Annotated in this window: 41 protein-coding genes and 3 pseudogenes (1 of these 44 cut by a window edge); 24 read left to right on the plus strand and 20 right to left on the minus strand. The window is 74.1% G+C overall.

The annotated features are described in order from the left end of the window. Positions 1-207 carry the end of an acyl-CoA dehydrogenase family protein gene (locus ACFV9M_RS28425; RefSeq protein WP_385067166.1) on the plus strand. The gene continues 966 nt to the left of window position 1, outside the view, so only the last 207 of its 1,173 coding nucleotides appear in the window; its start codon lies beyond the left edge, outside the window; the stop codon is at positions 205-207. 852 nt (positions 208-1,059) lie between these two features. On the opposite strand, the gene ACFV9M_RS28430 is transcribed toward ACFV9M_RS28425, so the two are convergent. Then, positions 1,060-1,518: a hypothetical protein gene (locus ACFV9M_RS28430; RefSeq protein WP_385067169.1), complete on the minus strand. Its 459-nt coding sequence runs from the start codon at positions 1,516-1,518 to the stop codon at positions 1,060-1,062. A gap of 264 nt (positions 1,519-1,782) precedes the next feature. Here ACFV9M_RS28430 and ACFV9M_RS28435 point away from each other — a divergent pair, with 264 nt between their 5' ends. From ACFV9M_RS28435 to fxsA, 4 genes and pseudogenes are all read left to right on the plus strand, one after another. Then, positions 1,783-2,223, plus strand: coding sequence for an Lrp/AsnC family transcriptional regulator (locus ACFV9M_RS28435; RefSeq protein WP_385067172.1), 441 nt, complete (start codon positions 1,783-1,785; stop codon positions 2,221-2,223). Between the two features lie 46 nt (positions 2,224-2,269). Beyond that, complete coding sequence (locus ACFV9M_RS28440) at positions 2,270-3,883, plus strand: amidohydrolase (protein WP_385067175.1); 1,614 nt, start codon at positions 2,270-2,272, stop codon at positions 3,881-3,883. Positions 3,884-4,442: 559 nt separating this feature from the next. Then, a pseudogene (locus ACFV9M_RS28445) lies at positions 4,443-5,220 on the plus strand (polyprenol monophosphomannose synthase); the annotation flags it as partial. A gap of 375 nt (positions 5,221-5,595) precedes the next feature. Continuing rightward, complete coding sequence (gene fxsA, locus ACFV9M_RS28450; protein ID WP_385067178.1) at positions 5,596-6,165, plus strand: FxsA family membrane protein; 570 nt, start codon at positions 5,596-5,598, stop codon at positions 6,163-6,165. A gap of 210 nt (positions 6,166-6,375) precedes the next feature. Here the strand turns inward: fxsA and ACFV9M_RS28455 are convergent, their stop codons facing one another. The 4 genes from ACFV9M_RS28455 to ACFV9M_RS28470 form a co-directional block, all read right to left on the minus strand. Further along, entirely contained in the window at positions 6,376-6,750 is a 375-nt protein-coding gene (locus tag ACFV9M_RS28455; RefSeq protein ID WP_010357981.1) for an RNA polymerase-binding protein RbpA, read from the minus strand. A 278-nt stretch (positions 6,751-7,028) separates the two neighbouring features. After that, positions 7,029-8,372 (minus strand): MFS transporter, encoded by a 1,344-nt coding sequence (locus ACFV9M_RS28460; protein WP_385067179.1) that lies wholly within the window; start codon positions 8,370-8,372, stop codon positions 7,029-7,031. A gap of 64 nt (positions 8,373-8,436) precedes the next feature. Next, on the minus strand, positions 8,437-9,204 hold the full coding sequence (locus ACFV9M_RS28465; protein WP_385067182.1) for a glycerophosphodiester phosphodiesterase: 768 nt from the start codon (positions 9,202-9,204) through the stop codon (positions 8,437-8,439). Beyond that, entirely contained in the window at positions 9,201-9,857 is a 657-nt protein-coding gene (locus ACFV9M_RS28470; RefSeq protein ID WP_385067184.1) for a YitT family protein, read from the minus strand. Before ACFV9M_RS28470 ends, ACFV9M_RS28465 begins: the two co-directional genes overlap by 4 nt. A 103-nt stretch (positions 9,858-9,960) precedes the next feature. On the opposite strand from ACFV9M_RS28470, the gene ACFV9M_RS28475 reads away from it, so the two are divergent. Beyond that, complete coding sequence (locus ACFV9M_RS28475; RefSeq protein ID WP_385067186.1) at positions 9,961-11,478, plus strand: PLP-dependent aminotransferase family protein; 1,518 nt, start codon at positions 9,961-9,963, stop codon at positions 11,476-11,478. Between the two features lie 85 nt (positions 11,479-11,563). On the opposite strand, the gene ACFV9M_RS28480 is transcribed toward ACFV9M_RS28475, so the two are convergent. Continuing rightward, the gene (locus ACFV9M_RS28480; protein WP_385067189.1) at positions 11,564-11,947 is read right to left on the minus strand and encodes a hypothetical protein; all 384 of its coding nucleotides are present in this window, start codon (positions 11,945-11,947) and stop codon (positions 11,564-11,566) included. A 100-nt stretch (positions 11,948-12,047) separates the two neighbouring features. On the opposite strand from ACFV9M_RS28480, the gene ACFV9M_RS28485 reads away from it, so the two are divergent. Then, entirely contained in the window at positions 12,048-12,536 is a 489-nt protein-coding gene (locus ACFV9M_RS28485; protein WP_385067192.1) for a MarR family transcriptional regulator, read from the plus strand. Between the two features lie 197 nt (positions 12,537-12,733). On the opposite strand, the gene ACFV9M_RS28490 is transcribed toward ACFV9M_RS28485, so the two are convergent. After that, the gene (locus ACFV9M_RS28490; RefSeq protein WP_385067195.1) at positions 12,734-14,302 is read right to left on the minus strand and encodes a hypothetical protein; all 1,569 of its coding nucleotides are present in this window, start codon (positions 14,300-14,302) and stop codon (positions 12,734-12,736) included. 91 nt (positions 14,303-14,393) lie between these two features. Beyond that, a complete protein-coding gene (locus tag ACFV9M_RS28495; RefSeq protein ID WP_385067198.1) occupies positions 14,394-14,588 on the minus strand; it encodes a hypothetical protein in 195 nt (64 codons plus the stop codon). Between the two features lie 262 nt (positions 14,589-14,850). Here ACFV9M_RS28495 and ACFV9M_RS28500 point away from each other — a divergent pair, with 262 nt between their 5' ends. The 5 genes from ACFV9M_RS28500 to ACFV9M_RS28520 all read left to right on the plus strand — a co-directional run bounded on the left by ACFV9M_RS28500 (position 14,851) and on the right by ACFV9M_RS28520 (position 20,344). Continuing rightward, positions 14,851-15,267 (plus strand): ankyrin repeat domain-containing protein, encoded by a 417-nt coding sequence (locus tag ACFV9M_RS28500; protein WP_385067201.1) that lies wholly within the window; start codon positions 14,851-14,853, stop codon positions 15,265-15,267. 308 nt (positions 15,268-15,575) lie between these two features. After that, a complete protein-coding gene (locus ACFV9M_RS28505) occupies positions 15,576-16,997 on the plus strand; it encodes a HEAT repeat domain-containing protein (RefSeq protein ID WP_385067204.1) in 1,422 nt (473 codons plus the stop codon). 169 nt (positions 16,998-17,166) lie between these two features. Beyond that, positions 17,167-18,294: a glycosyltransferase family 4 protein gene (locus tag ACFV9M_RS28510; protein ID WP_385067207.1), complete on the plus strand. Its 1,128-nt coding sequence runs from the start codon at positions 17,167-17,169 to the stop codon at positions 18,292-18,294. Next, a complete protein-coding gene (locus tag ACFV9M_RS28515; RefSeq protein ID WP_385067210.1) occupies positions 18,291-19,469 on the plus strand; it encodes a glycosyltransferase in 1,179 nt (392 codons plus the stop codon). The genes ACFV9M_RS28510 and ACFV9M_RS28515 overlap by 4 nt, the downstream gene beginning before the upstream one ends. Next, on the plus strand, positions 19,466-20,344 hold the full coding sequence (locus ACFV9M_RS28520) for an SGNH/GDSL hydrolase family protein (protein ID WP_385067213.1): 879 nt from the start codon (positions 19,466-19,468) through the stop codon (positions 20,342-20,344). Before ACFV9M_RS28515 ends, ACFV9M_RS28520 begins: the two co-directional genes overlap by 4 nt. Before the next feature lie 146 nt (positions 20,345-20,490). On the opposite strand, the gene ACFV9M_RS28525 is transcribed toward ACFV9M_RS28520, so the two are convergent. From ACFV9M_RS28525 to ACFV9M_RS28545, 5 genes and pseudogenes are all read right to left on the minus strand, one after another. Further along, positions 20,491-21,360 (minus strand): biotin-dependent carboxyltransferase family protein, encoded by an 870-nt coding sequence (locus ACFV9M_RS28525; RefSeq protein WP_385067215.1) that lies wholly within the window; start codon positions 21,358-21,360, stop codon positions 20,491-20,493. Positions 21,361-21,503: 143 nt separating this feature from the next. Further along, positions 21,504-22,109: pseudogene (locus tag ACFV9M_RS28530) on the minus strand (allophanate hydrolase subunit 1); the annotation flags it as partial. Next, positions 22,106-22,864 (minus strand): LamB/YcsF family protein, encoded by a 759-nt coding sequence (locus tag ACFV9M_RS28535; protein ID WP_385067218.1) that lies wholly within the window; start codon positions 22,862-22,864, stop codon positions 22,106-22,108. The gene ACFV9M_RS28535 and the pseudogene ACFV9M_RS28530, both read right to left, overlap by 4 nt. Positions 22,865-22,882: 18 nt before the next feature. Beyond that, positions 22,883-23,713, minus strand: a complete 831-nt coding sequence (locus ACFV9M_RS28540; protein WP_385067221.1) for a putative hydro-lyase — start codon at positions 23,711-23,713, stop codon at positions 22,883-22,885. Next, complete coding sequence (locus ACFV9M_RS28545; protein ID WP_385067224.1) at positions 23,710-25,017, minus strand: MFS transporter; 1,308 nt, start codon at positions 25,015-25,017, stop codon at positions 23,710-23,712. Before ACFV9M_RS28545 ends, ACFV9M_RS28540 begins: the two co-directional genes overlap by 4 nt. Before the next feature lie 242 nt (positions 25,018-25,259). On the opposite strand from ACFV9M_RS28545, the gene ACFV9M_RS28550 reads away from it, so the two are divergent. From ACFV9M_RS28550 to ACFV9M_RS28570, 5 genes are all read left to right on the plus strand, one after another. Beyond that, positions 25,260-25,967 (plus strand): GntR family transcriptional regulator, encoded by a 708-nt coding sequence (locus ACFV9M_RS28550; protein WP_385067227.1) that lies wholly within the window; start codon positions 25,260-25,262, stop codon positions 25,965-25,967. Positions 25,968-26,153: 186 nt separating this feature from the next. Then, positions 26,154-27,680, plus strand: a complete 1,527-nt coding sequence (locus tag ACFV9M_RS28555; RefSeq protein ID WP_385067229.1) for a hypothetical protein — start codon at positions 26,154-26,156, stop codon at positions 27,678-27,680. Positions 27,681-27,781: 101 nt separating this feature from the next. After that, on the plus strand, positions 27,782-28,039 hold the full coding sequence (locus ACFV9M_RS28560; protein ID WP_385067232.1) for a hypothetical protein: 258 nt from the start codon (positions 27,782-27,784) through the stop codon (positions 28,037-28,039). Further along, positions 28,036-28,914 carry a hypothetical protein gene (locus tag ACFV9M_RS28565; RefSeq protein ID WP_385067234.1) on the plus strand — a complete coding sequence of 293 codons (879 nt, stop codon included), beginning with the start codon at positions 28,036-28,038 and terminating at the stop codon, positions 28,912-28,914. Before ACFV9M_RS28560 ends, ACFV9M_RS28565 begins: the two co-directional genes overlap by 4 nt. Before the next feature lie 46 nt (positions 28,915-28,960). Further along, a complete protein-coding gene (locus tag ACFV9M_RS28570) occupies positions 28,961-33,580 on the plus strand; it encodes a hypothetical protein (RefSeq protein ID WP_385067237.1) in 4,620 nt (1,539 codons plus the stop codon). Between the two features lie 160 nt (positions 33,581-33,740). Here the strand turns inward: ACFV9M_RS28570 and ACFV9M_RS28575 are convergent, their stop codons facing one another. After that, entirely contained in the window at positions 33,741-34,433 is a 693-nt protein-coding gene (locus ACFV9M_RS28575; protein WP_385067239.1) for a hypothetical protein, read from the minus strand. A gap of 453 nt (positions 34,434-34,886) precedes the next feature. On the opposite strand from ACFV9M_RS28575, the gene ACFV9M_RS28580 reads away from it, so the two are divergent. From ACFV9M_RS28580 to ACFV9M_RS28595, 4 genes are all read left to right on the plus strand, one after another. After that, positions 34,887-37,949 (plus strand): nitrate- and nitrite sensing domain-containing protein, encoded by a 3,063-nt coding sequence (locus tag ACFV9M_RS28580; protein WP_385067242.1) that lies wholly within the window; start codon positions 34,887-34,889, stop codon positions 37,947-37,949. After that, the gene (locus ACFV9M_RS28585) at positions 37,946-38,380 is read left to right on the plus strand and encodes a roadblock/LC7 domain-containing protein (RefSeq protein ID WP_385067244.1); all 435 of its coding nucleotides are present in this window, start codon (positions 37,946-37,948) and stop codon (positions 38,378-38,380) included. The genes ACFV9M_RS28580 and ACFV9M_RS28585 overlap by 4 nt, the downstream gene beginning before the upstream one ends. A 9-nt stretch (positions 38,381-38,389) precedes the next feature. Continuing rightward, positions 38,390-38,785: a DUF742 domain-containing protein gene (locus ACFV9M_RS28590; protein WP_385067247.1), complete on the plus strand. Its 396-nt coding sequence runs from the start codon at positions 38,390-38,392 to the stop codon at positions 38,783-38,785. Positions 38,786-38,941: 156 nt separating this feature from the next. After that, a complete protein-coding gene (locus ACFV9M_RS28595; protein ID WP_385067249.1) occupies positions 38,942-39,547 on the plus strand; it encodes an ATP/GTP-binding protein in 606 nt (201 codons plus the stop codon). 142 nt (positions 39,548-39,689) lie between these two features. Here the strand turns inward: ACFV9M_RS28595 and glpK are convergent, their stop codons facing one another. The 3 genes and pseudogenes from glpK to ACFV9M_RS28610 all read right to left on the minus strand — a co-directional run bounded on the left by glpK (position 39,690) and on the right by ACFV9M_RS28610 (position 43,570). Further along, complete coding sequence (gene glpK, locus ACFV9M_RS28600) at positions 39,690-41,255, minus strand: glycerol kinase GlpK (protein ID WP_385067252.1); 1,566 nt, start codon at positions 41,253-41,255, stop codon at positions 39,690-39,692. A 40-nt stretch (positions 41,256-41,295) separates the two neighbouring features. After that, positions 41,296-41,409, minus strand: a pseudogene (locus ACFV9M_RS28605) (aquaporin family protein); the annotation flags it as partial. Positions 41,410-41,776: 367 nt separating this feature from the next. Next, entirely contained in the window at positions 41,777-43,570 is a 1,794-nt protein-coding gene (locus tag ACFV9M_RS28610; protein WP_385067255.1) for an EAL domain-containing protein, read from the minus strand. 392 nt (positions 43,571-43,962) lie between these two features. Here ACFV9M_RS28610 and ACFV9M_RS28615 point away from each other — a divergent pair, with 392 nt between their 5' ends. Further along, complete coding sequence (locus ACFV9M_RS28615) at positions 43,963-44,499, plus strand: NUDIX domain-containing protein (protein WP_385067257.1); 537 nt, start codon at positions 43,963-43,965, stop codon at positions 44,497-44,499. Here ACFV9M_RS28615 and ACFV9M_RS28620 read toward each other — a convergent pair. Further along, positions 44,490-46,865 carry a glycoside hydrolase family 31 protein gene (locus ACFV9M_RS28620; protein ID WP_385067260.1) on the minus strand — a complete coding sequence of 792 codons (2,376 nt, stop codon included), beginning with the start codon at positions 46,863-46,865 and terminating at the stop codon, positions 44,490-44,492. The genes ACFV9M_RS28615 and ACFV9M_RS28620 overlap by 10 nt on opposite strands. Before the next feature lie 212 nt (positions 46,866-47,077). On the opposite strand from ACFV9M_RS28620, the gene ACFV9M_RS28625 reads away from it, so the two are divergent. Both ACFV9M_RS28625 and ACFV9M_RS28630 read left to right on the plus strand, forming a co-directional pair. Beyond that, positions 47,078-49,045 (plus strand): acetoacetate--CoA ligase, encoded by a 1,968-nt coding sequence (locus ACFV9M_RS28625; RefSeq protein ID WP_385067263.1) that lies wholly within the window; start codon positions 47,078-47,080, stop codon positions 49,043-49,045. A gap of 213 nt (positions 49,046-49,258) precedes the next feature. Beyond that, a complete protein-coding gene (locus ACFV9M_RS28630) occupies positions 49,259-50,161 on the plus strand; it encodes a hypothetical protein (RefSeq protein WP_385067266.1) in 903 nt (300 codons plus the stop codon). 70 nt (positions 50,162-50,231) lie between these two features. On the opposite strand, the gene ptsP is transcribed toward ACFV9M_RS28630, so the two are convergent. Then, a complete protein-coding gene (gene ptsP / locus ACFV9M_RS28635) occupies positions 50,232-51,902 on the minus strand; it encodes a phosphoenolpyruvate--protein phosphotransferase (protein WP_385067268.1) in 1,671 nt (556 codons plus the stop codon). 79 nt (positions 51,903-51,981) lie between these two features. Further along, positions 51,982-52,431 (minus strand): PTS glucose transporter subunit IIA, encoded by a 450-nt coding sequence (locus ACFV9M_RS28640; protein WP_385067270.1) that lies wholly within the window; start codon positions 52,429-52,431, stop codon positions 51,982-51,984. Between the last annotated feature and the right edge of the window lie 444 nt (positions 52,432-52,875).

The raw sequence follows: 52,875 nt of genomic DNA on the forward strand, positions 1-52,875 counted from the left end.
GCGGCCATGGCCAAGCTGTACTGCACCGACGCCGCGATGCAGGTCACCACCGACGCCGTCCAGGTCCTCGGCGGCTACGGCTACACCGCGGACTTCCCCGTCGAGCGCTACCTGCGTGAGGCCAAGGTCCTGCAGATCGTCGAGGGCACGAACCAGATCCAGCGCATGGTCATCGCCCGTCACCTAGTGGGTCCGCAGACCCGCTGAACTGGCCCGGACGCACCGGCGGGGCCGCCAGGCGCGCCCACTCCGGGTCGTGCCGGCCCGGCAGGGTACGGCCCCGGTCGGCCCAGGCGCGCATCACGGCGCGGTAGATCGGCGGGTCCGGCAGGGGCGGCGGAGCCGGCGGAACCGATTCTGCGGACGCCGGGACGTAGAGCTGGCGGTGACGCCCGGGCGCTGTCGAGTAGGTGAGGACCATACCGGGGCAACGCGCGGGCGCGAGTCCGGGTCACCGGCCCGGTCGGTCGGGCGTGAGTTCGGAGGGTGCCCCCGGGCCCCGTCGCGGCGAGGCCGGGCGAGGTGTGGTGGGGTGGGGCGAGGGTCGTCGGTCCGTAACCGGCCGTCCCCTGGCGCGTCCCGCTGCCGACGTGGATTGACGCGCCGTCAAGTCCACTGCCGTCGACTTCACTCGACCGGTCATGCGCCGTCAGGCCCGCTCGGCCGGTCATGGGCTGTCGGGCTCGCTCGGCCGGTCGTGCGCTGCCAGGCTCGCTCGGCCGGTCATGGGCTGTCGGGCCCGCTCGGCCGGTCGTGCGCTGCCAGGCTCGCTCGGCCGGTCATGGGCTGTCGGGCCCGCTCGGCCGGTCGCTGTGCGGCGGGTGGGCGTCCTGTCGTACGCCGCCCATCAGCGTGCCGCCCAGTGTGCCGCCCATCGGTGTGCCGCCCAGCGGCACGGCACTTCGGTGTGGCGCGTCGCGCGGCGTCTCGTCTTGGTCGCCGGAGAGGCCCCGGTGCGGACACACCGGTCCTGCACCACGGCATCCTGGGCAACGGCAGCCCAGGGCCACGGTGCAGGGCAGTTGACGAAGGCGGGCCGACTCCGGCCGGGCCGAACGCTCAGGCGGCGTGGCGGCGCATCGTGGGCACGCGCATCGGGCGCGAGGCCGGGCCGCCGACGTGCGAGAAGGGCTGCATGCGCCAGTCCAGGCCCTGAGGGAGCGTCAGCAGCAGCGCGGTGTCCTGCTCCTGGGGCTCGAAGGACTCGTCCGCGGGGCGCGCCTCGGACGCCGTGCGGCCCGTACCGGCGCAGACCGTGAGCCCGAACGGGTTCCACGGCGAGGCGCACAGCGCGTGCTCCGGCAGGATCTCCTCGTCCGCCAGCAGCGCGATGGGCTGCGCGCAGTCCGGGCAGATCACCCGGTACATCTCGAAGGTGTCGTACGCGTCGAACTCCTCGCCGTCGTCGGCGAGTTCGGCGTCGAAGCCGTCGGGTTCGACGCCCTCCGGCTCGAGTTCGACGACGACGGGCTGGAACCGCTTGGGCACGGTACGACCAGGGCGCTTAAGACTCTGCATGGGATTCTCCCCCTCGGGCTGGGCCGTGAAGGCGCTGCGGCCTCGACCACAGCAAGCACTTCCCAGACCGTCTCGGGGGTAATCACGAGAACATCACGAAGCCCGGGCAGGGCTTGTGGCGTTCGTCACATGCCGTGCGCAGGTGCCCGTGTGGACCGGTCCGCCGGGGCGGCCCGCACGTGACTCCGGGTCACATCACGAACCCGTATGACCTGGGCTGCATAGGTATACGAGGAGATCGCATGCCCTGTAAGTTCTTGCGCCATGGAGGAGCTGGACCGACAAATCGTGCAGCTGCTCGTCAAGGACGGGCGGATGAGTTACACCGATCTGGGCAAGGCCACGGGCCTGTCCACCTCGGCCGTGCACCAGCGGGTGCGTCGGCTGGAACAACGCGGCGTCATCCGCGGATACGCGGCCGTCGTCGACTCCGAGGCCGTCGGGCTGCCCCTGACCGCGTTCATCTCGGTGAAGCCGTTCGACCCCAGCGCCCCCGACGACATCGCCGACCGTCTCTCCGGCGTGCCGGAGATCGAGGCCTGCCACAGCGTGGCGGGCGACGAGAACTACATCCTGAAGGTGCGGGTGGCCACCCCGCACGAACTGGAGGAGCTGCTGGGCCGGCTCCGGGCGCTCGCCGGCGTCTCGACGCGGACGACGGTCGTCCTGTCCACCCCGTACGAGGCCCGGCCGCCGAGGATCTGAGGGGTCCGCGTGCCGGGCGGCCGGGGCGGGGCGCGACACTGTGTCCATGAGTGAGCGCACCCCCGAGCCGAAGACCGTCCTGCTCCGCCGAGGAGAGGTCCACAGCCCCGCCGACCCGTTCGCGACCGCGATGGTCGTCGAGCGCGGCCAGGTCGCCTGGGTCGGCTCCGAGGGTGCGGCGGATGCCTTCGCCGACGGCGTCGACGAGGTGGTCGACCTGGACGGCGCCCTGGTCACCCCCGCGTTCACCGACGCCCACGTCCACACCACCGCCACCGGCCTCGCCCTGACCGGCCTGGACCTGTCGGCCGCCCCCTCCCTGGAGGCGGCCCTCGCCCGCGTCCGCGACTTCGCCGCGGCCCACCCGCGGGACAAGGTGCTGCTGGGCCACGGTTGGGACGCCTCCCGCTGGCCCGGCGGCCGCCCGCCGACACGCGCGGAACTGGACGAGGCCGCGGGCGGCCGTCCCCTCTACCTCTCCCGGATCGACGTCCACTCCGCGGTCGTCACCACCGCCCTGCTGGACCTGACCCCGGACCTCGGCCGGGCGGACCTCCCGCCGGACGGGCCGCTCACCGCCGACGCCCACCACGCCGTACGCGCCGCGGCGTTCGCGGCCGTGACGGCCCGGCAGCGCACCGACGCCCAGCGCGCCGCCCTCGCCCACGCCGTCTCCCTCGGGATCGGCTCGGTCCACGAGTGCGCGGGCCCCGAGATCTCCTCCGAGGACGACTTCACCGGACTGCTGCGGCTCGCCGCCGAGGAGCCGGGCCCGCGGGTCGTCGGCTACTGGGCCGAGCGGGACGTGGACAAGGCCCGCGAACTCGGCGCCGTCGGCGCGGCCGGCGACCTCTTCGTCGACGGCGCCCTCGGCTCCCACACCGCCTGCCTGCACACTCCGTACGCCGACGCGGTCCACACCGGCCGCGCCTACCTGAGCGCCCCCGACATCGCCGCACACGTCGTGGCCTGCACCGAGGCCGGCCTCCAGGCGGGCTTCCACGCCATCGGCGACGCCGCCGTCTCCGCCGTCGTGGAGGGCGTGCGCACCGCCGCCGACACCCTCGGCCCGGCCCGCGTCCGTGCCGCCCGCCACCGCGTCGAGCACGCCGAGATGCTCACCCCGGAGACGATCGCCGGCTTCGCCGAACTCGGTCTGACGGCCTCCGTCCAGCCGGCCTTCGACGCCCTGTGGGGCGGTGAGGACGGCATGTACGCCCGGCGCCTGGGCGCCGGCCGGGCCCGCACGCTGAACCCGTTCGCCACCCTGCTGCGCGTCGGCGTCCCCCTCGCCTTCGGCTCCGACAGCCCGGTCACGCCCCTCGACCCGTGGGGCACGGTCCGCGCCGCCGCCTTCCACCGCACGCCCGAGCACCGCGTCTCCGTGCGCGCCGCGTTCACCGCCCACACCCGCGGGGGCTGGCGGGCGGTCGGACGCGACGACGCGGGCGTGCTGGTGCCGGGCGCGCCGGCGGACTACGCGGTGTGGCGCACGGAGGAACTGGTCGTGCAGGCACCGGACGACCGGGTGGCCCGCTGGTCCACCGACCCCCGCTCCGGAACCCCCGGCCTGCCCGACCTGACTCCGGGCTCCGACCTGCCCGTCTGCCTGCGCACGGTGGTCGGCGGGCGGACGGTCTTCGTACGGCCGGGGGAGTGATCCCCCAGGACGGCGGGCGGAGGATCACCCGTCCGCCCGCCCTCCGGCGATCTTGCCGCTGACCAGCGCATTGGCCGAAGACCCGCAGGTCGAACGGCTGTTGACAGGCGACGGCGGGGGGCCGGTAGGTTCGGCCGAGTCCACCACCGGACGCCCCGCCGGGGAACGTCCGCGCACTCGCCGGGGCGCCGCTGGGTCAGGGACGGTCCGCCGCACCGGCGTACCGCCACTGGGAGCCAGGCTCAGCGCCCGCGTCGTGGCGAGGGACCGTTCCGGCCGGTCGGGGAGGTGTGACCCGGATGGGGCCCGGGCGCTCAGTAGACAACGGCTTTCGGTCGACCCGCAGCCAGCGGGTCCCAGGTCGGCCCGAAGAGCGCCGGGCCCCCATCCGCAGCACGCCGGGGCACACCCGTCCGCAGTAGCCTCGTACATACAAGCCCAAAAGCGCGTACATACCCCGCTTTTCTGAAAACGACACCACCATACGAACGTCCCGTCACGTCGGCGCAGGCGGCGGCCACTATGGTGGTCCCCTGCGTACGGACACGAAGGGGCAGCAGTGAACGACGGCGACGCGACCCGCGCGGCACAGGACCGTGGGAGGCAGTTCGGTCCGCTCGGCAAGGCCTTGGTGATCATCCCGACCTACAACGAGGCCGAGAACATCAAGACCATCGTGGGCCGGGTGCGCGAGGCTGTCCCCGAGGCCCACGTCCTCGTGGCCGACGACAACAGCCCCGACGGGACCGGCAAGCTCGCCGACGAGCTGGCCGCCGCCGACGACCGGGTCCGGGTGCTGCACCGCAAGGGCAAGGAAGGGCTGGGCGCCGCCTACCTCGCGGGTTTCCGCTGGGGCCTGGAGCACGGCTACGGCGTCCTGATCGAGATGGACGCCGACGGCTCGCACCAGCCCGAGGAACTCCCCCGTCTGCTGACCGCCCTCAAGGGCGCCGACCTCGTCCTGGGCTCCCGCTGGGTGCCGGGCGGCCGTGTCGTGAACTGGCCCAGGTCCCGCGAGATCATCTCCCGCGGCGGCAGCCTCTACTCACGCCTGGCCCTGGACCTGCCCCTGCGGGACATCACCGGCGGATACCGCGCCTTCCGCCGCGAGACCCTCGAGGGCCTCGGCCTCGACGAGGTCGCCTCCCAGGGCTACTGCTTCCAGGTCGACCTCGCCCGCCGCGCGGTCAAGGCCGGCTTCCACGTCGTCGAGGTGCCCATCACCTTCGTCGAGCGGGAACTCGGTGACTCCAAGATGAGCCGCGACATCCTCGTCGAGGCCCTGTGGCGGGTCACGGCATGGGGCGTGGGGGAGCGGGTCGGCAAGATCGCGGGCAAGGGGGAACGGCAGGAGCAGCGGGAGCAGCGGGAGCAGCCGGCACAGGCCGGGGTTCCGTCGTCCGAGGGCGCGCCGCCCGCCGGCTCGGGTTCCGACGGTTCGTCGTCCGAGGGTTCGGTTTCCGAGGGTTCGGTTTCCGAGGGCTCGACTTCCGGGGGTGTGGTGTCCGAGGTCCCGGTGTCCGAGGTCCCGGTGTCCGAGGCTTCGGTGTCCGGCGGCTCGGCCTCCGGCGGCTCGGCTTCCGACCGTCCGGCCGCCGCCGCGCCCGCTCCCGAGTCGCCGTCGTCGCCCGAGTCGCCGTCGCCCGAGTCCCACAGGAACGACTGATCGTCCTCTTACGCCGTGCTGAGCCGCGCCCAGGCACACTGGGTGCATGACGACTGGCGCTTCGACCCCCTCCCCGACGGCCCGGCCCCGGCGCTCCCGCCTGCGGACGGCTCTGCCGCTGGGCGTGGCCGCGTGGCTGGTGCTGGAGATCTGGCTGCTGACCGTGGTCGCGGGCGCGGCCGGCGGAGTCACGGTCTTCCTGCTGCTGGTCGCCGGGCTCGTCCTCGGCTCGGTGGTCATCAAGCGGGCCGGCCGCCGCGCCTTCCAGAACCTCAACGAGGCGCTCCAGCGCGGCACGCCCCCGTCCCGGGGCGGTGGCAACGGCCTGATGATGCTCGGCGGTCTGCTGCTGATGCTCCCGGGTCTGATCTCCGACGCCCTCGGCCTGCTCCTGCTGCTCCCGCCGGTCCAGAAGGCCGTCGGGCGCTCGGCGGAACGCGCGGTGGACCGCAGGCTCCGGGAGGCCGCCCCCGGCTCCCTGGGCGATGCCTTCCAGCAGGCCCGGATGCATCGCCCCGACGGGAAGGTGGTGCAGGGCGAGGTGATCCGGGACGACGAGCGCGGAAGCGACGCGGGCGACCCGGGTGCGGGCCCGCGCCCGCCGCTGACACGCTGACCGCCAGGTGACCGCCGGCGCCGGCCGGGCCGCTCCGGCCCCGTCCGGCGCCGCACGCGTCGCCTGGCCTCCCGCACACGCCCGGACGCACAACGCCCGCGGACCCACAACGATCCCGGACGCACAACGACCGCGGGCGCCGTACGTCTTTCACGTACGGCGCCCGCGGTCATGTCACGTGCGCTGGTGGTCTCGCCCAGCCCCGCAGGACTACGCCGACTTGCGGCTGTCGCGGGGATGAACCGCGAGGTTCATCGCCCCCGACCGCAGCACGGCCAACCGCTCCTCGAGAACCTCTTCGAGTTCCTCACGGGTCCGCCGCTCCATCAGCATGTCCCAGTGCGTACGCGCGGGCTTGGCCTTCTTCTCCTCAGGGCCGTCGCCGTCCACGAGGAGTGCCTGGGCCCCGCAGACCTTGCACTCCCACTCCGGCGGGATCTCCGCCTCGACCGAGAAGGGCATCTCGAAGCGATGTCCCTTCTCGCATGCGTACTCCACGGCCTGGCGCGGGGCCAGGTCGATGCCGCGGTCCGTCTCGTAGCTGGTCACCACGAGGCGCGTGCCGCGAAGAGCTCGCTCACTCATGAATCGTGCCTCCCGGGCTTGTCGCCCACAGGACAGGTGTCGCTGTCGTCGTCATCCGGTCAACGTCCGGTCGGCGGTAAAGATTCCCGTTCCGAGTCCCGTCCCGGGTCATGCGTCGCCGTCGTAGCCGCAGCCTTGTCAACCAGTGCAGTACCCACCGGCGCCCGGTTTGTCACATCTGAAAGGAGATGTCACCCAGCGTTTCGGCATCTTTGACGCGCAGTAACGGTACGCCTGGCAGGCCAAACGCGTACACTACCGCCCTTTCGCCCGGAGTGCTAAATCCTTTCCGGTACCGGGTTCCCCGCGTCCCCGATCGCCCGTCGCACCGGAACCCGCGCGAGCAGCGCGAACCCGAGCACGAAGAAGATCACCAGCGAGATGATCGCGTCCCGGTAGCTTCCGGTCAGCTGGTAGGTGAGCCCGAACAGCAGCGGCCCCAGCCAGCTCATCCCGCGGTCGCTCACCTCGTACGCGGAGAAGTACTCGGCCTCCTTGCCGGGCGGTACGAGATGGGAGAACAGGGAGCGGGACAGCGCCTGGCTGCCGCCCAGCACCAGACCGATCGCCGCCGCCAGCAGGAAGAAGCCCACCGGCACGCCGGCCGGCAGGAAGTACCCGGCGCCCAGCGTGAGCGTCCACGCCACCAGCGAGCCGAGGATCGTGCGCTTCGCGCCGTACCGGCGGGCCAGGCGGCCCATCGCCAGGGCGCCCGCGACGGCCAGTACCTGCACCAGCAGGACGGCGCCGATGAGGGTGGACTGGCCGAGGCCGAGTTCCTCGGACCCGTAGATCGAGGCCTGGGAGATCACCGTCTGGATGCCGTCGTTGTAGACGAGGTAGGCGAGGAGGAACGCGAGGGTGAGGGGATGGCGGCGCATGTCGCGGACGGTCGCCGCGAGCTGCCGCAGGCCGGGGGCGGTCGCCTCGCGGACGGCCGTCGGCCGGTCGCGCAGCCTGAGCAGCGGGACGAGGGCGAATTCGCCCCACCACAGGCCGGCCGAGGCCAGGCAGATGCGGACGGCCGTCGACTCGGATACGCCCAGGGAATCATGGCCGAGGTACAGCCCCAGGTTCATCACCAGCACCAGTGCGCCCGCCGCGTACCCGAAGGCCCAGCCGCGCGAGGAGACCGCGTCGCGTTCCTCGGGCGGGGCGATCTGGGGCAGATAGGAGTTGTAGAGCATCATCGCCACGGACTGGGCCGCGTTCGCCACGACGAGCAGTGCGCCGCCCAGCAGATAGCGGTCGCCGGAGAGGAAGAACATGCCCGTCGTGGCCGCGGCGCCCACGTACGCGGCGGCCCCCAGCAGGGGCTTCTTGCGGCCCGTGCGGTCGGCCGCCGCGCCCACCAGCGGCATCACCAGCACGGCCACGATCACCGAGAGGGACACCGAGTACGCGAAGAACGAGCCCGCGCGGACCGGGATGCCCAGCGGGTGCACGTACCCGCCGGCGTCCGCCGCCTCCTTGGCGACCGACGTCAGATACGGTCCGAGGAACACGGTGAGCACGCTCGTCGAGTAGACGGAGCAGGCCCAGTCGTAGAAGTACCAGCCGCGCTGCTCGCGCCGCCGCCCCGCGGCGTCGTCGGCCGCCGTCCGCACGGTGTCGGTGCCCACCCGTGCCCTCGCTTCCCCGCTGAGAGTGGCCGCGCGAGGGACGCGGACCGGGGCGCGGCCGGGGTCAGACCCAGACGCCCCGGTCCTCCATGACCTTGCGCAGTGTGTCGATGTGATCGGTCATGATGCCATCGACTCCCAGGTCCAGGAGCCGGTGCATCCGATCCGCTTCGTTGATCGTCCACACGTGCACCTGGAGCCCGCGCGCGTGGGCGGCGCGCACGAAGCGGCGGTCGACGACCTGGATGCCCGACTGCGCCTCGGGCACCTGCGCGGCCACCGCCGACCGGCGCAGCGCCGCGGGCACCCCCCAGGACCGCAGCCGCAGGTTGAGCACACCCCGGGTGCCGTACGACGTCGCGAGGCGCGGACCGGCCAGCCGCTGGGCCCGCAGCACCCGGGCCTCGGAGAAGGAGCCGACACACACCCGGTCCCACGCCCCCGCCCGCCCGATCAGGTTGAGCAGGGGGTGGAGGGCCGACTCGGCCTTGATGTCCACGTTCCAGCGCACCTCGGGGAAGGTCTCCAGGAGCTCCTCGAAGAGCGGGACCGGTTCTTCGCCGCCCACGCGCGCGTGCCGCACGTCCGCCCAGGGCAGGTCGGCGATGCGGCCCGCGCCGTCGGTCACCCGGTCCAGTGTGGCGTCGTGGAAGGCGACGAGCCGGCCGTCGCGGGTGGCGTGCACATCGGTCTCGATGTAGCGGTAGCCCGTCGCGACCGCCTGCCGGAACTGCGCCGCGGTGTTCTCCAGACCGTCCGCGGCCCCGCCGCGGTGCGCGAACGGGATCGGCCCGGGATGGTCGAGGTAGGGGTGGCGTACGAGGGTGCTCACGGACGAAGTATCGCCCCGCGGGGTGACCCGGTGGCAACGACCGGGCTGCCGACGGATGCCGTCGGCACGGCGAACACCCGCAGGAAGAGCTGGGCGAGCGGGCCGATCGAGACCGCGTACAGCAGCGTGCCGACGCCGACGGTGCCGCCGAGGGCGACACCGGTCACCACGACCGCCACCTCGACGGCCGTGCGCATCAGACGGACCGAACGGCCGGTGCGCCGGTGCAGGCCGGTCATCAGGCCGTCGCGCGGCCCCGGCCCGAAACGGGCCGCGATGTAGAGGCCGGTGGCCGCGCCGTTGAGGACGATGCCGGCCACCAGGAGCGGCGCGCCGGCGGTCAGGCCGTGCGCGTCGGGGACGAGCGCGAGCGTGCCGTCCATGGCGAGGCCCACCACGAAGACGTTGGAGACGGTGCCGAGGCCCGGGCGCTGGCGCAGCGGGATCCACAGCAGCAGCACCCCGGCTCCCACCAGGATCGACACGGCCCCGATCGACAGACCGGTCAGTTCGGCCAGACCCTGGTGCAGCACGTTCCAGGGTTCCAGGCCCAGGCCGGCCCGGACGAGGAGGGCGGAACTGGCGCCGTAGAGCGCCAGGCCGACGTAGAGCTGGAGCAGTCGGCGGATGAGGCCGCCCTTCGACGGTGGCATGGACAAGGGGTCCCCCTGTGGCGGTAGTGGACTGACCATGGCACTCTGTGGCTTGAAGGGAAGAGTCATCCATGGCCAATTCGGGGAAGGTGGACTGGTAACCATGGCGCAGTGGACCTCGGCGGTGGGGGCCGCGCAGCTCGCGCGGCTGCTCATGTCCCAGCAGGACCGTCCGGCGGGCCCCGGGACGCGCCGCCCGCCCGCCTACCGCGCGCTCGCCGACGGCATCCGCCTGCTGGTCCTGGAGGGGCGCGTCCCCGTCGCCGCCCGGCTGCCCGCCGAGCGGGAACTGGCGCTGGCACTGTCCGTGAGCCGTACGACCGTCGCCGCCGCCTACGAGGCGCTGCGCGCGGAGGGCTTCCTGGAGTCCCGGCGCGGAGCCGGCAGCTGGACGGCCGTCCCGGCCGGGAACCCGCTGCCCGCGCGCGGCCTGGAACCCCTGCCGCCCGAGGCCCTCGGCTCCGTGATCGACCTGGGCTGCGCGGCCCTGCCGGCGCCCGAGCCCTGGCTCACCCGCGCCGTGCAGGGCGCGCTGGAGGAGCTGCCGCCGTACGCGCACACCCACGGCGACTATCCGGCGGGCCTGCCCGCCCTGCGGTCGATGATCGCCGAGCGCTACACCGCGCGCGGGATCCCCACGATGCCCGAGCAGATCATGGTGACGACCGGTGCGATGGGCGCGATCGACGCCATCTGCCATCTGTTCGCCGGGCGCGGTGAGCGCATCGCGGTCGAGTCGCCGTCCTACGCCAACATCCTGCAGCTCATGCGTGAGGCGGGCGCCCGGCTGGTGCCCGTCGCCATGGCCGAGGGGCTTGCCGGGTGGGACCTGGACCGCTGGCGCCAGGTGCTGCGCGAGGCCGCGCCGCGGCTGGCCTACGTCGTCGCCGACTTCCACAACCCGACCGGCGCGCTCGCCGACGAGGACCAGCGGCGCCGGCTGGTGGAGGCGGCCCGGTCGGCGGGGACCGTACTCGTCGCCGACGAGACGATGAGCGAGCTGTGGCTCGACGAGGACGCCGAGGACGCCGAGGGCGCCGGGATGCCGCGGCCGGTGTGCGGCTTCGACCCCGCCGGCTCGACGGTGATCACCGTCGGGTCGGCGAGCAAGGCCTTCTGGGCCGGGATGCGCATCGGATGGGTCCGGGCGGCTCCGGACGTCATCCGCAGCCTGGTCGCGGCACGCGCCTACGCCGACCTGGGCACACCGGTGCTGGAACAGCTGGCGGTGAACTGGCTCTTCAGCACGGGCGGCTGGGAGCAGGCCGTGGAGCTGCGGCGCCGCCAGGCCCGGGAGAACCGGGACGCGCTGATCGCCGCGGTACGGCGGGAGCTGCCGGACTGGGAGTTCGCGGTGCCCAGGGGAGGGCTGACGCTGTGGGTGCGCGCCGGGGGCCTGTCGGGGTCGCGCCTCGCCGAGGCGGGGGAGCGGGTGGGGGTGCGGGTGCCCTCCGGTCCGCGCTTCGGTGTCGACGGCGCCTTCGAGGGGTACGTGCGGCTGCCGTTCACCGTGGGGGGCGCGGTCGCCGAGGAGGCGGCGGCACGGCTGGCCGCGGCGGCGCGGATCGTGGAGAGCGGGGGGACCCTGGGGGCGGAGGGTCCGCGCACGTTCGTCGCCTAGTGCTGTGACCGCATGGGTTCACCGGCTTGTCGAGGAGTGTGTGGTGTGTGGGCCGGGGCCGGCGGTCCCGGCCCGCACACGTGCGTCAGGCCACCGTGCCGGCAACTCCGGTGCGACCGTCCGGCACGCCGACGATCGTCACGATGATCTGCTGACGGATGTCCTCGCCAAGGACGCTGACCAGCGCGTCGGTGGTGGTGGCGACCAGGCGGGCGGGAGCGTCCGGGATCTCTGGAAGGTGATAAGCGGCCTCGCGCATGCTGAGAGTGACGAGCGGGGCGTCGATCTCGGCGGGGACGCCGCCGATGCCCCGGCGGCGCTGCGGGATGCCGATCAGGTCCACCCCGACCAGGCGGCGGAACTCCTTGCCGTAGACGGCGCCGACCGCGTCGGTCAAGGCGCTGATCAGCTTCGGTTCGACCGTCCCGTCGAGGGCTCCTTCGCGGATGTGCACGCTGAGGTGCGGCATGGTGGAGTCTCCGTTCGCGCTGGTGGGTACCATGAAGAATTCACTTTGCGAGCAAAGCAAAATAGCTTTGAAGGTAAAGGTAAGTTGGGAGGGGTGTGCGATGTCAACACCCAGGGCGCACGATGCCGACGAGGGTGACGGGAACGGAGTGGATGACACCGTCAGGGCCCTGCTGCTGCTCATGCCCCGCATGGTGGGCCGGGTGAAGAAGATCCCCGTGCCTGAGGCGCTGCGGTCCTTCTCGCTGGCGCCGCGTCACCTCTCCCTGCTCTCCTACCTGCTCTTCGACGGGCCGATGACCGTGAACGAGCTGGCTGCTCGACTTCGGATCGCCCCAACGACGGTTAGCCTGCTGGTCGGCGACCTGAGCCGGCAAGGAATCCTGGAGCGGCGCGAGGACGAGGCGGATCGGCGCCGGCGGATCATCGGCATCGCGGCCGACCAACAACCTGCGATCACCTCCTGGCTCGCCCCGGGCGCGGCCGCATGGCGCAAGGCACTGGCCCCCCTGACACCGGATCAGCGGCAGGTCTTCCTCGACACACTGCTCGCCTACGAAGCCGCGGTCAGCGGCGGGGAACCGGACTGAGCCGAGCCCTGCCCGCAAGAACGCCATGGCTGCGGTCGGCCGCTTCGGTTCCTGACCTCTGGGCAGTGGCCGGCCGCTTCGTCGTCGGAGCGCCTGGGTGGCTGCGGGCGGCTGCCTCGGTTTCGGGGGCCTCGGCCGGGGGCGGGTGTTTCCCGTTCTTACGAGGTGTTTCCCGTTCCTACGAGTGTTTCCCGTGCCTACGAGCCCTCGGTGGCCATGGCCTCGGCCGGGACCGGCAGCGTCTCGCCGTCCGCGGGGGTCGTGCGCGGCGGCAGCAGGTCCAGCACCGCCTGGCGGTGCGCGTCGCTGGTCGCGTCGTCGTACGGGTCCGGCGTCGCCGGCACCTGGAGGCGGTGCACGGGCCCGGTGCCCAGCCGGGCGTAGCCGCGGCCCGGCGGGACGTGGTCGACGGGGGTGGTGTGCGGGCGGGCGCCCAGGACCGACTCCACGAGGGCGGCCGGCGCCGGCCCGAGGACGACCCGCGCGCGCGTGTGCTGCCGTACGGCGTCGCCGAGGGCTTCGAGGCTGTCGAGCTGTTCGGCCACGGCCACCGTGACATGGGCCGCGCGGCCGTGCCGGAGAGGGACCTGGAGGAAGGCCTGCGGGTCCTTGCGGCCCTCCGCCTCGGCGAGGTGCGTGAACGCCGTGGGACGGTCGAGGAGGATCCACAGGGGGCGCTTGGTGTCGTCCGGCGGCGGCTTGCCCTCCTGGCGGGCGCTGTTCGCGGCGACGAGCCGGCGTTCGGTCTCCTGCGCCGCCCACTCCAGGCCGGTGAGCACCCCGGCCAGCCCGACCTCGACGCCCAGGACGCCGTCCCGGCCGGTCAGACAGGCGTACTCACCGGTCCCGCCGCCGTCGACGACGAGGACGTCGCCGTACCGGAGGGCCTGGAGGGCGATGGAGCGGAGCAGGGTGGAGGTGCCGCTGCCGGGCTGGCCGGTCACCAGCAGGTGCGGCTCGGTGGATCGGATGCCGGTGCGCCAGACGACCGGCGGGACGTCACGCCGGTCCCCGCCGAAGCCGAGGGGGAGCGTGCGCGGGACCTGGGAGGGGTCGGTGAAGCCCAGGACGGTCTCGCCCGGCGCGGTCACGAAGCGCTGGGCGGCGATGTCGGTGGGGAGCGGGTGGAGGACCGTCACGGTGAGCGCGTTGCCCTCCTCGTCCCAGTGGAAGTGGTATTCGCGGCCCCGGCCGCACTTGGCCGCCAGCAGGTGCTCGACGCGTGCGCGCTCCTCGGCCTCGCCGTCCGGGAAGTACGCCGGGTAGGCCACCTCGAGGTGGGTGACGCGGCCCGAGCCGTCGAACTCGTACGACGGGAAGGCCTTCTCCCACTCGCCGCCGTGGGCGTAGAGGGGAGAAGGGTCCTCCTCCGTGGAGAAGTACGGGACCAGAGCCTCGTACAGTGCCTGGAGTCGCTGGGTCTGCGACTCGTCAGGGCCTTCGGGAGCCGGTGGGGTGCGGTCCCGGCCCTGCCAGGCCGCCGCCGCCATCAGCGTGCTGACGGCGAGCAGCGGGCCGTACGGCACCAGGGCCACGACCAGGATCACCGAGGCCGCCAGGAACAGCAGCGGCCCGCGCTTGTCCCTGGGGGTCTCGGCACATCTGCGCCGCCCGGCCGAGGCCAGCCGGCCCAGACCGCGGGTGATCGTGATCAGCGGATGGAGGACGTCGGTGGCACTGTCGGCCGCCGTCCGGGCCAGCTCCCGGCTCCGGGCGATCTGCGCGCTGCCTGTGCTCAGGATGCGGGGGAGGGGGCGCCGGGCCACTGCGGTCTCCTGGAGGTGCGTACGGATGGTGGGGGTGCCCCCGGGACGGAGCCTGTCGGAGCCCTGGGGGAGGACAGCGGGACGGGCGGCGTCAGAACTTGATGCCGCCGAGCAGGCTCGCCAGGCTCTCGCCGCCCGCCTTGATGCTCGGCGCGATGGCCGTACTGGCCAGGTAGAAGCCGAACAGGGCGCAGACCAGGGCGTGCGACGCCTTGAGCCCGTCCTTGCGGGAGAAGAGGAAGACGATGATGCCGAGCAGGACCACGCCTGAGATGGACAGGATCATGTGAGTTCTCCTGGTTCGCGGGGACAGTCACCATGAGTTCTTCCAGGATCACAGGATGTATCCATACGATTAAAGGTGCAAATGGGTGAAATCCGGCAGATTTCCCCCTGATGGCGGAACCCTCGAAGGGCCCTCTGAGCAGGCGAGTTGCGTCGAACGGGCCCGGTGGCGATCTTTGCCTTCGGCGGGTCCCGTCATGTGCCCGTCGAGCCAGTACCCTGGCGATTCACCTGAACGGCTGCAACGAGAGGCGGTCCGGCCGATGAGCGAAGCCCCCGACCCAGAGGTCGTGGAGCTGGCGACCAAGATCTTCGATCTGGCCCGCCGGGGACAGACCGAGGCGCTCGTGGCGTACGTCGACGCGGGCGTTCCGGCCAACCTCACCAACGACCGCGGCGACACCCTCGTGATGCTCGCCGCCTACCACGGCCACGCCGACGCGGTGCGGGCCCTGCTGGCCCGCGGCGCCGACGCCGACCGCATCAACGACCGAGGCCAGACACCGCTCGCCGGGGCCGCCTTCAAGGGCGAGACGGAGGTCGTCAAGGCCCTCCTGGAGGCAGGCGCCGACCCGGCGGCCGGCACCCCCTCGGCCGTCGACACGGCCCGGATGTTCGCGCGCACGGAGCTGCTCCAACTGTTCGGCGCCAGTGACGCCGACCCTCCTGAGCAGCCCTGATCGGCGAGGACGAAGTTCTGAGCAGGTAAATCGACGACCACGGGGGAGGCGGTACGGGGCCGCCGGAAATTTCGGTCGCGGCGGGCTGAGCTGCCGGGTCATCATGACGACGTGATTCACGGACGCGATGGCCGGGCAGGTGTTGCCGCACCGCGCGGGCCGTGATGCGGCCCGTATGGGCCACCGACGAGAGGCAGAGGAAGATGGCTTGCAGCAAGCAGGAAACGGCGGGCGCCCCGACGTGTTGTCACGCGGCCAGGTAATGCACGTCCCCGGTTGCGTCGACGCTTGATGTGAGGCTGTTTCCCATGTTCGATCCGGTCATAGCGCCCAGCGGTACGCTGCTCGGCCTGCTCCAGCGGGGCCGCGGCGACGGCACACTGCACGCGCTCACCGCCCCCCGCCCCGAGGCGCTCGCGGCACTGAACCACTGTGTGCTGCGCGACCCCCGCCACGACTGGCAGGTGGAGAACCGCTCCCTGTACTACGCCCGCCTCTACCTCGACCTCGGCGGCGACCTGGGCGAGATCGAGGCGCACCTCTTCGACGCCGAGGACGCGTTCGACACCGACGAGTCCCGCACCGGTCTCGCCCTGGCCGTCCTGGGCCACCTCGCCTCCTACGGCAGGCGGGACGCCCTCGAACTGCTCCGCAGGTACGCGGCCTCGGGGGCCAACTGGGCCTGGGCCCTGGACGAGCTCGCCCTGCGCGACGACGACGCCGGCCTGCGCGCCCTGGCCGCGCCCGTGCTCGCCCGGTTCGCCACCGACGCCGAGGGCGAGGCCGAGCTGGCCGCCGCCGTCCGGGACGCCTTCGAGCCGCGGCCCTGGCGGCTGTGGGCGGAGGATCCCCGCGAGTACGTCTCCACGCGTGTGCGTGCCGCCCGGGAAGCCGGTTGCTTCGACCGCTGGCAGCGGCAGATGAGCCCCACCGGCCCCCGCCCCGGCTGGAGCGTGCAGGCCGTTTTCGAGTGGGCCCAGCAGGGCGTCGAACGCGGCGCCGCGCTCCATGTGCCCGCCGCCCGCTGCCTCACCGCCGTGGCCGGGCCCGAGGACCGGCCCGAGATCGTGCGGGCGGCCCGGGACGGCTCCGAGGGCGCCCGGTGCACCGCCCTGCGCTACCTCGCCGACAGCGAGGATCCCGACGCCCTGGCCCTGATCGAGGCTGCCGTGGCCACCGGCTCGGCGGCCGTCGTGGAGGCCGCCGTCGACGCGTTCGAACGCATGCGCGGTGCCGCCGCCGTCGACCGGGCCCGCGGCTGGGCGCACCGGCCCGACGCCCTGGGCGCCGCCGCGGGCCGCGTGCTGGCCTGCCGAGGCGGCACCCGTGACAGCGACCTCGTCCTCGCCGCCCTGCGCGAGGCCGTCCGCGGCGAGGGCTGCGACGCGCCCACCCTGTGGACCCTCGTCGACGGCACCGGACGCCTCGGCATCGTCTGCGCGGCCCCCGTCCTGCGCCACATCTACCGCGAGACCGCCTCGTCCCACCTGCGCGGGCGCTGCGCGCGTGCCCTCGCCGCCACCGACCCCTCCTTCGCCACCGGCTTCGCCGTCGAGTGCCTGTGGGACTGCGAGGAGACCACCCGCGAGATCGCCGCCCGGCACGCCGAGACCGGTGACGCCCGGGTCGTCGAACGGCTGCGCCGGCTCGCCGCCGACCCGGCCGAGGAGGCGGAGGTCCAGACGGCCGTCCGCAGCCGGATCGGACCGGACGCGACGTCCGCCATGTGAACCCCGGGCCGAGCCGTGCCCGCCGGGTGAACACGGGGTGACCTTCCGGACGGGCGGGCATGGACACCGTCCGACCTGCGAGGGCGCGCAGCGCAACGCTCATGGGACGTTTGTCGTTCGGACAGATCCACTTTGACGCGGCCACGTCCAGCGCGGCGACAACACCGGTATGCGTGTCGTCATCGTGACCGAATCCTTTCCCCCCGATGTGAACGGCGTGGCCCACTGCGCGCTCCAGACCGCCCGGCACCTCGCAGACCGCGGTCACCTCCCGCTCGTCGTCGCGCCGGCCACCGCGGCCGGCAGCGGGCCCGACGCCCAGGCCCCGTGCCCCGTCGTCCGCGTGCCCTCCCTCCCGCTCCCGGGCTACCCCCAGGTCCGCGTCGCCCTCCCCAGCCGACGCGTAGCCGCCGCCCTCGCCGACCACCGCGCCGACATGGTCCACCTGGCCAGCCCCTTCGTCCTCGGCGTCCGCGGCATGGCGGCCGCCGCCCGGCTCGGCATCCCGGCCGTCGCCGTCTACCAGACCGACCTGGCCGGATACGCCCGCACCTACATGGGCGCCGGGGAGGCCGCGGCCTGGCGGCGGATCCGGTCCGTCCACGCCGCCGCCGACCTCACGCTCGCCCCCTCCAGCGCGGCCCTGCACGACCTGGAGATGCACGGCGTGCCCCGGGTCCGACTGTGGGCGCGCGGCGTGGACACGGCCCGCTTCCGCCCCGCGCACCGCGACGAGGCACTGCGCCGGGAACTCGCCCCGAACGGCGAGGTCATCGTCGGCTACGTCGGGCGGCTCGCCCCCGAGAAGCAGGTCGAACTGCTGTCCGGGGTGTGCGGCCTGGACGGCGTACGGGTCGTGGTCGTGGGCGACGGCCCCAGCGGACCGGGGCTCGCCGAGGCCCTGCCCGGTGCGGTCTTCCTGGGCCGGCGCACCGGCGACGACCTCGCCCGCGTCTTCGCCTCGCTGGACGTCTTCGCGCACACCGGTCCCTTCGAGACGTTCTGCCAGACCGTCCAGGAGGCCATGTCCAGCGGCGTGGCGGTGGTCGCGCCCGCCGCGGGCGGACCGCTGGACCTCGTCGACCACGGCCGCACCGGTCTGCTCGTCCCGCCGCGCGACGCCGCCGCCCTGCGCGACGCGGTGCGCGCCCTCGCCGCCGACCCCGCGCGGCGGGCCGCCTACGGAGCGGCCGGCCGGGCCACGGTGGAGGGCCGCACCTGGGCCGCCGTCGGCGACCAGCTGATCGGCCACTACACGGACGTGCTCGCCGCGCGCCGGCCGGTGGTGGCGGCATGAGCGGCGCGGCGCACGGACCGCTGCGGATCGTCCGGCTCGCCAACTTCGTCGCACCCGCCTCGGGCGGGCTGCGCACGGCGCTGCGCGAACTCGGCAAGGGCTACCGCGCCGCCGGACACGAGCCGGTGCTGATCGTGCCGGGCGAACGGGAGGACGACCGGGAGACCGAGCAGGGCCGGGTGATCACCCTCCCGGGTCCGCTGCTGCCCGGCACCGGCGGCTACCGGGTCCTCACCGGCAAGCGGCGCGTCGCCCGCCTGCTCGAGGAGCTCGCGCCCGACCGTCTGGAGGTCTCCGACCGCACGACGCTGCGCTGGACCGGCAAGTGGGCGCGACGCGCGCGCGTGCCCGCCGTGATGGTCTCCCACGAGACCGCGGACGGCGTGCTGCGCACCTGGGGCGTGCCGCAGGAGGCGGCGCGCCGGGCCGCCGACGCGCTCAACCTCCGCACCGCGCACACCTACGCGCGCGTGGTGTGCACCACCGAGTTCGCCGAGCGGGAGTTCGTGCGGATCGGCGCCCGCAACGTGGTGCGCGCACCGCTCGGCGTCGACCTCGTCGAACGGCACCCCGCGCTGCGCGATCCCCAGGTGCGGGGGCGCTACGCGCGCGCGGACGAGGCCTTCCTGGTCACGTGCACCCGGCTGTCCGTCGAGAAGCGGCCCGGTACCGCGCTGGACGCCCTGGAGGCCCTGGTACGGCGCGGCCGACGCGCGGTGCTGGTCGTCGCCGGGGACGGGCCGCTGCGAGGCCGGCTCGAGAGCCGGGCGCGGGAACGCGGGCTGCCCGTCGTCTTCCTGGGGCACGTCTCCGACCGGGGCGCGCTGGGTGCCCTCCAGGCGTCCGCGGACGTGTGCCTGGCACCGGGGCCCGCGGAGACCTTCGGGCTCGCCGCGCTGGAGGCCATGGCCTGCGGGACACCCGTGGTCGTGAGCGCCTCGTCCGCGCTGCCCGAGGTGATCGGTGCCACCGGCGCCGTCGCCGCGGACGACGGGGAGGCGTTCGCGGACGCGGTGGAGACACTCCTGGCGAAGCCCGTGGCGGAGCGCGGGGAGGCCGCACGCGCGCGTGCGGAGTGCTTCGGGTGGGGGACCGCGGTACGGGCGTTCCTCGCGGCGCACGACGCGACGGTGCTCTCCGGCGCGGTCCGGCCCGTGTCCGGGGGGCTCGGATGAGAGCCGTCCGCTTCGTGGCCCTCGGGGACTCGCTCACCGAGGGCGTCGGCGACCCCGTGGGCGGGCGGTGGCGCGGCTGGGCCGCGCTGCTCGCCGGCGGACTGGCCGACCGGGCCGGGCAACCCGTCGCGTTCACCAACCTCGCCGTCAGCGGGTCCCAGACTCGGGATGTCCTGGAACGGCAGCTCCCGGCCGGGCTCGCACTGCGGCCCGACATGGCCTCGGTCCTGATCGGCGTCAACGACACCCTGCGCTGCACCTTCGACATCCACGCCGTCACCGACCGCCTCGACACGGTGTACCGCTCCTTCACCGAGCAGGGCGCGGTCCTGCTCACCGCCTGCCTGCCCGACCCGGGCGCCATGCTGGGGCTCCCGGGGGCCCTCGCCCGCCCGCTCGCCCGACGGCAGCGCGCGGTCAACGCCGTCGTCCACGCGCTCTCCGACCGCTACGGTGCCGTCCACCTGCACGCCTCCGAGGGCGCGTGGCTGACGGACCGCGCGATGTGGAGCGCGGACCGGCTCCACCCCGGCGAGCGCGGCCACCGGCAACTGGCGGTGCGCTTCCACGCGCTGCTGGCCGGGGCCGGCCTCGCGACCGGGACCGCGCCCTCGCCCGAGCCGGAGTTCCCGCCGCCCACACGGGCGGCCGGACTGCGGTGGCTGGCGACCGCCGGCACGGGCTGGGTGGCCCGGCGGTGCACCGACCTGCTGCCCCAGCTGCTGGCACTGGCGGCGGACGAGATACGGCACCACGCGCGCGGGACGAGCGCCCGGCTCGACCTGCGGGCCGCCGCCGCGGTGTCGGCGGCACTGGCCGCGGTGTCGGTCGTCGAACGGCAGCCGGACCCCGCCCCGGCCCGCGCCTCCGCCTGACCGGACGGCCGAGCCGTCGGCCGCGGGCCGCCGGAGGCCGTCAGCGGCGGTCCGCAGCGGCCGTACGCCGTCGGTGGCGGCGTACGGCGGCCGTCAGCGGCGGTCCGCAGCGGCCGTACGCCGTCGGTGGCGGCGTACGGCGGCCGTCAGCGGTGGCGCACGGCGGTGAAGCGGACCGGTGTCCCCGGGACCGCCTGCGCGGCGGACGGGAGGTCGGCCGGACGCACGACGCCGATCACCGGGTAGCCGCCGGTGGTCGGGTGGTCGGCGAGGAAGACGACCGGCCTGCCGTCCGGGGGGACCTGGACCGCGCCCAGCACCATGCCCTCGCTGGGGAGCTCGCCGGGACGGACCCGTTCCAGGGCGGGGCCTTCCATGCGCAGCCCGATGCGGTTGCTCGCGGCCGACACCCGGTACGCGCGCGTGGTGAACACGCGGACCGCCTCCGGTGCGAACCAGTCGTCCCGCGGGCCCAGCGTCACCCGCAGGACGAGCTCCGCCGGGGGCGCCGGCTGCGGGGCGGCGTCCACGCGCGCGTGCGGGGCGCGGACCCGCCCCAGCGGCAGGACCGTGCCGTCCGTCAGGGGCGGCGGACCGAGACCGGACAGCAGGTCCGTGGAGCGGCTGCCCAGGACGGGTTCGACGGCGACGCCGCCGGACACGGCCACATAGCTGCGCACGCCCCGGACCGCCGGCCCGACGTCCAGCAGCGCGCCGCCGGGCACCCGCACGGGCGCGCCCCAGGCGGCCGGCCGGCCGTCGACGGTGACCGCGCACGGCGCGCCACCGACGGCCACGGTGACCGCCGAACGGGGACGCAGGGTACAGCCGTTGACCGTCGTCTCCAGGACGGCCGCCTCGGGAGGGTTGCCGACCAGCCGGTTGACGAGCGCGGCGGCGGGCGCGTCCAGGGCGCCGGAGCGGGGCACGCCGAGGTGGGCATGGCCGGGCCGGCCCCGGTCCTGCACGGTGGTCAGGGCACCCGCGCGGACGACGGAGAGCGCACGGTCGCTCATGTCGCGCTCCTCCCGGAGGCCGCGCCTCGCCCAGAGACGGTGCTCCTCCCGGAGGCCGTGCTCCTTCCTGCGTCGGCGTCTGCCCCGGTGGCCGTGCTCTTCCCGGAGGTCGTGCTCTCCCCGGAGGTCCCGCTCTCCTCCGAGACCGGGACGAAACGCACGCGCGTGCCCGGCGCCAGCAGGGCGGCCGGCACGCGCGTGTGGTCCCACAGCACCGCGTCCGTCGTGCCGATCAGCTGCCAGCCGCCGGGTGACGAGCGCGGGTAGACACCGGTGTACGGGCCCGCCAGCGCGACCGAGCCGCGCGGGACGGCCGTGCGCGGGGTGGCCCGCCGCGGGACGTCGTAGCGCGCCGGCAGGCCCGTGAGGTAGCCGAACCCGGGCGCGAAGCCGCAGAACGCGACCCGGAACTCGGTACCCGCGTGGATGCGGGCCACCTCCCGCTCCGGCACGCCCCAGTGCGCGGCGACGTCCGCGAGGTCGGGGCCGTCGTAGCGCACCGGCAGCTCGATCACCTCGCCGGCCCGCGGGGGAGCGGGCGGGATGTCGGCGGAAGCGAGCTCGCCGGCCCGGCGGACCGGATCGTCCAGGCCGTCGAGGAGGACCGTACGGGCGGCGGGGACGATCTCGCGGACGGTCAGCGAGCCCTCCGCGCGGCGCCGCAGCAGCTCCGCGTGGAGGGCCTGGGCCTCCTCGCCCGAGTCCACCTCGACGAGCAGGGCGTCGTCCCCGACGGGCAGGACCCTCATGCGAAGGCCTCCACCCGGACACCCGACTGCTCCAGACACCGGCGGACCCGGTGGGCCAGCTCCACCGCGCCGGGAGTGTCGCCGTGCAGGCACAGCGAACGCGCGCGTACCGCGACGCGTGCTCCCGTGCGGGAGGTGACCAGCCCCGAGCGGGCCAGACCCACCGACCGTTCGACGACGGCGTCCGGATCGGTGATCACGGCCCCGTCCTGCGCGCGCGGGACGAGCGTGCCCTCGTCGGTGTACGCGCGGTCCGCGAACGCCTCCGTGACCGCCGGCAGACCCGCCTCGGCGGCCAGCGCCAGCACGCGCGAGCCGGGCAGCCCGAGCACCGGCAGCGTGGCGTCGGCGAGGAGCACGCCGTCGACCACGGCGCCGGCCTGCTCCTCGTCGCGCACGACCCGGTTGTAGAGCGCGCCGTGCGGCTTGACGTACGCCACGCGCGCGCCCGCCGCCCGCGCGAAGACCTGAAGGGCACCGATCTGGTACGCCACCTCGGCGGCCAGTTCGGCGGGCGGCACGTCCATGGCGCGCCGCCCGAACCCCGCGAGGTCCCGGTAGGAGACCTGGGCGCCGATCGTCACGCCCCGCTCGGCCGCCAGCTCGCACACCCGCCGCATGGTGGGCGCGTCCCCGGCGTGGAAGCCGCAGGCCACGTTGGCGCTGGTGACGACGGACAGGAGCTGCTCGTCGTCGGTCAGCCGCCAGCGGCCGAAGCCCTCGCCGAGGTCGGCGTTCAGATCGATCGCGGTCATGGTTCCAGTCTCTCCTGATCAGGCCACGCGGTACTGCTCGTCGCGGGCGTCGGTGAGGAACATCTGCCCCGGCGCGTGGGTGAGGGCGAACGGCGGCCGTGAGGCCGTCACCGCCGCCTGCGGGGTCACACCGCAGGCCCAGAACACCGGGATGTCGTCCGGACCGGCGTCCACCGGGTCGCCGAAGTCGGGCCGGCCGAGGTCCTCGATGCCCAGCCCCGACGGGTCGCCGCAGTGCACCGGGCCGCCGTGCACGGCCGGGAGCAGACTGCTCTCCCGGATCGCCGCCGCCAGGTGCTCGGGCGGCACCGGGCGCATGGACACCACCATCGGCCCGTGCAGCCGCCCGGCCGGACGGCACTGACGGCTCGTCACGTACATGGGCACGTTGCGCCCCTGCTCGACATGGCGGATCGGGACGCCCGCCCCGGCCAGCGCCCACTCGAAGGTGAAACTGCACCCGAGCAGGAACGTCACCAGGTCCTCGCGCCAGTACGCGCGCACGTCCGTCGGCTCGTCCACCAACTCGCCGTCCCGCCACACCCGGTAGCGCGGCAGGTCGGTGCGCAGGTCGGCCCCCTCGGCCAGCACGGTCGTCCAGGAACCGGCGTCGGTGACGTCGAGGACCGGGCAGGGCTTGGGGTTGCGCTGGCAGAACAGGAGCATGTCGTACGCCCAGTCCGCGGGCACCGAGATCAGGTTGGCCTGGGTGTGGCCCGCCGCGACCCCGGCCGTGGGCCCCGTCAGCCCGTCCCGGAAGCGGGACCGGGCGACGGCCGGGCTCCACGCGCGCGCGTGCTCGTCGACGAGGGTCACGGGGCTGTCCCCCGTGAAGGCCGGACGGTTCACTCCAGCTCCTTCCCGCGCGTCTCCGGCAGCCCCAGCAGCGCCAGGGCCGCGAGGCCGTAGCCGACCGCGCCGAAGACCAGCGCGCCGCCCACGCCCCAGCTGTCGGCCAGGAACCCGACCGTGGTGGGGAAGACGGCGCCGACGGCGCGCCCGGTGTTGTAGGTGAACCCCTGTCCCGTGCCGCGCACCGCCGTCGGGTACAGCTCGCTCAGGAAGGACCCGAAGCCGCTGAAGATCGCCGACATGCAGAAACCGAGCGGGAAGCCGAGGACGAGGAGCAGGGTGTCGGCGCCGCTCGGGATGTTCGCGTACGCCAGGACACAGACCGCCGACAGCAGGGCGAAGAGCCAGATGTTGCGGCGCCGGCCCAGCCGGTCGGTGAGGTGGCCGCCGGTCAGGTAGCCGAGGAAGGCGCCCGAGATGAGGAACGTCAGGTAGCCGCCGGTGTTGACCACCGACAGGCCGCGCTCGGTCTTGAGGTACGTCGGCACCCAGGTGGCCAGGGTGTAGTAGCCGCCCTGGACGCCGGTGGAGAGCAGGCCCGCGAAGACCGTCGTGCGCAGCAGGGGGCCGCGGAAGATCGCCGGGAAGGAGCCTTTCTCGCCGCTGTGCTCGCGCGCCGCGACGGCCGTCGGCGCGTCCTGCACCCGGCGCCGCATCCACACCACCAGCAGCGCGGGCAGGGCGCCGGTCCAGAACATCACGCGCCAGGCCACGTCGTCGCCGAACACCGAGAAGACCAGCGTGTACACGATCGCCGCCAGCCCCCAGCCGACGGCCCACGAGCTCTGGATCGCGCCCAGGGTCCGCCCCCGGTGCCGGGCGCTCGCGTACTCGGCGACCAGGATCGCGCCGACGGCCCACTCGCCGCCGAAGCCGAGGCCCTGGAGGGCGCGGAAGACCAGCAGCGTCCCGTAGGTCGGCGCGAAGCCGCAGGCGACCGTGAAGACGGCATAGGTGATCACCGTGATCATCAGGGCCCTGACCCGGCCGATCCGGTCGGCCAGCACACCGGCGAGGGCGCCGCCGATCGCGGAGGCGGCCAGCGTGACCGTGGTGAACAGGCCGGTCTGGCCGCTGTCCAGGCCGAAGTACGCCGCCAGCGCGACCATGCTCAGCGGCAGCGTGAAGTAGTCGTAGGAGTCGAGCGCGTAGCCGCCGAACGCGCCCGCGAAGGCGCGGCGGCCACGCGGGCCGAGGGCGCGCAGCCAGCCCAGTGCGCCGTCTTCGTCGGCGTGGCCGGCGGCCGGGGATCGGGTGGTGGCGGTGGACAGGGCCCGCGGTGGCGGAGGGGTCGTGCTCATGGAGGCACCTCGCAGAGGGATGACGGAGGGTGCTGGGACTGAGCCGTGCCGTGCGGTGGTGGTGCGGGGTGGTGCTGGGCCGTGCCGTGCCGTGCGGGGTGGTGGTGCCGTGCCGTGCCGTGCCGTGATCGTGTGGAGGTGAGCGGAGGTGAGCGTGCTGTGTGCAGCACGGTAGAGGATCGTTGAACGATCCTTCAATACTCCTGTTGTCCCGTCCCTTCGCCTGCGATTGAATTCCGGGCATGGCAGAGCAGCTGGCGGGACTGGCCGACGACCGCGCCCTCCTGGGCCGCACCAGCACGGCCGAGCGCGTCTCGGACATCCTCAGGAGCCGCATCGCCGAGGGCTACTTCCCGCCGGGGACACGGCTGTCGGAGGAGAGCATCGGCGGTGCCCTCGGCGTCTCCCGCAACACGCTGCGCGAGGCGTTCCGGCTGCTCACCCATGAGCGCCTGCTCGTCCACGAACTCAACCGGGGCGTCTTCGTCAGGGTCCTGACCGTCGAGGACGTCGAGGACATCTACCGCACCCGCACGCTCGTCGAGTGCGCCGTCGTGCGCGGGCTGGGCGAGCCGCCGTACGCGCTCGACGGTCTCGCCGGCGCCGTGGCGGAGGGGCAGCGGGCGGTCCGCGAAGGTGACTGGAAAGCGCTGGGCACCGCCAACATCCACTTCCACCGGGAACTCGTCGCCCTGGCGGGCAGCGAACGCACCGACGAGCTGATGCGCAGCGTCTTCGCCGAACTGCGCCTCGCCTTCCACCTCGTGGACGACCCGCGTCGGCTGCACGAGCCGTACCTCGCGCGCAACCGGCAGATCCACCAGGCGCTGCGGGCCGGAAACCGCGCGGAGGCCGAGAAACTGCTCGCGGTGTACCTGGACGACTCCCTGGAACGCGTGGTCGAGGTGTACCGGCGACGGGTCGGGGACGACACGACAGACGCCGGCTGACCGACGCCCGCGCCGGCACGGCCGGATCCGTGGCGGGGAGCGCGCAACGGTCGGATCCGTGGCGGGGAGCGCGCAACGGTCGGACCCGTGGCGGGGAGCCCGCACCGGCCGGGTCCGTGGCGGGGGAGCCGTGGCCGATCGGTGCCGTTTGGGACGATGTCAGACCGAGGACCTAGTCTGTGCACCGTGACTTCGCCTGCATCGACGGACCGCGTTCCGCCCCAGCTCAGCGCGGGGCCGCGCCCCGCCACGGGCCCGGCCGCCGACGAGGGGCTGGCGCGGCGGCTGCGCGCGCTCGCCTGCACCGCCCCGATCCACGACCTCGACGCGCGCAAGGCCAACCTCGCCGGCGAGTACTCGGTGTACGGCATGGCGGAGATCGCCCTCGCCGCCATCGACCTGGTCACCCTCAACATGGACTTCGACACCGGCGCCGACCACGACCAGATAGTGGCCCGCCTCGTCCCCCGCATCGCCGCGCAGGCCCCCCGGCGGCCCGCCGAGGAGCACGAGCGCGTGGCCCGCTGGGTCCTGGAGAACCTCATCAACGTCGGCAGCGTCGACCGGGGCTTCCGCGCCGTGTACGGCACCTTCGGGCCGGACGGCAGCTATGTGCGCCGCGACTACGACTTCAAGCTCCTCGAGGAGGTCCCCGGGTACGGCGGCGCCGTCTACCTCCGCACGACGGACGAGGCCGTCAACGTCCTCGTCGGCGCCCTCGACACCGACGTCACCAGCGCGCAGATCGCCGCCGAGGTCAAGCTGGAGGTCCTCATCCGCCGGGGCCGCCTGGCCGACGCCCAGCTCGCCGCCGAACAGGCCCGCTACCGCACCGTGCAGTACGCGGAGACACTGCGCCGGGCCCTGGAGGCGACGCGGCGCAACGTCCGCGCGGTGGACTGGCTCAACGCCGTGCCCGACATGATCGCCGAGGCGCTCGACCACGTGGCCGACCGCTACCGCCACGAGAACGCCATCCTCACCAACATCCGCAAGGCCCGCGACGAGTCCGAGGACCCCGAGCACAAGCGGCGCGCCGCCGAGCTGGTCGACATCGTCAAGGACTGCATCCGCAGGCACACGCAGTTGCAGTCCCGGCTGCTGGAGGCGGGCCCCCTCTTCCGGGCCGAGCAGGACCGTCAGGCCTTCGCCACGCCTTTGACCACCTCGGGGATCGACCTGTACGGCCACCTCGTCGCGCCCGTGCTGCCGCTGCCGCTGGAACAGGCGGCCCGGGTCACCGACGCGTTCTTCGCCCGCGGCACCGGGCTGCGCACGCCGGTGTCCGTGCGGGTCGGCGATCTCGTCGACCTGCTGCTGACCCCGCCGGTGGAGCGGGAGCACCTCGGGGCGGAGATGCCCGAGCCCGATCTGATCGCGACACCGGACGACAGCCGCTTCAGCGAGGAACAGCTCGCCGCGGCCAGGGAACTGCTGGACCTGCCCGCGGACGCGCCCCGCAGGCTGTCGGGACTGCTGGCGCAAGCCCGCCGGTCCGACCCCGAACTGCCCTATCTGGTGGCCCTGCTGGCGGTCCACGCGGCCAGCCCCCCGGTGGGCACCGCGTACCGGCAGGGCGAGGAGAAGCTGCTGTTCGCCGTGGACGACGGGACGGAGCTGGACGACCCGGAGTTCGGCGGCGCCGACCTCATCGTCGGGACCGCGCTGCTGGACGCCGCGGGGATGGCGGCGGACCGGACGGAGGCCGCGTGATGCGGCACCACGGCCGCGCACCCGACGGGGGCGATGCGATCCGGCGTCGCGCACCCGACGGGGCCGATGCGATCCGGCGTCGCGGACGGGACGGGGGCGGTGTGACGCGGCGTCGAGGACGTGACGAGGGCCAGGGGATCGGACATCGCGGTCGCGGTCGCGGTCGCGGCCCGTCCCCGGCCGGCCACGCCCGCGCGTCCGAGCGACGCATCCCCCGGCCCTACGCCCCCGAGTCCTCCCACGCTCCCAAGGCCGCCCCCTACGCCCCCGAGGCGACCGTCCTCGCCCCCGAGGCCACCCACGCCCCCGAGGCGACCGTCCTCGCCCTCGCCGATCAGTACAAGGAGTTGTGTCCGTGACCGAGCACGTCGACCGGAGCGAACCGGAGGCCCCCGCCCCGCCGGCGCACGCCGCCGTCACCCCCGCCGACGCGGCCGACGCGGCACGGCTCGTCGCCTTCGGACTCCAGCCCAAGCTCCAGCCGGCGCGGGACCAGGAGTACGCGGAGCTGCTGCGGCGCCACCGCGAGGACCCGGCGTTCGCCCGGCTCGCCGACGCCGTCGCGGCCGGGCTCGGCCTGATCGTGCTGGAGGTGTCCCCCCGCGCGGGCATGGCCGTGACCGCCGCCGAGGACTCGGTGTTCGCCGTGCGCATGGGCGACTACGCGCGTCGTACCTCCGCCGACGGCGGAGACCGCTTCCTGCACGGGCTCGCGCACCTCGCCGTCGCCGCGATGGCGTTCCCGCGCCCCGAGGACCTGGCCGACGACGGCTACATCGGCCGGGTCAGCGTCAACGGCGTCGACGCCTTCGTGCGACAGGCCTGCCGCCGGCTGGAGGAACGGGCCGAGGCACAGGGCGACAACACCGACCCGGCCAGCGACGCGCCCGGCCTGGAGGCCGCCTGGCGGATCTGGGCCCGGCGCAGCGCCACCGGCGCCACCAAGGACGCGCGCAGACTCGCCGGTTCGACGACCGGCATCGTCGGCAAGGCCGTCGCGTTCCTCACCGACTCCGGATTCCTCCAGCGCACCGGCGACGACAGCGGCGGGACCTACCGGACCACCGCCCGCTACCAGCTCCAGGTACGCGACCTGGCCGGCAGCGCCGCCCTCGCCGAGCTGCTGGAGCTGGGCGTCGTCCCCGTCACCGACGGCACCCCCACCCTGCTGCCCGCCGAGGACACCGACGACCTGGACCTGGTGGCCGACGCCGGACTGCCGTTCCACTCCTGAGCCCCACCGCCCTCCCCGATCTGCCGAAGACTTACGAGAGTCCGCCATGTACGAGCTGTCCCGGGTCCGCCTCTACTCCATCGGGCCCGCCGGTGCGCGCTACGCCGACACCGTGCTTGACCTGCGGGGCGTGGGTGACATCGTGCCCGACCCCGCCCCCACCCAGGCGGAGTTCTTCGAGGAGGAGCCCGTCGGCCCGCCGCGCCGCCCCGCGCCCGCCGGCGTGCTCTTCCTGGAGAACGGCGGCGGCAAGTCCGTCCTGCTCAAGCTGATCTTCTCGGTGATGCTGCCGGGCCACCGCAACACCCTCGGCGGCGCCAGCTCCGGCGTGCTGCGCAAGTTCCTGCTCGCCGACGACTGCGGGCACGTCGCGCTGGAGTGGCAGCACGTCCTGACCGGCGAGTGCGTGGTCGTCGGCAAGGTGAGCGAATGGCGCGGGCGCCAGGTGTCCAACGACCCGCGCAAGTTCGCGGAGGCCTGGTACTCGTTCCGGCCCGGGCCCGGACTGACCCTGGACAACCTGCCCGTCGCCGAGGCCACCGCCGTACGGCCGTCCGTCGAGGGGCAGTCGGGGGCGCAGGGGCGGCGCCGCACCATGAAGGGATTCCGGGACGCCCTCACCGACGCGGGCAAGGCGTATCCGCATCTGGAGGTGCACTGGGAGGAGATTCACGACCGGTGGATCGAGCACCTCGGCGACCTCGGCCTCGACCCCGAACTCTTCCGCTACCAGCGGGAGATGAACGCCGACGAGGGCGAGGCCGCCGGCCTCTTCGCCGTCAAGAAGGACTCCGACTTCACCGACCTGCTGCTGCGCGCGGTGACCGACACCCGGGACACCGACGGGCTCGCCGACCTCGTCAGCGGCTTCGGCAACAAGCTGGGCCGGCGCGCCGAACTCATCGCCGAACGGGACTTCACCGCCGGATCGGTGGACCTCCTCGGCCGGATCGTGGACGCCGCCGACGCACGGGCACGCGCGCGTGACGTCCACGCCGGCGCCGAGCGGCGCACCCGCACCCTGGCCCGACGGCTGTCCGCGCGGGGCGTACGGGAACGGACCCGGGCCGCGGACCTCGCCCAGCGCGTCACCGCCGCCGCCTACGCCGTCACCCACGCCGAGGGCGCACGCGAACGCAGCGCGCTGATCGCCGCCGAACTCGCCTTCCGGCACGCCTCGCTGGCCCTCGCCGCCGCCGAGAAGTCCGCCGCAGCCCAGAAGCGGGAACTCGCCGACGCGCGCACCCTGCACTCCGCCTGGCAGGCCGCCGAGGCCGTGCTCCGCCACCGCGCCGCCGCCGACCGCGTCGCCCGCGTGTCCGCCGCGATCCAGGAGGCCGAGCGGGACGCCGCCCCGGCCCTCGCCGCCCGCGCCAGGGCCGCCGTCGACCTCGTCCGGGCCCTGCACGCGGCCGCCGGCAGCGCCGAGGCCCTCGCCAACGAGGAGGAGGAGCGCTCCGCCGCCCTCCAGGAGGCCGGCGAGTCCGCCCACCGCGACTCCACCTCCGCCGCCACCGAGGCACAGCGCGCCCGCAGCGAGGCCGGACACCTGCGCCAGCGCCTCACCGAGGTCGAGCAGGAGACCGCCGAGGCCGTGCGCGCCGGCTGGCTCGACGACAGCGCGCCCGACGCCGACCCCGCCCGCGCCGCCCTCGCCGCCAGTGACGCCGAGAAGACCGCCGTCGCCGCCTGGGACACCGCCCGTGAGGCGTCCCGCCGAGCCACCGAGCACGCGCGCGAGGCGGCCTCCGCCGAGTCCCGCGCCGAGCTGACCGCGGCCCGCGCCGCCGACGCGGCGACCGCCGCGGGGCGGTCGTACGACGCCGAACGGCGGACCGCCGAGGCGCTGGCCCGCGAGGAGCGGCTGGCGGAGCTGCTCGGCCTGACCGGCGGCACCCCGCGCCGGATCATCCCGCAGCCCCGCCAGGACCGCGAGACGGACGAGACGGCCCTGAGCCCCGAGGAACTGGACCGCAACGCCGACGACCTGCGCGCCCTCCTCGACGAGACCGTCTCCTCCGCCGAACGGCAGCTCTTCGAGCTGCGCACCGCCGCCGCCGACGACTCCCGTATCCTCGGCGCGCTCGGCGACGGCGGCCTGCTGCCGCCCGGCCCGGACGTGCTGGCCACCGTCGAGTTCCTCGGCGAGCACGGCATCCCCGCACTGCCCGGCTGGCGCTACCTCGCCCAGGCCGTCGCCCCCGCCGACCACGCGCGCGTGCTCGCCGCCCGCCCGGAACTCGTCGACGGCGTGATCATCACCGACCCCGACTCGCACGCCCGCGCGCGTGCGGCGCTCGGCGACGCCGCCCTGCTGCCCCGGTCCGCCGTCGCCGTCGGTACGGCCGCCGCCCTCCTCGCCCCGACGCCGGCGCCCGGCACCGACACCGGGGACGTCTTCCTCGTGCCGCCGAACCCGGCCATGCACGACGAGCACGCCGCCGACGAGGAGCGGCAGGCGCTGCGCGCGCGGGCCACGGAGCGGGACGAGGAGATCCGACGGCTCGCGGCCCGGCTCGGCAAGGACCGCGAACTGGCGGCGCGGCTCGCCTCCTGGCGCACGGGCTGCCCCGCGGGCCGGCTGGCCGAACTGGCGGAGGCCGCCCGGGAGGCACGTTCCTTCGCCGAGGAGTCCGAGGCCGAGCTCGCCGAGGCCCGCACCGCGCGCGCGGAGGCCGACGAGGTGGCCGCCGAGGCCGCGCAGCTGCGTGACGAGCGGCAGGAGACCGCGCAGAAGGCCCGGCGCGCCGCCGACGCCCTCGCCGGGCTCGCCTTCCGGCTGCGCGAGCGCGCCGGCTGGCAGGCCAAGCTGCGGGAACTGGCCGACGAGGCCGCCGAGTCCGAGGCGCGTGCGCAGGTCTGCCTGGAGCGGGCCCGCGCCGCCGACGAGGACCGCCGCGCCGCCCAGCGCGCCGCCGACGACGCCCGCCGCACCGCGCGTGCGCTGCGCGCCGAGCGCGCCGAGATCGCCGGCGCCCCCGACGACGTACCGGACGACGGCGCGCAGGCGCCCGGGACGTCCCTGCCCGCGCTCCGCGAGGCCTACCGGGCCGCCTCCCAGGTGTACGAGAAGGTCGGGGTCGGCGCCGACCTGCGGGCCGAGCAGGCGCGGGCGGAGAGCGACGAGAGCGCGGCCCGCGCCGAGCTGGACCGGCTCAGCAACAAGGTCCGCACCCGCGCCGAACAGCTCCTGCAGTCACCCGACGGCTCCGACGGGCCGTCCCGGCAGGCCGCCGCCGCCCGCGCCGAGGAACTGGTGCAGTTGCTGGAGACCCGCATGTCCAGCGCCAGCGAGCAGCTCGGCCGGCTGCGCGGCGAGGCGGAGCGGCACGCGCCCGAGGACGGCGAGTCCCACACCGAACTCCCCGAGGACCTCGTCCCGCGCGACGCCGAGCACGCGCAGACGCTGCTGCGCACCGCCACGGGCGAACTCGCCTCCCACACGGAGGCGTTGGGCCAGGCCCGCGAGGCGCACGCCGAACTCCTCGACGCCCACCGGGCCGCCGAGGACGCGGCCGGCGGCTTCGACGAGATCGCCGCCATGCTCCGGGACCTGCTGCGCGAACACACCCCGGAGGAGGAGCAGGAGCAGCCGGAGCCCTACCCCGGCACCCTGGAGGAGGCCCGGCAGTCCGCCGCCGAGGCCCGCCGTTCACTACGGGGCTGCGCCGCCGACCTGTCCGCCGCCGACACATCCGTCCGCGAGGCGAGTGACGTCCTCGTCCGGCACGCCAACTCCACCCGCTACGAGCAGGTCCGCACCGCCGCCCGGCAGCAGATCCGCGAGCTGCCCGCCTCCGCGCTGCCCGAGCACGCCCAGAAGTGGGCGGACGCCTTCGCGCCCCGCCTCCGGGTCCTCACCGACGAACTGGAACAGCTCGAGCGCAACCGCGACTCGATCGTGGACCGGCTGCGCGGACTCGTGGAGTCGGCGCTCGCCACGCTGCGGTCCGCCCAGCGGCTGTCCCGCCTGCCCGAGGGGCTCGGCGAGTGGTCCGGCCAGGAGTTCCTGCGCATCCGCTTCGAGGAGCCCGACCAGGCCACGCTCACCGAGCGGCTCGGCGAGGTCATCGACGAGGCGACCCGCGCGGCCGTGAAGAAGAACTCCGACCTGCGGCGCGACGGCATGTCGCTGCTGCTGCGGGGCGTGGCGGCCGCGCTCCAGCCAAGGGGCGTCGCCGTCGAGATCCTCAAACCGGACGCCGTGCTGCGCGCCGAGCGGGTGCCCGTCGGGCAGATGGGCGACGTGTTCTCCGGTGGCCAGCTGCTGACCGCGGCCATCGCCCTGTACTGCACGATGGCGGCCCTGCGCTCCAACGACCGGGGCCGGGACAAGCACCGCCACGCCGGCACGCTGTTCCTCGACAACCCCATCGGCCGCGCCAACGCGACCTACCTGCTGGAACTCCAGCGGGCGGTCTCGGACGCCCTCGGCGTCCAGCTCCTCTACACCACCGGCCTGTTCGACACCACCGCGCTCGCGGAGTTCCCCCTGGTCATCCGGCTGCGCAACGACGCCGACCTCAGGGCGGGCCTGAAGTACATCAGCGTGGAGGAACACCTCCGTCCGGGACTGCCGCCGCAGCCCCAGGCCGGGGAGGCGGTGCACAGCGAGATCACGGCGACGAGGATGTACAAGCGCCCGGCGCCCAGCGGCGCCTCCTGAGGGAGGCGAGGCCGCGCCGGGCCCTGCCGGATCCCGCGCCCGGCACGCTCCTCGCCGCCCCCGCCCGGCAGGGTTCCGGCGCTCCGTCGGCCACGGTGCCCGGCAGGAAGCCGGCACCATGGCCGCCCTACAGGCACCGTGGCCGCCCTACACGCCCTGCTCAGGGATGCGACAACTGCCCGGCGCCGCCGCCCCGCCGGCGTATCCGCTCCTGCGTCCGCTCGACGGCCCGCGCCTGCCGGCGGGCGCGGCGCCGCTCGCGCCGCAGCGCCCGTGCCGTGCTGCTCGGGGCCGACACGACACCGTTCCGCTGGCTCCACACCTGGCGGGTCACCCAGACGTCCAGCGCGGCCCACGTGGCCACCACCGTGCTGACCACGCTGCTGATCACCATGGGGAACGCCGGCCAGGACCCGGCCAGGGTGCACAGGAACGCCACCATCGCCTGAAGCAGCGTCACCGCGATGACGAGCACCGCGCGCACGGCCGCGGTGCGCACCGGATCGGGAAGCCGGCGCCGCCGCGCGGGCTCCTCCACCCACAACGGGCGGGGGGCCGCCCGCTCCTCCTCCGCGTCGCGCCCCGCCCCGCCGGCCCGCCCGGCGCCTCCGGGCGCGCCGTCGGACCCCGCGGCCACCGCCGCACCGCGCCCGTCTGCCGTTCCGCGCCCGTCTGCCGTTCCGCGCCCGTCCGTCGTTCCGCGCCCGTCCGTCGTTCCGCGCCTGTCCGTCGTTTCGCGTCCGTCCGTCGGAATACCGCGATCCCACGCGCCGGGAGCCTCGGCCTCCCGCGGCGCCGTGCCGCGCGCCGCCGCGCCGTCCTCGGGCGCCCCGCGCCGCTCCGCCGTGCCCATCAACGTGTCACTCCCCACCGCCGGCAGACCGCTTGCCCCCGGCTCGAAGAACCGGCTCCCCAGTGGCTGCCCGGCTTGCGCTCTTTTACGCCGCCCAGGTGCGGCATGCGGCTCCTGTGGCCGATTCCGCCCCCAATTCCCAATGGATAGGACGCACGACTCACCTCGAAGATTCCCCGATTTCGAAAAGTTCTGGCCAACTCGCCCACGACATCGTTCCGGTACGGCACGCTCCGCGGACGCCGCCCCGGGGAGGCAATCTCCCGCAATGACGGGACAACTGCCCCCGTACCGCCGCCGATCCGGACGACCGGCTTCCGGACGGCGCTGTAAGTTAACTTTGCGTCGGTAGTAGGCTCGCGCCGTTCGTTGACGCACAGATGTGCCCCCGGCCGGTGGGGGGTTCGAGCTGGATGTGCCCCCGGCCGGTGGGGGTTCGAGCTGGGGGAGGCCATGCGCTTTCGCGGGAAGTCGATCCGCCGGAAGATCGTGGCGCTGCTTCTCGTGCCGCTGGTGTCCCTGACCGCCATCTGGGGCTTCGCCACGGTACTCACGGGCCGCGAGGCGAACCGTCTGTTCACCGTGTCCCGCCTCGTCGAGAAACTCGGCTACCCGCTGGAGGACACCGTCCGGGTCGTCCAGGCGGAACGCCGCCAGACCCTGGTCCACCTCGCCGACCCCCGCGCCTCCGACGCGCTCGCCGCGCTGGACCGCACCCGGACCGCCACCGACGAGGCCCTGGCGGAGATCCGCGGGAACGGCAGCGACCCCGACGTGCGCGACGAGCTGGACCAGGACGACCGCGAGGCCCTGACCGCGGTGCTCGACGCCTTCGACGGCATCGACTCGCTGCGCCTCGGCGTCGAGGACGGCACCGTGTCCCGCGCGCAGGCCCTGAACCTGTACAACAGGCTGATCGCCCCCTGCTACGGCCTGCTGGCCAAGTTGGACGTCGTCGACAGCGTCGAGATGGACAAGCAGTACCGCGCCCTCGTCGGCGTCGCCCGGGCCCGTGAACTGCTCTCCCAGGAGGACGCCCTGCTGGGCTCCGCCCTGGTCGTGGGCCGCCTCACCCGCGAGGAGATACGCGCCGTCTCCGACCTCGAGGCCCAGCGCGACGTGGTCTACGACATCGGCCTCTCCCAGCTGCCCGCCGCGGAGCGCGAACGCTACGAGAGCTTCTGGAAGAACGCCACCACCGCGCCCGTACGCACGGCGGAACAGGCCGTCGTCGCCACCACGCCCGGCGACATGCCCCGCGGCGTCACGGCACGGACCTGGGACACCGCGGCCGCGAACGTCCTCGACGAACTCGGCACCCTCGACGAGCAGGCGCACGACCGCTACCAGGACCGCGTCCGCCCGGTGGCGCTCCAGGTCATCGTCAAGGCGGTCGTCGCCGGCGTCCTCGGCCTGGTGGCGCTGCTGGTCTCCGTCGTCCTGTCCGTCCGTATCGGCCGCGGGCTCATCCGCGACCTGCGCCAGCTCCGGCTGGAGGCCCACGAGGCGTCCGGTGTCCGGCTGCCCAGCGTGATGCGCCGGCTCTCCGCGGGTGAGCAGGTCGACGTCGAGACCGAGGTCCCGCGCCTGGAGTACGACAAGAACGAGATCGGCGAGGTCGGCCAGGCGCTCAACACCCTCCAGCGCGCGGCCGTCGAGGCCGCCGTCAAACAGGCCGAACTGCGCTCCGGCGTCTCCGAGGTCTTCGTCAACCTCGCCCGCCGCAGCCAGGTCCTGCTGCACAAGCAGCTCACCCTGCTGGACACCATGGAGCGCCGCACCGAGGACACCGAGGAACTCGCCGACCTCTTCCGGCTCGACCACCTCACCACCCGCATGCGCCGCCACGCCGAGGGCCTGGTGATCCTCTCCGGCGCCGCGCCCTCGCGGCAGTGGCGCAAGCCCATCCAGCTCATGGACATCGTGCGCGCCGCGGTCGCCGAGGTCGAGGACTACGAACGCATCGAGGTCCGCCGCCTGCCGCGCGTCGCCGTCACCGGACCGGCCGTCGCCGACCTCACCCACCTCGTGGCCGAACTCCTGGAGAACGCCACGGTGTTCTCCCCGCCGCACACCGCCGTCCACGTCCTGGGCGAGCGCGTCGCCAACGGCTTCACCCTGGAGATCCACGACCGCGGCCTCGGCATGGCGCCCGAGGCGCTCCTCGAGGCCAACCTCCGGCTCGCCGAGACCCCGGAGTTCGAGCTGTCCGACACCGACCGGCTCGGGCTGTTCGTGGTCAGCCGGCTCGCCCAGCGGCAGAACGTCCGCGTCTCCCTCCAGCCCTCCCCGTACGGGGGCACGACCGCCGTCATCTTCATCCCCGACGCCCTGCTCACCGACGACGTCCCCGACACGAACGGCATCGGCTTCCGCCTCGACCGCCCCCGGCCCCCCAAGGAGGGCGAGCCCGCGCAGAGCAGCCGCCGCTCCGCCCTGTCCACCACCCCGGTGCAGCTGCCCGGAGTGCCCGCCGCGCTGCTGGACGGCCCGGTCGAGCTCGAGGCGCCCGTCGGCCTGGACGCCCTCGGCGACTTCCCCGCTCCACTGGAGGACGACGACGACCGGGGCGGGCTGTTCCGCCCGCGCCGCTCCCTCACCCGTGCACAGGACGAGCCGGCCGGCCCGGCCGTCGAACCGCACGGCCGGCTGTCCGACGCCCGTGGCGCGGCGGACCGGACCGCTCCCGGCGAACCGGCCGCCCCCGTACCCCTGCCGAGCCGCCGGACGCCCAAGCTGGTCAGCTCCCACGGCCGCCCGGTGACCGAACAACGCTCCCGCCGCTCGGAGACGGCCGAGAACCCGCCGTCGGGACCGGGGCCGCGCCGGGCACCGGACGGCGACACCCCGGCGCCCCTGCCGTCGCGCCGACGCGGCGCCACCGCCCACATACCCCGGAACACGGACCCGTCCGAGCACTCCTTCCGCGGTACCGACCAGCGGTCCCCGTCCCGCGACCGCGGCCACGATCAGCCGTCGCAGCCGTCGCAGCCGTCGCAGCCGTCGCAGTCATCGCAGTCATCGCGGTCGTCGGATTTGGTCGGCCGGGGCGCCGACCAGCCGTCGCCGCCACGTGCCCGCGGCGCCGCCGAGCCGGCCCGCCCGTCCGCCCGGCTCACCGACGAGCGGTCCCGGCCTCCCGCCCTTCCCCAACGGACCCGGCAGGCCACGGCCCCCACGAGCGGCCAGGCCGACCCGCCCGGGCACCCGGGCACCCCGCGCAACCGCCCCGCGGACACCGCACCGGGCACCCCCGCGGACACCGCACCAGGCACCCCGACCGGGGCGCTGCCCCGGCGCGTACGGCAGGCGAACCTGGCCCCGCAGCTGCGGCAGGGCCCGGCCCCGCGCGCCGAGAACCGCACGGACCCCGCCGACCGGGACGCCGACGAAGTACGCAGCCGCATGGCTTCGCTCCAGCGCGGCTGGCAGCGCGGCCGCGCGGAGAACGCCGCGGGCGAAGACGCCCACAGCGGCACAGCACCACAACGAACGACAGAGGGGGACGGTCGATGACCGCACCGAAGGCGACCGGCCAGAGCACGACCAGCAACGGCGAGCTGAACTGGCTCCTCGACGAACTCGTCGACCGAGTCGCCAGCATCCGCAAGGCCGTCGTGCTCTCCGGCGACGGCCTGCCGACCGGAGCGTCCAAGGACCTCACCCGGGAGGACAGCGAGCACCTGGCCGCCGTCGCCTCCGGATTCCACAGCCTCGCCAAGGGCGTCGGCCGCCACTTCGAGGCCGGCAGCGTCCGGCAGACCGTCGTCGAGCTCGACGAGGCCTTCCTGTTCGTCACCGCCGCCGGCGACGGCAGCTGCCTCGCCGTCCTCGCGGACGCCGACTCGGACGTGGGGCTCGTGGCCTACGAGATGACGCTGCTCGTGAAGCGGGTCGGCGTACACCTGGGCACGGCGCCGCGCACCGATCTGCCCTCGGGCGGGTAGTGGGATGGCATGAGCACAGACGGTCAGGGAAGAAGCCACTGGTTCGACGACGAGGCCGGGCCGGTCGTCCGTCCGTACGCCATGACACGCGGCCGCACCACCAGCGCGGTCCAGCACCGTCTCGACCTGATCGCGGTGGTCGTCGCCGAACCCCACGCGGACGACCCCGACGAGGACCCCTCGCTCTCCCCGGAACACGTCGACATCGTCGGCCTGTGCCGGGAGGAGCCGCAGTCGGTCGCCGAACTCGCCGCCGGACTCGACCTGCCCATCGGCGTGGTCCGGGTGCTCGTAGGGGATCTCGTGGACGCGGAGTTCGTCCACGTGAACCGGCCCGTGCCTCCGGCCGAGCTGCCGGACGAGAGCATCCTGCGCGACGTGATCAACGGCCTCAGAGCGCTGTGAGCAGCGCGGGAACGGGGGTGAGGACGTGACCCGGCGACCACTGCGGGGCACACGGCGTCCGGGCCGCGGGCTCCGGCCCGCCGAGCCGTCCGCACCCCCGACGGCGGGGGCCACGGCCCACCGCCCCACGACCCCATCAAGCAGGAGAAGTGAACGATGATCTTCGGGCGTTCTGAGCGCGGCAAGCCCCCGGTCGAGCCCGTCACGCTCAAGATCCTGGTGGCCGGCGGCTTCGGTGTGGGCAAGACGACCCTCGTCGGCGCCGTCAGCGAGATCAGGCCGCTGCGCACCGAGGAGTACCTCACCGAGGCCGGCCGCCCGGTCGACGACCTCACGGGCGTAGAGCGCAAGCACACCACCACCGTCGCCATGGACTTCGGGCGCATCACCCTGCGCGAGGGCCTGGTGCTGTACCTGTTCGGCACGCCCGGCCAGGAGCGGTTCTGGTTCATGTGGGACGAGCTGTCCGAGGGCGCGCTGGGCGCCGTCGTGCTCGCCGACACGCGCCGCCTGGAGGACTGCTTCGCCGCGGTCGACTACTTCGAGCGCCGTTCCATCCCCTTCCTCGTGGGGGTGAACTGCTTCGAGGGCGCGCCCCGTTACCCGGCCGAGGAGGTACGCCGGGCACTCGACCTGGACGACGGCGTACCGGTCGTCCTGTGCGACGCGCGCGACCGCGGCTCCGTCAAGGACATCCTCGTCGGCGTGGTCCAGCACGCCATGGAGTTCTCCGGCGACCGCCGCCGGGCCGTCACCACCTGAGACGCACCCGAGACGCACCGGAGAGGTGGGCACGGCCCGTACCCCCGCCGACAGGGGTACGAGCCGTGGCTCGAGGGGCGGACCGCCCGGCCCACGCGTCCGCCCGGCCCACGCGTCCGCCCGGCCCATGGGTCCGCCCGGCTCACGGGTCCGTCCGGCCCTCGCCCGGCGTGCGGCCGGCGCCGGCCCGGCCTTCGCCGTCCCGGACCCAGCCGAAGCTCTTCTCCACGGCCCGGCGCCAGTTGCCGTACTCACGGTCCCGCACCGACGCCTCCATCGACGGCGTCCACTCGGCGTCCCGCTGCCAGTGCGCCTTCAGCTCGTCGAGGTCGTTCCACACACCGGTGACCAGACCGGCCGCGTAGGCCGCGCCCAGGCAGGTCGTCTCCGCGACCCGCGGCCGGGTCACCGGGACGCCGAGCACATCCGCCTGGTGCTGCATGAGCAGGTTGTTCCGCGTCATGCCGCCGTCCACCTTCAGGGCCGTGAGCCGGACCCCGGAGTCCCGGTGCATCGCGTCCACGACCTCCCGCGTCTGCCAGCTCACGGCCTCCAGCACCGCGCGCGCGAGATGCGCCTTGGTGACGTACCGGGTGAGTCCGGTGACGACACCGCGCGCGTCGGACCGCCAGTACGGCGCGAACAGCCCGGAGAAGGCAGGGACGACGTACGCGCCGCCGTTGTCGTCGACGCTCGCCGCCAGGGTCTCGATCTCGTCGGCCGTGCGGATGATGCCGAGCTGGTCCCGGAACCACTGCACGAGCGCGCCCGTCACCGCGATCGCCCCCTCCAGGCAGTAGACGGGCGCCTCCCCTCCGATCCGGTAGCCCACCGTCGTCAGCAGCCCGCTCTTCGACGGCACCGGCCGGCCGCCGGTGTTCATCAGCAGGAAACTCCCCGTCCCGTACGTGTTCTTCGCCGTCCCCACGTCGTAGCAGGCCTGCCCGAAAACCGCCGCCTGCTGGTCGCCCAGCGCCGAGGCGACCGGCACGCCGGGCAGCGGGCCCACCGCGGTGCCGTACACCTCGGCCGAGGACCGGATCTCGGGCAGGACGGCCTCGGGCACGTTCATCGCGGACAGGATCGACGTGTCCCACTGGAGGGTCTCCAGATCCATCAGCAGGGTGCGTCCGGCGTTGGTCACGTCGGTCACGTGCCGGCCGCCGTCGACGCCGCCGGTGAGGTTCCAGATGAGCCAGGAGTCGATGGTGCCGAAGGCGATCTCGCCGCGCTGGGCGCGGTCCCCGAGCCCGGGCACGCTGTCGAGCAGCCAGGCCGCCTTGGGCCCGGAGAAGTAGCCGGCCAACGGCAGGCCGGTCCGCTCGCGGAAGCGGTCCTGCCCGTCGGCGCCGCCGAGTTCCTCGCAGAGCGCGGCGGTCCGGGTGTCCTGCCACACGATCGCGTTGTGGACGGGCTTGCCCGTGGCGCGGTCCCACAGCACGGTCGTCTCACGCTGGTTGGTGATGCCGAGCGCGCTGATCTGCTCCGCCCGCAGCCCGGCCCGGGCGATCGCGCCGGCGACCACCGCCTGCACCTTGGACCAGATCTCGGCGGCGTCGTGCTCCACCCAGCCGGGCTTCGGGAAGATCTGGCGGTGTTCGCGCTGGTCCAGCGCGACGATCGCGCCGCTGCGGTCGAAGACGATGCAGCGGCTCGAGGTGGTGCCCTGGTCGATCGCGGCGACGTACTTCTCGGCGTTGTCCGTCATGGCTACCCCTTGGGCTGAGTTCAGAAGGCGGCGTTGCGGAGGAGGCCCGCGCCTTGGAGTGCCGGAGGGTCACGGCGGCGCAGACGCCCGCGCCGAACAGGATGAGGATCGCGGTCCCGATGACCTCGCCGAGGAAGACGTCCCCGTTGCTCATGGCGGCTCCTAGGCCGGGCCCGGGGCGTTCGACCCCGGTGCGCCGGCGTGCAGGTGCGGTTCCCGTGGCTGCTTCGGCCAAGGCAGGGAGGTCCCGCGCCCCGCCCGGCGTCCGTGACGAGCGTGTGCCGTCGTAGCCGAATCGCCCGATCGCCCATGGGGGAGCGCGTCCTGAAGGGGGGAGCCCCTGGGGCGCTGTGCCAGGTAAGCCGTGAATGTACGGCGATGTCGGCTGACACCGGGAAGTGTTCACCGGCGCTCAGGGGGCGTCAAGGAGGGGGACGGCAACGGTTGGCGGGAGCCGTGCGGACCGGAGGGCGCCGCCGGCGCTCACGCCCCGCGGAGAGCCACCCGAGCACCGGCACGGCTCACCCGGGCGCCTCCCGCCCCCGGCCCGGCTCCACCCCCACCACGCCTGGCCCGGTGCCGCCCACTACGCCTGGCCCGGTGCCGCCCACCCCGCCCACCCCGCCCGGCCCGGCGGCGCCCACCCCGCCCACCACGCCCGGCCCGGCGGCGCCCACCCCGCCCACCACGCCCGGCCCGGCGGCCGCCACCGGCGGCGCCCCCCTCCGCACCTCGTGCCCCGGCGCCCCCGCGTGCCCCAGGACCCAACTGGCCCCGAGCAGCGCCTTCGCGGCCTTCTTCAGCGGTGCCAGGCAGGCCGCCGCCCGGCGGTGGTCCGGCACACTGCCCGGCGGGCACACCACCGTGGCCAGCGACAGCGTCACCGGGCACCCGCCCGCCGACCACGGCGCGTCGAGCACCGCGGCGGCCAGCGGATCCAGGCCCTCCGGATCGGTCAGGACCAGGAAGTCGTCCCCGCCGATGTGCCCCACGCGCGTGCTGCCGGACGCCGCGGCCTGCAACGCCCGGCCCACCGAGCGGATCAGCTCGTCCCCGGCGGCGAACCCGGCGCCGTCGTTGACCTGTTTGAAGCGGTCGACGTCCAGCCAGCTCAGCGCGAAGGACCGCCCCTCCGCGATCCACCGGTCCGCCTCCACGGTGATCGCGTCCGAACCGGGCAGCCGCGTCAGCGGGTTGAGCCCCGCCGCCTCCTCCACCCGCGTCTCGGACAGCGCCCGTACCAGGTCCGCGAGCCGCACGACACCCACGCACCGCCCGTGGCGGTCGACGACCGCCACGTCGTCGGAGGTGCGGTCCCGGCCACCGACGGCGACGACGTCCAGTACCTCCCACGCCGTCGCGTCGATGCCCACCGTCCGCGGCGCGTCACCGAGTTTGGCCGCGGGCCGGTCGGCGTACAGGGCGTGCCCGTACCGCCCCGACATCGACAGCAGGAAACGCGAGCGGTGCACCGACCGCAGCGGCACGCCCGCCCGGTCCACCAGCAGCACCCCGGAGACGTCCGGCGACCCGGTCAGCAGCGCCCGCACCTGCCCGGCGGAGGCGGCCGCGGGCAGCAGCGCGGCCGGCCGGACGAACTCCCGCACCGACGGCCCCGACCGGGGCGCCGACACCGTTCCCGAGGCGCGCGGCGGCACGTACACGTCCGCCGCGGGCAGCCGGGCCGGCGGCGCGAACAGCTCACCCTGGGCGAGCTGCGCACCGGCCGACCGCGCCGCCGCACACTGCAGTTCGGTCTCCACGCCCTCGACCGACAGCAGCGCTCCCAGCTCGTCGCAGAGCGTCCGCATCGCCCGTACCGCCGCCGGCCGGCTCAGCAGGCACGCGTCGAGCTTCACCAGGTCCGGCGCGATGTCCGTGAGCAGCCGCAGCGGTACGTCCCCGTCCCCGACGCCGTCCGCGCTGATCCGGAAACCCTGCCCCCGCAGCGCCGCCAGCGCCTCCAGCAGCGCGCGCTGCGGCACGTGCGTGTACGGCGGGACGACGTCGACCGTCACCTCCCACGGGAGCCGCCCCGCCTGCCGCACGGCGTCGTGGAGCGGGGTGAGACCGCCGAGGTCGGCCAGGGTGCCGGCGAACACGTTCACCTGAAGGGGCAGCAGGGTCTCCCGGCGCGCGGCGGCCCGTACCGCCGACACGGCCAGCCGGCCGTCGAGTTCGGCGTCCCGCCGGGCCTCCGCCAGGATGTCGCCGGTCTCCGGGCGCGCGAGCACCTCCAGCCCCGCCACACCTCCGGTGACCAGATTGACCACCGGCTGAAAGGCGAAGCGGAGAGTATCCGTCCAGGAGTGCACGGGAGCATGATGGCGCCCCCGAAGTGCGCCCAGGCGCAGTTCACGAGACGTTCACGCAGGATTCCCGAACGATCACAGCGCGTGAGAAAGTGCAGCTCGAACGCCTGTCCGCGCGCCCGAGCGTCCGGCGAGCACCGCGGCGACCCGACCGCTTCCCCACCGGCGCGACGGACACCGGAGGCGGCACCCCGCCGACGGCAGGAGGCGCTCCCCGCCGTGACGACGGGACGTCCACCGACGTCCACCGACGTCCACCGACGTCCACCGACGTCCACCGACGTCCACCGGCGCGCCGCCGCCGCACCCGACCGCGGCCCTGTCTCCCACGCCCACCAGGGCGGGCACGGAACCGGCCGCACATCGCCCTCATATGATCGGATACAGTCCGCCGCGTGTCCGAAAACCCACACCCCACTTCCAACTCCCCGGCCGGCTCCCACTGTTCGAGCTGCGGGGCGCCCTACGGGGAGGGCGTCACCGGCTGGCCCCGCTCCTGCCCGGCCTGCGCCGCCGTGGCGTACCGCAACCCGCTGCCGGTCGCGATCGCGCTCCAGCCCGTCTACGACACCCAGGGCACGTCCCTGGTCGTCATCACCCGCACCATCCCCCCGGCGCGCGGGGGCATCGCCCTGCCCGGCGGATTCATCGACGACCGCGAGGACTGGCGGCAGGCCGTCGTCCGCGAACTCGGTGAGGAGACGGGCATCGACGCGGCGAGCCGAGACGTGCGCCTCGCCGACGCCATGAGCTCCCCCGACGGCCACCTCCTGCTCTTCGGCCTCCTGCCGGAACGCCCCGCGGACGGACTGCCCACGTCCGCCGCCACGGACGAGACGGAAGGCTGGCACCTCCTGCGCGGGCCGCAGGAGCTGGCCTTCCCGCTGCACACGCTCGCCGTACGGGCGTTCTTCGAGGGCCGCTACGTCTGAGGCGCCCCGCCGAGCCCGCGTACGCGCACCGGGTGGGGCGGCACGACCGCGCCGGCCTCACCCTCCCGCTCGACGACGACCTTCCCGCCCGCCCATCGGGCGACGTACCGCTCGACCTCGGCCTCCTCCCGGCCGTCACCGGCGTCCCGCACCACCAGACCGCCCCCCGTCCGCCCCCGGGCGGGCGCCCACACCTCCAGCTCCAGCCCGCCGTCCGCCCCACGCACCGGCAGGACGGCACCCGCGCGCGCGAGCACCGGAACACGTGCCGGCGGGGCGTCCACCAGCACCTGCCCCGGCCCCTCGTACGTCTTCCCCGTCGCCGTGTCGTACCAGAGACCCCGCGGCAACCGCACCGCCCGCCGGCCCGCCCCCGGCTCCAGCACCGGCGCCACCAGCAGACAGTCACCCAGCAGGAAGGCGTCCTCGCAGTCCCGCAGCGCCCGGTCCTCGGGCGCCGCCCACCACAGCGGACGCACATAGGGAGCGCCCGTACGCCGGGCGAGATGCGCCAACGTCACGAAGTACGGCAGCAGCCGCCGGCGTTCGAGCAGCGCCACGCGCGCGTGCTCCAGCACATCGGCGCCGTACTCCCACGGCTCCCCGCCCCGCGCGCGCGGACCGGCCTGCGTACGGAACAGCGGCAGATAAGCGCCCAGCTGCAACCACCGCAGGTACAGCTCCGCGGAAGGACCGCCGTCCCGACCCCCCACTCCCGCCCCCGAGTACGGCACCCCGCACAGCCCGAGGCCCAGCACCAGGGACAGGGACGCCCGCAGCCCCGGCCAGCCGGTGGCGACGTCGCCGGACCAGGTGCCGCCGTAGCGCTGAAGACCGGCCCAGCCGGAGCGCGACAGGACGAACGGCCGCTCCTCGGGGCGCGGCCCGCGCATGCCCTCGTAGCCGGCCCGCGCCATGCACAGCCCGTAGACGTTGTGCGCCTCGCGGTGGTCGCCGCCGCGCCCCTCCAGCGAGTGCCGGGCCGACCGGGGGAGCGTCGGCTCCCCGAAGGCGGTGAACGACGTCGGCTCGTCCATGCCGTGCCGGAACCCCGCGAAACCCTGCTCGATCCGCTCCGCGCAGAGGTCCCCCCACCATCTGCGCACGCGCGCGTCCGTGAAGTCCGGGTACACCGACTCGCCCGGGCCCACCACCCCGTGGACGACCCGTCCGGAGGCGTCCCGCACGAACGCGCCCTCGGCGATCCCGCTGTCGTACACGGCGTCGCCCGGCGTGGCCGGTACCGCCGCGTCGACGACCGACACCAGACGGATCCCGTCCCGCCGCAGTTCCTCGGCGAGCACCGGAAGCTTGGGAAAGCGCTCCGGGTCCACGGTGAACGCCCGGTGGCCGTCGAGGTGGCCGATGTCCAGATGGACCGCGTCCAGCGGCAGACCGTGCTCGTGGTAGCCCGCGACGACCTGCCGCAGCTCCTGCTCGCCCCCGGAACCCCACCGCGCGTGATGGTGGCCCAGTGCCCACGCGGGTGGCAGCGCCGGCGCCCCGGTGAGCGAGGCCCAGACGAACAGCACGCGCGCGGGCGTGCCGACCACGACCCAGCAGCGCAGGGGCCCGCCGTCCATCCGCAGCTGTGACGTCCCGGCCCGGTCGTGCCCGGAGCCGGCCCCCTCCTCGCCCTCCCGCAGGGTCACCGTGCCGTCCCAGGAGGTGTCGTGGAACACCAGGTGCGTGCCCGCGTCGGCCACCACCAGCTGCACCGGCATCGTCAGGTGCAGCGGGTCGTCCCGGCGGCCCACCGGGTGCCCGGGGTCGGTGTTCCACAGCCGGTACGCACCGTCCCGCAGCCGCGGCCCGGACACCCGCCCGCCGAGCCCGAAGAAACGCGCGTCGGCCGCCACCTCCGAGCGCTGCATCCAGCGGCCCGGACCGCCGTCCTGCGGCTCCCACCAGCGCGGCGGCAGATCACGCCGCAGCGTGACCCCTCCCGGCGTCCGCACCTCGACCGCGCCGTGCCGTGAGATCACGACCGTCACCCGCTCGGCGACGACCCGCCAGCCGCCGTCCTTGTCCGGCTCCAGCACCGCCCGGGGATCCGCCTCGGGACACCGCCCCGCCAGCGCGTACGACGGCTCCGGACCGGCCCCGTCCCAGCCCCAGAACACGGCCCCGTTCATGGCCACGCGGACGCGCAGCTCCGAGCGGCCGAACCGGAGCGTCCCGCCGCCGGGCCCCGGCTCCACCTCCCGCACCTGCCCGGGCACCCGGGCCCGCTCGGCCCCGCGGGCCGGCAGCCCCGCGACGTCGGCGCGCCGCCTGCGCCAGGCGGCCCGCACGGTGCGCAACCCCTGGGCAGCCCCCGCGGAACCGACCGTCTTCATCGAACGCACCAGGTCACGACCGTCCATAGTGCTCACCCTGCCATCTGCCGGGCCACGCGCGCGTGTCGTTCAACTTCCGTTCACCCGTGCCCGGACCACATCTTCACCACGTGAAGTGTGTGGCGCCCGCCCTGGTGCGGATATCGACCTCATGGCATCGTCCGTGTCAGCCGCGTCACGCGCACACCCCAGCACGTGCGCGGTGACGCACACGACGCGCACAGTCCGGGAGCCGCCCCATGTCGACCCTGAACCCCGAGCCGCTCTGGCGGCCCGATCCGCAGCGCATCGCCGAGGCCCAGGTGACCAGGTTCCAGACCTGGGCGGCCGAACGCCACGGAGCCCCGTCGGAAGGCGGCTATCCGGCCCTGCACCGCTGGTCCGTCGACGAACTGGAGACGTTCTGGGAAGCGGTCACGGAGTGGTTCGACGTCCGCTTCTCCACGCCCTACGCGCGCGTGCTGGCCGACCGCTCCATGCCCGGCGCCCGGTGGTTCCCCGGAGCGACCCTCAACTACGCCGAGCACGCCCTGCGCGCGAGCGCCACCCGAGCGGACGAACCGGCCCTCCTCCACGTCGACGAGACCCATGAACCCCGCCCGGTGACCTGGTCCGAGCTGCGCCGCCAGGTCGGCTCGCTCGCCGCCGAGCTCCGCGGCCTCGGCGTCCGCCCCGGAGACCGCGTCAGCGGCTACCTCCCGAACATCCCGCAGGCCGTCGTCGCCCTCCTCGCCACGGCGGCCGTGGGCGGCGTCTGGACCTCCTGCGCCCCCGACTTCGGCGCCCGCAGCGTCCTCGACCGCTTCCAGCAGGTCGAACCCGTCGTCCTGTTCACCGTGGACGGCTACCGCTACGGCGGCAAGGAGCACGACCGCCGCGACACCGTGGCCGAACTGCGCCGCGAACTGCCCACCCTGCGCGCGGTGGTCCACATCCCCCTCCTGGGCACCGAGGCACCCGAAGGAACCCTGCGATGGTCGGCCCTGACGGCCGCGGACGAGGACCCCGTCTTCGAACAGGTCCCCTTCGACCACCCCTTGTGGGTGCTCTACTCCTCGGGCACGACCGGCCTGCCCAAGGCCATCGTCCAGTCCCAGGGCGGCATCCTGGTCGAACACCTCAAACAGCTGGGCCTGCACTGCGACCTCGGCCCCGGCGACCGCTTCTTCTGGTACACCTCCACCGGCTGGATGATGTGGAACTTCCTCGTCTCCGGTCTCCTCACCGGCACCACGGTCGTCCTCTACGACGGCAGCCCCGGCCACCCCGACACCGCGGCCCAGTGGCGCGTCGCCGAACGCACGGGCGCCACCCTCTACGGCACCTCGGCGGCGTACGTCATGGCCTGCCGCAAGGCCGGCGTCCACCCCGCCCGCGACTTCGACCTGTCCGGCGTGCGGTGCGTCGCGACCACGGGCTCCCCGCTCCCGCCCGACGGCTTCCGCTGGCTGCACGACGAGGTCCGCGACGACCTGTGGATCGCCTCCGTCAGCGGCGGCACCGACGTCTGCTCCTGTTTCGCCGGAGCCGTCCCGACGCTCCCGGTGTACACCGGCGAACTCCAGGCGGCCGGGCTCGGCACCGACCTGCAGTCCTGGGACCCGGACGGCCGCCCCGTCGTCGACGAGGTCGGTGAACTGGTCGTCACCAACCCCATGCCGTCCATGCCGGTCCACTTCTGGAACGACCCCGACGGCCGCCGCTACCACGACAGCTACTTCGACACCTATCCCGGCGTCTGGCGCCACGGCGACTGGATCACCGTCACCTCGCGCGGCTCCGTCGTCATCCACGGCCGCTCCGACTCCACGCTCAACCGCCAGGGCGTCCGCATGGGCTCCGCCGACATCTACGAAGCCGTCGAACGGCTCCCCGAGATCAAGGAGTCCCTGGTCATCGGCGTCGAGCAGCCCGACGGCGGCTACTGGATGCCCCTCTTCGTCCACCTGGCGCCGGGAGCCGTCCTCGACGACGCGCTGCTGAACCGCATCAAAGGGACCATCCGCGAGCAGCTCTCCCCCCGCCACGTCCCCGACGAGATCATCGAGGTGCCCGGAGTCCCGCACACCCTCACCGGAAAACGCATCGAGGTCCCGGTCAAGCGCCTTCTCCAGGGCACCCCCCTGGAGAAGGCGGTCAACGCCGGCTCGATCGACAACCTCGACCTGCTGCACTTCTACGAGGACCTGGCACGCAAGCGGGCCTGACCCCGCCCCGCGACCGTTCACCCGCCGTAGGCGCTCGGACCCGACAGCCCCGGCCGCCGCGTCCGAGCGCCTGCCCCACACGGCGGCCACACCCCCTCCGACCTGGGCGATCACCAAGCGCCCGGCCGGACGCACAGACGATCCAGGGCCCGTTGTCAGTGCCGTCGATTACTGTGAGTGAGCATTGATCGACCGTGCACACAGGGGGAAACCATGGCACACACCGACCACCGGACCATGCGACGCGTCCTGCGCCGCGAGATCGCCGGCACCATCGGCCTGCTCACCGACGAACACGACTTCCGTGCCATGCGGCGCTACCGCAGCTTCACCTTCGACGACCACACCACCTACCTCCGGCAGGTCGAGGACCTCCTCAGGATCCGCGCCCTCCAGGGCATCCACACCACGGTGGCACTCTTCGACCCGCAGGAGTACGCCGCGTTCTGCTCGGACAAGGGCATCGACCCCGACGTCCCGGCCCACCGCACCCGCTTCACCGCCGAACTGGCGACGACCGGCCCCACCCTCCCCTACGAGGGCCAGCCCCTCGCCGAACTCGTCCCCGCCCTCGTCGACGAAGCCGTCCGACAGGCGACCTGGGAGTACGCGGCCACCCTCCTGGCCCGCCTCGGCGCGTGCGCGAGCTGCGGCGAAGACCTCGGACGCGCCGCGTTCACCGACGCCTCCGACCTCGTCGTCCGCATCCTCGACACCGCGCCACCGGGCAACCGGCACCTCGTCTGCAGCGTCACGGGCACACCCGAGACCCTCGTCGCCGTCCTCCACGCCGACCGGGCGGCGGACGGCACCACCCCCCTCGACGAGGCCGAGGCCCTGGAGTTCACCACCGTCCTGGCCCTCGGACTCGCCACCCGGAGCCCCGGCGGCCTGGTCATGCGCACCAGCGCCCCGGGCACACCGGACCGGGTCTACGGATGGCGACTGCGCGGCGAAGGCCTCGAACCGCTGACCGCCGGCGAGGTCTTCGACGCCTACTGCACCGACGTCGAGTCCGGAGACCTCATCTCACCCGAGTCCGGCGTCGACTACTGCGAACCGCCCGACCTCGGCCGGCGGGACGAGGAAGGACCGATGCCGGGCCACCGCCACTGACCCACGGCGAGGGGCGCTCCCCCGATGGAGGAGCGCCCCTGCTCACCAGCCATGTGCCGAACCGGTCCGACTACTCGCCGGACAGCACGGCCCGCGCCGCGTTCCGCGCCTCCTCGGCACTGTCGGACGCACGCGCGGCCGCGGCGGCCCGCTCGCACTGAGCCAACGTGTACTTCGCGAGCGTCGCCCGCACATATGGAAGCGACGCAGCCCCCATGGACAGGGAGGTCACGCCCAGACCGGTCAGCACACACGCGAGCAGCGGGTCCGACGCGGCCTCGCCGCAGACACCACAGCTCTTGCCCTCGGCCCCGGCCGCCTCGGCTGCCAGCGCGACCAGGTCGAGCAGCGCGGGCTGCCAGGGATCCTGCAGACGCGACACCGCACCCACCTGACGGTCGGCGGCGAAGGTGTACTGCGCGAGGTCGTTCGTCCCCAGAGACAGGAACTCCACCTCCTGAAGGAGGGAACGGGCCCGCAGCGCGGCCGACGGAATCTCGACCATCGCACCGAACTTCGCCCGCAGCCCCGCCGCCCGGCACGCGTCGGCGAACGCCCTGGCGTCGGCACGGTCCGCCACCATCGGGGCCATCACCTCGAGGTGGACGGGCAGCCCTTCGGCGGCCCTGGCCAGTGCCGTCAGCTGGGTGCGCAGGATGCCGGGGTGGTCCAGCAGCGTCCGCAGACCCCGCACGCCCAGCGCCGGATTCGGCTCGTCGGCCGGGGTGAGGAAGTCGAGCGGTTTGTCCGCCCCCGCGTCCAGGACCCGCACGACGACCCGCCCCTCCGGGAACGCCTCGAGCACCTGCCGGTACGCCTCGAACTGCTTCTCCTCCGACGGCGCGTTCTTGCTGTCGTCGAGGAAGAGGAACTCGGTTCGGAACAGACCGACGCCCTCCGCGCCCGCCTCGACGGCGGCTGGCACGTCGGCCGGCCCGCCGACGTTCGCCAGCAGCGGCACCTTGTGACCGTCGGCGGTGACACCCGGCCCGGTCGAGGCGGCGAGCGCGGCCCTGCGCTCCGCGGCGGCGGACTCGAGCTGCGCCTTCTTCGCGTCGCTCGGGTTCACGAAGATCTCGCCGGTGCTGCCGTCGACAGCGATCAGCGTGCCCTCGGAGAGCTCACCCGCACCGGGCAGTGCCACGACCGCCGGCACGCCCAGGGCACGGGCCAGGATCGCGCTGTGGCTGGTCGGCCCGCCCTCCTCGGTGACGAAACCGAGTACCAGCGTCGGGTCCAGCAACGCGGTGTCGGCCGGCGCCAGGTCCCGGGCGACGAGCACGTACGGCTCGTCACTGTCCGGGACACCCGGCATCGGGACGCCCAGCAGACGGGCGACGATGCGATTCCGCACGTCGTCGAGGTCGGCCACCCGTCCGGCCAGGTACTCCCCGGCCGCCGCCAGCAGTTCCCGGTAGGCGGCGAAGGCGTCGTACACGGCACGTTCGGCCGTGCTGCCCACAGCGATCCGTCGGTCCACGTCCGCCATCAGCTCGGGGTCCTGAGCCATCATGGCCTGGGCCTCGAGCACCGCCTGTGCCTCGCCGCCGGCCAGGTTGCCGCGCGCGATCAGGTCCGCGGCCACGGCTTCGACGGCCTGGCGGGCCCGTCCCTGCTCGCGCTCCGCGTCCTCGGCCGGGATCTGCTTGGCGGGCGGTTCGAGGACCGCCGTTCCCATGTGCCGAACCTCGCCGATCGCCACCCCGTGGCTCACGCCGACGCCTCGCAGCGTTGTCTCCATCTCACCGTCTCCGATAGTGCGGCGGGTCCCGCCGCCGTGGTGGTTGTTCCTGCGTGCCGTCAGGACGACGGCTGCGGCGTCAGCGCCAGGAGAAGAGGACATCGCCCGTCTTGAGGTCGCCGTCCTCACGGAGCTCGCCCAGGGCGTCGGCGGTGGCCTCCAGCGCCACGACCGGGCACACGGCGGACTTGCCGGCCTCTTCCACCGCGGCCGGATTCCAGCGCACGATGCCCTGCCCGCGCGTCACGGTGTCGCCCTTGTTGACGAGCAGCTCGAATCCTTCGCCGTTGAGCTGCACGGTGTCGATGCCGAGGTGCGTGAGCACCCCATGCCCTTCGGCGTCCACCACGACGAAGGCGTGCGGATGGAGGGAGACGATGACCCCGTCCACGGGTGCGACGGCCTCGGAGGGCTCTCGCACGGGGTCGATCGCGGTGCCCGGGCCGACCATGGCCCCGGAGAAGACCGGATCGGGCACGGCGGCCAGTCCGATGGCGCGTCCTGCCAGCGGGGACGTCACGGTGGTCATGGGAAGCCTCCCAGGGGTGGAGATGTATGTGGGCCGTCACTCAAGGTCCCGGACCGTGCCCTGTGCAGCAGGGTATGTCACATGAAGTACGGGTTCCGCTCAAGTGATCACGATCCATGGTCTAGACCACCATCCTAATGGATTTGCAAGTGTTGCGCGCCCCCATGTAGAGTCGTACTCCTGCTTGAGGGTGAGCGACGCGATCAAGTGCGCTTAACCGAGCAGCATCCAATTTGTCAGATCCTCATCTCTGGATCGGCTTCTGCATGTCCGCAGGAGGGTGGTCAGAGAGCCGGAGAAACACTGATAGAGTTGGAAACGCCGAAGGGAAGCGCCCGGAGGAAAGCCGCGAGAGAGTCTCTCGGGTGAGTACAAAGGAAGCGTCCGTTCCTTGAGAACTCAACAGCGTGCCAAAAATCAACGCCAGATATGTTGATACCCCGT

Origin of the sequence: Streptomyces sp. NPDC059895, assembly GCF_042731035.1 — a bacterium.
Lineage (GTDB): Bacteria > Actinomycetota > Actinomycetes > Streptomycetales > Streptomycetaceae > Streptomyces.

What these genes read in the sequence shown, in the direction of transcription:
- ACFV9M_RS28520 (WP_385067213.1), top strand. Translation starts at nt 19,466, where the DNA reads ATGAGAGCCGTCCGCTTCGTGGCCCTCGGGGACTCGCTCACCGAGGGC.
- ACFV9M_RS28430 (WP_385067169.1), bottom strand. Translation starts at nt 1,518, where the DNA reads ATGCAGAGTCTTAAGCGCCCTGGTCGTACCGTGCCCAAGCGGTTCCAG.
- glpK (WP_385067252.1), bottom strand. Translation starts at nt 41,255, where the DNA reads ATGACGGACAACGCCGAGAAGTACGTCGCCGCGATCGACCAGGGCACC.
- ACFV9M_RS28480 (WP_385067189.1), bottom strand. Translation starts at nt 11,947, where the DNA reads ATGCCGCACCTCAGCGTGCACATCCGCGAAGGAGCCCTCGACGGGACG.
- ACFV9M_RS28440 (WP_385067175.1), top strand. Translation starts at nt 2,270, where the DNA reads ATGAGTGAGCGCACCCCCGAGCCGAAGACCGTCCTGCTCCGCCGAGGA.
- ACFV9M_RS28545 (WP_385067224.1), bottom strand. Translation starts at nt 25,017, where the DNA reads ATGAGCACGACCCCTCCGCCACCGCGGGCCCTGTCCACCGCCACCACC.
- ACFV9M_RS28580 (WP_385067242.1), top strand. Translation starts at nt 34,887, where the DNA reads ATGCGCTTTCGCGGGAAGTCGATCCGCCGGAAGATCGTGGCGCTGCTT.
- ACFV9M_RS28570 (WP_385067237.1), top strand. Translation starts at nt 28,961, where the DNA reads ATGTACGAGCTGTCCCGGGTCCGCCTCTACTCCATCGGGCCCGCCGGT.
- ACFV9M_RS28435 (WP_385067172.1), top strand. Translation starts at nt 1,783, where the DNA reads ATGGAGGAGCTGGACCGACAAATCGTGCAGCTGCTCGTCAAGGACGGG.
- fxsA (WP_385067178.1), top strand. Translation starts at nt 5,596, where the DNA reads ATGACGACTGGCGCTTCGACCCCCTCCCCGACGGCCCGGCCCCGGCGC.
- ACFV9M_RS28640 (WP_385067270.1), bottom strand. Translation starts at nt 52,431, where the DNA reads ATGACCACCGTGACGTCCCCGCTGGCAGGACGCGCCATCGGACTGGCC.
- ACFV9M_RS28620 (WP_385067260.1), bottom strand. Translation starts at nt 46,865, where the DNA reads ATGGACGGTCGTGACCTGGTGCGTTCGATGAAGACGGTCGGTTCCGCG.
- ACFV9M_RS28590 (WP_385067247.1), top strand. Translation starts at nt 38,390, where the DNA reads ATGAGCACAGACGGTCAGGGAAGAAGCCACTGGTTCGACGACGAGGCC.
- ACFV9M_RS28630 (WP_385067266.1), top strand. Translation starts at nt 49,259, where the DNA reads ATGGCACACACCGACCACCGGACCATGCGACGCGTCCTGCGCCGCGAG.
- ACFV9M_RS28535 (WP_385067218.1), bottom strand. Translation starts at nt 22,864, where the DNA reads ATGACCGCGATCGATCTGAACGCCGACCTCGGCGAGGGCTTCGGCCGC.
- ACFV9M_RS28455 (WP_010357981.1), bottom strand. Translation starts at nt 6,750, where the DNA reads ATGAGTGAGCGAGCTCTTCGCGGCACGCGCCTCGTGGTGACCAGCTAC.
- ACFV9M_RS28515 (WP_385067210.1), top strand. Translation starts at nt 18,291, where the DNA reads ATGAGCGGCGCGGCGCACGGACCGCTGCGGATCGTCCGGCTCGCCAAC.
- ACFV9M_RS28500 (WP_385067201.1), top strand. Translation starts at nt 14,851, where the DNA reads ATGAGCGAAGCCCCCGACCCAGAGGTCGTGGAGCTGGCGACCAAGATC.
- ACFV9M_RS28485 (WP_385067192.1), top strand. Translation starts at nt 12,048, where the DNA reads ATGTCAACACCCAGGGCGCACGATGCCGACGAGGGTGACGGGAACGGA.
- ACFV9M_RS28625 (WP_385067263.1), top strand. Translation starts at nt 47,078, where the DNA reads ATGTCGACCCTGAACCCCGAGCCGCTCTGGCGGCCCGATCCGCAGCGC.
- ACFV9M_RS28495 (WP_385067198.1), bottom strand. Translation starts at nt 14,588, where the DNA reads ATGATCCTGTCCATCTCAGGCGTGGTCCTGCTCGGCATCATCGTCTTC.
- ACFV9M_RS28505 (WP_385067204.1), top strand. Translation starts at nt 15,576, where the DNA reads ATGTTCGATCCGGTCATAGCGCCCAGCGGTACGCTGCTCGGCCTGCTC.
- ACFV9M_RS28575 (WP_385067239.1), bottom strand. Translation starts at nt 34,433, where the DNA reads ATGGGCACGGCGGAGCGGCGCGGGGCGCCCGAGGACGGCGCGGCGGCG.
- ptsP (WP_385067268.1), bottom strand. Translation starts at nt 51,902, where the DNA reads ATGGAGACAACGCTGCGAGGCGTCGGCGTGAGCCACGGGGTGGCGATC.
- ACFV9M_RS28585 (WP_385067244.1), top strand. Translation starts at nt 37,946, where the DNA reads ATGACCGCACCGAAGGCGACCGGCCAGAGCACGACCAGCAACGGCGAG.
- ACFV9M_RS28525 (WP_385067215.1), bottom strand. Translation starts at nt 21,360, where the DNA reads ATGAGCGACCGTGCGCTCTCCGTCGTCCGCGCGGGTGCCCTGACCACC.
- ACFV9M_RS28550 (WP_385067227.1), top strand. Translation starts at nt 25,260, where the DNA reads ATGGCAGAGCAGCTGGCGGGACTGGCCGACGACCGCGCCCTCCTGGGC.
- ACFV9M_RS28510 (WP_385067207.1), top strand. Translation starts at nt 17,167, where the DNA reads ATGCGTGTCGTCATCGTGACCGAATCCTTTCCCCCCGATGTGAACGGC.
- ACFV9M_RS28475 (WP_385067186.1), top strand. Translation starts at nt 9,961, where the DNA reads ATGGCGCAGTGGACCTCGGCGGTGGGGGCCGCGCAGCTCGCGCGGCTG.
- ACFV9M_RS28595 (WP_385067249.1), top strand. Translation starts at nt 38,942, where the DNA reads ATGATCTTCGGGCGTTCTGAGCGCGGCAAGCCCCCGGTCGAGCCCGTC.
- ACFV9M_RS28470 (WP_385067184.1), bottom strand. Translation starts at nt 9,857, where the DNA reads ATGCCACCGTCGAAGGGCGGCCTCATCCGCCGACTGCTCCAGCTCTAC.